This window comes from Pedobacter sp. KBW06, assembly GCF_003852525.1.
Classification (GTDB): domain Bacteria; phylum Bacteroidota; class Bacteroidia; order Sphingobacteriales; family Sphingobacteriaceae; genus Pedobacter.
This window is the reverse complement of record NZ_QAJL01000004.1, coordinates 57,672-115,342: the sequence shown is the minus strand read 5'-3', so window position 1 is coordinate 115,342 and position 57,671 is coordinate 57,672. Positions and strand designations below refer to the sequence as shown.

54 protein-coding genes and 1 tRNA gene (1 of these 55 only partly in view) are annotated in these 57,671 nt (G+C 41.8%); 16 read left to right on the top strand and 39 right to left on the bottom strand.

The features are described 5' to 3' along the window. Positions 1–39: 39 nt before the first annotated feature. Positions 40–423, top strand: a complete 384-nt coding sequence (locus tag DBR43_RS22820) for a DUF1801 domain-containing protein (protein WP_158622579.1) — start codon at positions 40–42, stop codon at positions 421–423. Here DBR43_RS22820 and DBR43_RS22815 read toward each other — a convergent pair. From DBR43_RS22815 to DBR43_RS22785, 7 genes are all read right to left on the bottom strand, one after another. Further along, positions 364–1,227, bottom strand: a complete 864-nt coding sequence (locus DBR43_RS22815) for an alpha/beta fold hydrolase (protein WP_124585187.1) — start codon at positions 1,225–1,227, stop codon at positions 364–366. The two genes, DBR43_RS22820 and DBR43_RS22815, sit on opposite strands and share 60 nt — an antisense overlap. Positions 1,228–1,382: 155 nt before the next feature. Further along, positions 1,383–2,273 (bottom strand): sterol desaturase family protein, encoded by an 891-nt coding sequence (locus DBR43_RS22810; RefSeq protein WP_124585186.1) that lies wholly within the window; start codon positions 2,271–2,273, stop codon positions 1,383–1,385. A gap of 2 nt (positions 2,274–2,275) precedes the next feature. After that, positions 2,276–3,076, bottom strand: coding sequence for a DUF4249 domain-containing protein (locus DBR43_RS22805; RefSeq protein ID WP_158622578.1), 801 nt, complete (start codon positions 3,074–3,076; stop codon positions 2,276–2,278). A gap of 64 nt (positions 3,077–3,140) precedes the next feature. Beyond that, positions 3,141–5,786, bottom strand: a complete 2,646-nt coding sequence (locus DBR43_RS22800; protein WP_124585181.1) for a TonB-dependent receptor — start codon at positions 5,784–5,786, stop codon at positions 3,141–3,143. A 112-nt stretch (positions 5,787–5,898) separates the two neighbouring features. Then, the gene (locus tag DBR43_RS22795; RefSeq protein ID WP_124585179.1) at positions 5,899–6,888 is read right to left on the bottom strand and encodes a FecR family protein; all 990 of its coding nucleotides are present in this window, start codon (positions 6,886–6,888) and stop codon (positions 5,899–5,901) included. A 47-nt stretch (positions 6,889–6,935) separates the two neighbouring features. Then, positions 6,936–7,559: an RNA polymerase sigma factor gene (locus DBR43_RS22790; protein ID WP_124585178.1), complete on the bottom strand. Its 624-nt coding sequence runs from the start codon at positions 7,557–7,559 to the stop codon at positions 6,936–6,938. Positions 7,560–7,765: 206 nt separating this feature from the next. After that, complete coding sequence (locus DBR43_RS22785) at positions 7,766–8,896, bottom strand: metallophosphoesterase family protein (protein ID WP_124585176.1); 1,131 nt, start codon at positions 8,894–8,896, stop codon at positions 7,766–7,768. 196 nt (positions 8,897–9,092) lie between these two features. Between DBR43_RS22785 and DBR43_RS22780 the strand changes: the two genes are divergently transcribed. The 3 genes from DBR43_RS22780 (at position 9,093) to DBR43_RS22770 (ending at position 12,428) form a co-directional block, all read left to right on the top strand. Further along, complete coding sequence (locus DBR43_RS22780; protein WP_124585174.1) at positions 9,093–9,809, top strand: helix-turn-helix transcriptional regulator; 717 nt, start codon at positions 9,093–9,095, stop codon at positions 9,807–9,809. A 52-nt stretch (positions 9,810–9,861) separates the two neighbouring features. Beyond that, positions 9,862–10,320 carry a GyrI-like domain-containing protein gene (locus DBR43_RS22775; RefSeq protein WP_124585172.1) on the top strand — a complete coding sequence of 153 codons (459 nt, stop codon included), beginning with the start codon at positions 9,862–9,864 and terminating at the stop codon, positions 10,318–10,320. A 74-nt stretch (positions 10,321–10,394) separates the two neighbouring features. After that, positions 10,395–12,428, top strand: a complete 2,034-nt coding sequence (locus DBR43_RS22770) for a M13 family metallopeptidase (protein ID WP_124585170.1) — start codon at positions 10,395–10,397, stop codon at positions 12,426–12,428. Between the two features lie 55 nt (positions 12,429–12,483). Here DBR43_RS22770 and DBR43_RS22765 read toward each other — a convergent pair whose 3' ends face one another. The 5 genes from DBR43_RS22765 to DBR43_RS33025 all read right to left on the bottom strand — a co-directional run bounded on the left by DBR43_RS22765 (position 12,484) and on the right by DBR43_RS33025 (position 17,092). Next, positions 12,484–12,912 (bottom strand): CBS domain-containing protein, encoded by a 429-nt coding sequence (locus DBR43_RS22765; protein ID WP_124585168.1) that lies wholly within the window; start codon positions 12,910–12,912, stop codon positions 12,484–12,486. 76 nt (positions 12,913–12,988) lie between these two features. Then, the gene (locus tag DBR43_RS22760) at positions 12,989–14,500 is read right to left on the bottom strand and encodes a GH3 auxin-responsive promoter family protein (RefSeq protein ID WP_124585166.1); all 1,512 of its coding nucleotides are present in this window, start codon (positions 14,498–14,500) and stop codon (positions 12,989–12,991) included. 19 nt (positions 14,501–14,519) lie between these two features. Next, positions 14,520–15,254 (bottom strand): LPS export ABC transporter ATP-binding protein, encoded by a 735-nt coding sequence (lptB, locus tag DBR43_RS22755; protein ID WP_074608718.1) that lies wholly within the window; start codon positions 15,252–15,254, stop codon positions 14,520–14,522. Then, positions 15,255–16,952 (bottom strand): single-stranded-DNA-specific exonuclease RecJ, encoded by a 1,698-nt coding sequence (gene recJ / locus DBR43_RS22750; RefSeq protein WP_124585164.1) that lies wholly within the window; start codon positions 16,950–16,952, stop codon positions 15,255–15,257. Beyond that, a complete protein-coding gene (locus DBR43_RS33025) occupies positions 16,952–17,092 on the bottom strand; it encodes a hypothetical protein (RefSeq protein ID WP_158622577.1) in 141 nt (46 codons plus the stop codon). Before DBR43_RS33025 ends, recJ begins: the two co-directional genes overlap by 1 nt. Positions 17,093–17,153: 61 nt before the next feature. Between DBR43_RS33025 and DBR43_RS22745 the strand changes: the two genes are divergently transcribed. After that, positions 17,154–17,918: an MBL fold metallo-hydrolase gene (locus tag DBR43_RS22745; protein ID WP_124585162.1), complete on the top strand. Its 765-nt coding sequence runs from the start codon at positions 17,154–17,156 to the stop codon at positions 17,916–17,918. Here the strand turns inward: DBR43_RS22745 and DBR43_RS22740 are convergent. The 5 genes from DBR43_RS22740 to DBR43_RS22720 form a co-directional block, all read right to left on the bottom strand. Then, positions 17,905–18,321 carry a response regulator gene (locus DBR43_RS22740; protein ID WP_124585160.1) on the bottom strand — a complete coding sequence of 139 codons (417 nt, stop codon included), beginning with the start codon at positions 18,319–18,321 and terminating at the stop codon, positions 17,905–17,907. The genes DBR43_RS22745 and DBR43_RS22740 overlap by 14 nt on opposite strands. 141 nt (positions 18,322–18,462) lie before the next feature. Beyond that, on the bottom strand, positions 18,463–19,053 hold the full coding sequence (locus DBR43_RS22735; RefSeq protein ID WP_124585158.1) for a YceI family protein: 591 nt from the start codon (positions 19,051–19,053) through the stop codon (positions 18,463–18,465). A gap of 98 nt (positions 19,054–19,151) precedes the next feature. Beyond that, positions 19,152–22,031 carry an aminomethyl-transferring glycine dehydrogenase gene (gene gcvP / locus DBR43_RS22730; protein WP_124585156.1) on the bottom strand — a complete coding sequence of 960 codons (2,880 nt, stop codon included), beginning with the start codon at positions 22,029–22,031 and terminating at the stop codon, positions 19,152–19,154. A gap of 76 nt (positions 22,032–22,107) precedes the next feature. After that, positions 22,108–22,680: a hypothetical protein gene (locus DBR43_RS22725; protein WP_124585155.1), complete on the bottom strand. Its 573-nt coding sequence runs from the start codon at positions 22,678–22,680 to the stop codon at positions 22,108–22,110. Between the two features lie 90 nt (positions 22,681–22,770). Beyond that, a complete protein-coding gene (locus tag DBR43_RS22720; protein ID WP_124585153.1) occupies positions 22,771–23,490 on the bottom strand; it encodes a pyridoxine 5'-phosphate synthase in 720 nt (239 codons plus the stop codon). A gap of 64 nt (positions 23,491–23,554) precedes the next feature. Between DBR43_RS22720 and DBR43_RS22715 the strand changes: the two genes are divergently transcribed. Continuing rightward, a complete protein-coding gene (locus DBR43_RS22715) occupies positions 23,555–25,126 on the top strand; it encodes a mechanosensitive ion channel family protein (RefSeq protein WP_124585151.1) in 1,572 nt (523 codons plus the stop codon). Positions 25,127–25,199: 73 nt separating this feature from the next. Next, positions 25,200–27,221: a TonB-dependent receptor gene (locus DBR43_RS22710; protein WP_124585149.1), complete on the top strand. Its 2,022-nt coding sequence runs from the start codon at positions 25,200–25,202 to the stop codon at positions 27,219–27,221. Between the two features lie 68 nt (positions 27,222–27,289). Here the strand turns inward: DBR43_RS22710 and ahcY are convergent, their stop codons facing one another. The 3 genes from ahcY to DBR43_RS22695 form a co-directional block, all read right to left on the bottom strand. Beyond that, complete coding sequence (gene ahcY, locus DBR43_RS22705; RefSeq protein WP_124585147.1) at positions 27,290–28,606, bottom strand: adenosylhomocysteinase; 1,317 nt, start codon at positions 28,604–28,606, stop codon at positions 27,290–27,292. A 236-nt stretch (positions 28,607–28,842) separates the two neighbouring features. After that, the gene (locus DBR43_RS22700) at positions 28,843–30,090 is read right to left on the bottom strand and encodes a hypothetical protein (RefSeq protein ID WP_124585145.1); all 1,248 of its coding nucleotides are present in this window, start codon (positions 30,088–30,090) and stop codon (positions 28,843–28,845) included. 220 nt (positions 30,091–30,310) lie between these two features. Next, positions 30,311–31,075: a hypothetical protein gene (locus DBR43_RS22695; RefSeq protein WP_124585143.1), complete on the bottom strand. Its 765-nt coding sequence runs from the start codon at positions 31,073–31,075 to the stop codon at positions 30,311–30,313. 135 nt (positions 31,076–31,210) lie between these two features. Between DBR43_RS22695 and DBR43_RS22690 the strand changes: the two genes are divergently transcribed. Next, a complete protein-coding gene (locus DBR43_RS22690) occupies positions 31,211–31,891 on the top strand; it encodes a hypothetical protein (RefSeq protein ID WP_124585141.1) in 681 nt (226 codons plus the stop codon). A 51-nt stretch (positions 31,892–31,942) separates the two neighbouring features. Here the strand turns inward: DBR43_RS22690 and DBR43_RS22685 are convergent. Then, positions 31,943–32,016: transfer RNA gene (locus DBR43_RS22685), tRNA-Asn, on the bottom strand. A 319-nt stretch (positions 32,017–32,335) separates the two neighbouring features. On the opposite strand from DBR43_RS22685, the gene DBR43_RS22680 reads away from it, so the two are divergent. Then, complete coding sequence (locus DBR43_RS22680; RefSeq protein WP_124585139.1) at positions 32,336–32,746, top strand: BrxA/BrxB family bacilliredoxin; 411 nt, start codon at positions 32,336–32,338, stop codon at positions 32,744–32,746. Positions 32,747–33,080: 334 nt separating this feature from the next. Here the strand turns inward: DBR43_RS22680 and cdaA are convergent, their stop codons facing one another. After that, positions 33,081–33,872 carry a diadenylate cyclase CdaA gene (gene cdaA, locus DBR43_RS22675; RefSeq protein WP_073237882.1) on the bottom strand — a complete coding sequence of 264 codons (792 nt, stop codon included), beginning with the start codon at positions 33,870–33,872 and terminating at the stop codon, positions 33,081–33,083. Between the two features lie 27 nt (positions 33,873–33,899). Next, positions 33,900–34,757: a dihydropteroate synthase gene (folP, locus tag DBR43_RS22670; RefSeq protein ID WP_124585137.1), complete on the bottom strand. Its 858-nt coding sequence runs from the start codon at positions 34,755–34,757 to the stop codon at positions 33,900–33,902. Between the two features lie 56 nt (positions 34,758–34,813). Here folP and DBR43_RS22665 point away from each other — a divergent pair, with 56 nt between their 5' ends. From DBR43_RS22665 to DBR43_RS22650, 4 genes are read left to right on the top strand one after another with little or no spacing between them, the layout of a single operon-like run. Then, entirely contained in the window at positions 34,814–35,356 is a 543-nt protein-coding gene (locus DBR43_RS22665) for a DUF1599 domain-containing protein (protein ID WP_124585135.1), read from the top strand. Then, a complete protein-coding gene (locus DBR43_RS22660; protein WP_124585134.1) occupies positions 35,356–36,546 on the top strand; it encodes a BT_3928 family protein in 1,191 nt (396 codons plus the stop codon). The genes DBR43_RS22665 and DBR43_RS22660 overlap by 1 nt, the downstream gene beginning before the upstream one ends. A gap of 3 nt (positions 36,547–36,549) precedes the next feature. After that, entirely contained in the window at positions 36,550–37,605 is a 1,056-nt protein-coding gene (locus tag DBR43_RS22655) for an ABC transporter permease (RefSeq protein WP_124585132.1), read from the top strand. A 4-nt stretch (positions 37,606–37,609) separates the two neighbouring features. Then, a complete protein-coding gene (locus tag DBR43_RS22650; protein WP_124585130.1) occupies positions 37,610–38,116 on the top strand; it encodes a shikimate kinase in 507 nt (168 codons plus the stop codon). On the opposite strand, the gene DBR43_RS22645 is transcribed toward DBR43_RS22650, so the two are convergent. Then, complete coding sequence (locus DBR43_RS22645) at positions 38,113–38,511, bottom strand: acyl-CoA thioesterase (protein WP_124585128.1); 399 nt, start codon at positions 38,509–38,511, stop codon at positions 38,113–38,115. The two genes, DBR43_RS22650 and DBR43_RS22645, sit on opposite strands and share 4 nt — an antisense overlap. Before the next feature lie 73 nt (positions 38,512–38,584). Beyond that, a complete protein-coding gene (locus DBR43_RS22640; RefSeq protein WP_124585126.1) occupies positions 38,585–39,034 on the bottom strand; it encodes a DoxX family protein in 450 nt (149 codons plus the stop codon). 571 nt (positions 39,035–39,605) lie between these two features. On the opposite strand from DBR43_RS22640, the gene DBR43_RS22635 reads away from it, so the two are divergent. Continuing rightward, the gene (locus DBR43_RS22635; protein WP_124585124.1) at positions 39,606–40,292 is read left to right on the top strand and encodes a TetR/AcrR family transcriptional regulator; all 687 of its coding nucleotides are present in this window, start codon (positions 39,606–39,608) and stop codon (positions 40,290–40,292) included. Here the strand turns inward: DBR43_RS22635 and DBR43_RS22630 are convergent. The 14 genes from DBR43_RS22630 to DBR43_RS22565 form a co-directional block, all read right to left on the bottom strand. Then, on the bottom strand, positions 40,258–41,058 hold the full coding sequence (locus tag DBR43_RS22630; RefSeq protein WP_124585122.1) for a tRNA pseudouridine synthase A: 801 nt from the start codon (positions 41,056–41,058) through the stop codon (positions 40,258–40,260). The genes DBR43_RS22635 and DBR43_RS22630 overlap by 35 nt on opposite strands. 4 nt (positions 41,059–41,062) lie before the next feature. After that, complete coding sequence (locus DBR43_RS22625; protein WP_124585120.1) at positions 41,063–43,027, bottom strand: beta-N-acetylhexosaminidase; 1,965 nt, start codon at positions 43,025–43,027, stop codon at positions 41,063–41,065. Positions 43,028–43,096: 69 nt separating this feature from the next. Next, complete coding sequence (dacB, locus tag DBR43_RS22620; protein WP_124585118.1) at positions 43,097–44,518, bottom strand: D-alanyl-D-alanine carboxypeptidase/D-alanyl-D-alanine-endopeptidase; 1,422 nt, start codon at positions 44,516–44,518, stop codon at positions 43,097–43,099. A gap of 98 nt (positions 44,519–44,616) precedes the next feature. Continuing rightward, positions 44,617–45,606 carry an aspartate-semialdehyde dehydrogenase gene (locus DBR43_RS22615; RefSeq protein WP_124585116.1) on the bottom strand — a complete coding sequence of 330 codons (990 nt, stop codon included), beginning with the start codon at positions 45,604–45,606 and terminating at the stop codon, positions 44,617–44,619. Between the two features lie 286 nt (positions 45,607–45,892). After that, a complete protein-coding gene (locus DBR43_RS22610; protein ID WP_124585114.1) occupies positions 45,893–46,765 on the bottom strand; it encodes a sugar phosphate isomerase/epimerase family protein in 873 nt (290 codons plus the stop codon). Positions 46,766–46,775: 10 nt separating this feature from the next. Further along, positions 46,776–47,657 carry a hydroxypyruvate isomerase family protein gene (locus DBR43_RS22605; protein ID WP_124585112.1) on the bottom strand — a complete coding sequence of 294 codons (882 nt, stop codon included), beginning with the start codon at positions 47,655–47,657 and terminating at the stop codon, positions 46,776–46,778. Further along, entirely contained in the window at positions 47,657–48,895 is a 1,239-nt protein-coding gene (locus tag DBR43_RS22600; RefSeq protein ID WP_124585110.1) for a nucleoside permease, read from the bottom strand. Before DBR43_RS22600 ends, DBR43_RS22605 begins: the two co-directional genes overlap by 1 nt. A 32-nt stretch (positions 48,896–48,927) precedes the next feature. Then, positions 48,928–49,617 (bottom strand): DUF1080 domain-containing protein, encoded by a 690-nt coding sequence (locus DBR43_RS22595; RefSeq protein ID WP_124585108.1) that lies wholly within the window; start codon positions 49,615–49,617, stop codon positions 48,928–48,930. Positions 49,618–49,697: 80 nt separating this feature from the next. Continuing rightward, on the bottom strand, positions 49,698–51,143 hold the full coding sequence (locus DBR43_RS22590; protein ID WP_124585106.1) for a Gfo/Idh/MocA family protein: 1,446 nt from the start codon (positions 51,141–51,143) through the stop codon (positions 49,698–49,700). Between the two features lie 48 nt (positions 51,144–51,191). Continuing rightward, positions 51,192–51,581, bottom strand: a complete 390-nt coding sequence (locus DBR43_RS22585; protein WP_124585104.1) for a c-type cytochrome — start codon at positions 51,579–51,581, stop codon at positions 51,192–51,194. 17 nt (positions 51,582–51,598) lie between these two features. Further along, positions 51,599–52,651 carry a sugar phosphate isomerase/epimerase family protein gene (locus DBR43_RS22580; RefSeq protein ID WP_124585103.1) on the bottom strand — a complete coding sequence of 351 codons (1,053 nt, stop codon included), beginning with the start codon at positions 52,649–52,651 and terminating at the stop codon, positions 51,599–51,601. Positions 52,652–52,656: 5 nt separating this feature from the next. Further along, the gene (locus DBR43_RS22575; protein ID WP_124585101.1) at positions 52,657–53,817 is read right to left on the bottom strand and encodes a Gfo/Idh/MocA family protein; all 1,161 of its coding nucleotides are present in this window, start codon (positions 53,815–53,817) and stop codon (positions 52,657–52,659) included. Positions 53,818–53,919: 102 nt separating this feature from the next. Then, a complete protein-coding gene (locus DBR43_RS22570) occupies positions 53,920–55,623 on the bottom strand; it encodes a GMC oxidoreductase (RefSeq protein ID WP_124585100.1) in 1,704 nt (567 codons plus the stop codon). Between the two features lie 21 nt (positions 55,624–55,644). Further along, positions 55,645–56,304, bottom strand: coding sequence for a gluconate 2-dehydrogenase subunit 3 family protein (locus tag DBR43_RS22565; RefSeq protein WP_124585098.1), 660 nt, complete (start codon positions 56,302–56,304; stop codon positions 55,645–55,647). A gap of 259 nt (positions 56,305–56,563) precedes the next feature. Here DBR43_RS22565 and DBR43_RS22560 point away from each other — a divergent pair, with 259 nt between their 5' ends. Both DBR43_RS22560 and DBR43_RS22555 read left to right on the top strand, forming a co-directional pair. Further along, complete coding sequence (locus DBR43_RS22560) at positions 56,564–57,514, top strand: NAD-dependent epimerase/dehydratase family protein (RefSeq protein ID WP_074608809.1); 951 nt, start codon at positions 56,564–56,566, stop codon at positions 57,512–57,514. 29 nt (positions 57,515–57,543) lie between these two features. Then, a protein-coding gene (locus DBR43_RS22555) for a YebC/PmpR family DNA-binding transcriptional regulator (protein ID WP_124585096.1) crosses the window boundary here: on the top strand, positions 57,544–57,671 show its start. 598 nt of this gene lie beyond the right edge of the window; only the first 128 of its 726 coding nucleotides appear in the window; the start codon lies at positions 57,544–57,546; the stop codon falls past the right edge of the window.

Here is a 57,671-nt window from a genome sequence, read left to right as displayed (position 1 = left end):
AAGGATTTTTATTAATTTTACAGCTTAGCAAGGATGGAGATGAAAAGCAAAGCAGCAACTGTAGATGAATACTTTCTAGAGATTCCTGAAAAAAGGGTTGCCCTGCCGGCGATGGTAAGGGCATTGTGTAAAGAAGTGCTGATCGGATACGAGGAACATATGGCCTGCGGAATGCCTGCTTATTCCAGAAATGGCCTTGTAGCACTGACCTTCGCCATTCAGAAAAATCAGATTAGTTTTTATACCTTAAAGGAGGATGCGGTGCATGCAAATGTCGCTTTGTCGCAGGGGCTGGAGCCGGGGAAGCCAGTGGTTCGGTTTGATCGATTGGAAGGAATTGATTTTGAATTAGTCAGGAAGCTGTTAGTGGATGTTTTTACTGATGAACAGGCCCATTTCGTTAAGCACCCTGGGATCGGTTAATAATTTCGAATGACTGGTTTCCTGGTATGCAGAAGCTGTTGTTTCCGGATTGTCTTTTAGAAATGCTTCGATATTACTGCTTGGAGAAATGAGGTCATTTGAGTCGTAAATCAGCAGGTGTTTCAATTGATCTGAAAAGTCGTAGATCTTGTTCAATACAAAATGCTCGGTTTTCTGCTCAAATAGTTTCTCAAAATCAGTAAAGAACTTTTCCTGTGCTTCATTAGAGGTCTTTACTGCTTCCATCGAGGCAATGAAATTATCCTTTAGGTTTACCATTGGTGCAATGCTGATCAATAGCTGGGGATATTCTTTACCTTGCTGTAAGGCTAAAGCATTGGCCATACCGCCCAGAGAATGACCGATCATGACCTGTGGTTTACCTGCATGGATAAAGAGTTGTCTGATCGATTCTGCATAGAGAAAAAGGTTGCTGATTTCTCCTTCGGAACTTCCATTTCCAGGTGCATCAAAAGACCAGATTTCGAAATTCTTGTTTGCCCTGAGCATGGCAATAATTTCACTGAAGTCAGCGCCTTTAGAGCCCCATCCATGACTGAGCAGTACCTTAACAGGTCCATTGCCCCATTTAAAGCAATTGATGTTTAAATCCGATTGGCTAAAATACCGGTCATGTACTTTTAAGGAGCTGATTTCAGCCTCATCCAGTAATTTTTGCTGATGGAGGCGGAGCGGCATTTTTGGCGAATAACAAATCAGCTGCCAGAGTAGTGTCTGTAACTGATCAGAATCTCCCTCAGATAAGTTTTTGATGTCCTCTACGATCTTCCTCAGTTTTTTCATCAGAATATAATTGTTTCTTACCGGTTATGAAGCGATCATAAGCATGTTCATCGCTATTTGTAAGCGGCATGCTTATGATTGTTCAAGATCTTATATTGATCTGCTCCTTAAGTCCAAATTTGCGGATTAAAACCCGGAGATTATTCAGCAACAGGTCAGGATTGATCAATTAGTTCCTTTTGCAGACTCTTGGATGTCTTACTCTCTCCGTTGTGGCTCCATCCCGGAGGATAAAACATGTATTTTATCTTGTTCTTCCAGCCTGGTGCCCGTTTTACATCGTCGGAAAGCGCAATCAGTTCATGGAAAATGATGTTTACGGCTCCCGGCTCCGGTTTACTGGTCAATCCGTATTTGATTTCTTCTCCTGGAATTTCTTCCTGAAAAGTGCCAAACATTCTATCCCATAATATCAGGACCATGCCCATGTTTTTATCCAGATAGCGGACATTGCTTGCGTGATGAACACGGTGATGGGAAGGGGTGACTAAAATATATTCAATAATAGGGTGTAGTTTGCCGACTGCCTGAGTATGTACTAAATTTCCATAAATCTGGGTGATCAGGTAAGCAAAGAGGATATCGAATGCATTGAAGCCCATCAATGCCAATGGCAGGTAAAAGAATACCCGGTATAATGGCTCAAATACGGTGGAACGAAATCCTGTGGTCAGGTTAAAATATTCTGAGGAGTGGTGTGTAACGTGCATTGCCCAAAACAAACGGACATAATGTCCGGTAGCGTGGAGCACCCAATAGAGAAAGTCCTGTGCCAGGATCAATACCGTCCAGTAAAGGAAAGCATTGGAGATTTCAAAAAAACGGTACTCGTGATAAAAATAATCGAGTAAGAAAAATGTGCCGGTTTTCATGGTCAGGTTGATCACAAAAGCGGCGGTCATCAGGTAAACATTGGTCCAGGTATCACGCCCATGATAAACCTTTTTATCATGGGCATAACTGAAGTACATTTCTACTAGAGTAAGTAGAATAACAAATCCAAAGAGGGAAACTATACTTAGGTTTTTGTCTAATAGTTCATTCATTTTTACGGTATCACTAAAGTTCTTTTTTGAACGGTGTGAGCACTGAAAAAACCAAGAGCACCACCGGTTATGTTACTTATCGGGTTGGCTGGCGAAGCTCCGTTATTGGAACCTTCTGCGTTACCTAAACTGTGGAGGTAAAGATAAGCAGAAGCATCAACACTGTGCATTTCTACACCCAATTTGTCTCCTTTTTTAAAATCCTTTGACAAATCATCGGTGTCATTCTGGAAACTTACGGTTGTATTTACCTCCTGACCAGGTGTAAATTCGTCGTTCATTACTGAAAAGTTTCTTTGTTTTTTATCATTGACAAACAGCTGAAACCAATAGTAATTCTCACGTTCCAACGGGTCTTTATATCTTACATAGGCAGTTGTCCTTCTTTTGCCAAAGTCTGATGCCTTCATATAAAAATCATCAAAAGGTACATTTTCAGGCATGGTACTGGAAGCTGTAAAAGTTTTTCCATCTACATCAACCGTCATCACATACGTCTGCCCCGGAGTTCCATTAATGGTGCTGGTCTTATACACACCCGGACTGCTTTCCGGAAGTGTGACGATGACACCATTGTTTGCTATTTTAACAGTTGCTCCGCTAATTCCCATAAACCGATTTTCGTCTTGAAAATTTTTCGTTTTACTCAGCAAAACGGAACAAACACCGGGCTCATTGGTAATTGTTCCCTCGATCACATACCTTTCTTCATTGTCGGCACGGTCTATTTCTATTACTTTTTCACAAGACCAAAATAAGGTAGAGAAGAGCATTAAAGCCAATAATTTCGGTATATTTTTCATGTTAATTGCTATTTGTAAGGAGGATGTGGATGATGTTTTCATCTGTATATTTTGAATGGGAGGTTTAAAACTTGAAATCATAAGAAACTGAAGGAACAAATCTGAATAAAGTAGTTTTCACCGCTTCAGTTTTAGTAGGGTCTTTTTCATTTTCCCTGAAATCGATTTTATAGGCGTTTGATCTTCCGTAAGCATTGAAAAGACTGAAATTAAGTTCCGAAGAGAATCTTTTCGTCTTTTTCAAAGTACGCGTAGCGCCAAGGTCTAACCTGTGGTATGCCGGCATCCGCTCTGCATTCCGGCTGGAATAATAGTAATAGCTTTCTCCCAATAAATTGTATTTCGCATTGGGATAGGTAACCGCATTTCCTGTTGCAAAGACCCAGTTCGCAGAAACTGACCATTTTTTGCTGAGCTGGTACATGGTCACGATAGATATATCATGGGTTCTGTCCTGTCTGGTATTGTACCATTCATTATTGTTGATCCCATCAACCTGCCTTTCAGACTTAGAAAGGGTATAAGCGATCCATCCGGTGAAATTTCCTGTTTTCTTTTTGATGAGCCACTCTACCCCGTAAGCACGGCCTTTACCAAACAGCAATTGAGTTTCTATAGGTTTATTGGTATAGATGTTGGCTCCGTTGCGGTAATCAATCTGGTTTTTAAGGTCTTTATAATAGGCCTCGACAGTAAGTTCATAAGCATTTTCGGCAAGATTTTTATAATAACCTAATGACACCTGATCGCTGGTTTCCGGTTTGATGATATTTGTACTGGCCACCCATCTGTCCAACGGTGAAGAAGCATTCGAGTTGGAAATTAAGTGGAGATTTTGTGCATTACGAACATAGGAGGCTTTAACCGCTGTTGATTCATTCAGCTGAAGCGCTGCGGCAAGCCGGGGTTCCAGGTTCAAATATGTTTTTACAACTTCTCCCTTTTTGTAACTCTGCTGGCCCGTCACTCCGCCTTCCTGATTGATGTTATAGTAATCACCTTTTCCAAGGATACTGAAAGCCGATAACCGAAGACCATAAGTAAGGCTAAATGCGTCACTTACTTTCCAGGTATTGCTGGCATATATTGCATTTTCCAGTGAATATCTGTTCTGCAGGTCTTGAGAAATCATTCCTGAATTTCCCGAAGCCCTCACTTCTCCTGGTTTTATGGTATGATAGATTGCATTTATCCCAAAATTTAACGTGTTCTTATCATTCAGGTACCATTGCAGGTCCTGCTTAAAGTTCCAGTCTTTAATTTGTGAAAATAAAGAAAGCGAACTCTCGTCCTGATCTGTCTTGACCTGATAATTGTAATTGCTGTATATGATAGAGGTGTTGGAGAAAAGTTTGCTGCTAAAGATATGGTTCCAGCGGACGGTCGAAGTGATATTACCCCAGTCTATTCCGTTCACTTTATCTGCACCTAATATATCCCGGCCGAGATATGCAGAGACGAATAAACGGTCTTTCTCTCCAAGTATGTAATTTGCCTTAGCATTAACATCGTAGAAATACAACTTTGCATCTTTTACATTGGAATCTGAAGAAAGTTTTAAAAAAGCATCTAAATAAGTTCTCCTTGCAGAGATCAGGAAGGAAGATTTTTCTTTTTGAATTGGCCCCTCCACATTGATACGGGCTGCAATCAGACCTATTCCTCCGCTAACGCCAAATTTTTGATTGTTTCCGTCATTCATTCTCACATCCATCACAGAAGATAAGCCTCCTCCATACTGTGCAGGCATTCCACTTTTATAGAGCGTTACATTTTTAATGGCATCCGAGTTAAAGGTCGAAAAAAAACCAAGCAGGTGAGAAGCATTGTAAACAGGTGCCTCATCCAGAAGAATCATATTTTGGTCTGCGCTTCCTCCGCGAACAAAAAGACCACCAGTACCATCTCCGGAAGATTTAACTCCTGGCAGCAGCTGTAATGTTTTAATGACATCCCGCTCACCAAGTACGACAGGGATGTTTTTGGTCTCACTGATGTTCAGCCGTTCCATGCCCATTTGTGGGTTGTCTATATTTCTTCTTGCAGTTGCCGCACTAATCGTCACGGTTTCGAGCTCATTTGCATCATCTTCTAAAGCGATGTTCAGGGTCATCGATTTAGTGAGGTCTATTGGTTTTTTAAGGGTTTTGGAACCGATTGCACTGATTTCCATCACATAGCTTCCGCTGGGTACTGAAAGGGAATAAAAACCATATTCATTACTCATGGTTGCCAGTTTGGTTCCGCTCAGCCTAATGGTTGCTGCTATCAGCGTTTCTCCCGTTTTAGAAGAAGATATTGTACCACCTATGGTATGTTTTTCTTGGTTTAACGCCGGGTTTGCCGCCGGATCGGCCAGGGACTTTTTTGCTTTTTCAGCATCATAGCGGATATAAATTTCATTGTCTAACTCAGAAAATTTAAAGGGTTGATTGGAGAGGGCAATGGTTAAGATTTCATTCAGGCTTTTGTTTTGGGCCTGTACGCTAATCTTTATTTTACTGTTGGCAACTTGTTCATTAAAGGTGAATTTGATGCCACTGGCACTGCTGATCTTATCCAATGCTGCTTTTAATGGCTCGTCTTTAAGGTTAATGCTGATTTTTTTCTCCAAAGGCGCCTGTGCATAAGACCTGGCCTGGACAAATACTAAAATGAGTAACAAGATGGCGATAAATGCCAGGAACCTTTTAGGTCCGTATTTTTTCATAACTTTATGTTTAAATATTGATTTTTTTGTTGCCCTATAGTTCTCAAGGCTCGGGCATTTATTAAATTGATTTAGATACTTGTCCGGGATTCTAGCTGTAGAACCCGGACATTTATTTTAAGATTACATACTGTCCTCCGTCTTTTTTCCAATTGGCTTCCATTACTGTGCATAATTTATTTAGTGTCTGTGTGCTGGTTTTTGTCATGTCCAGGTTCCCGTAAAACAGGCTTTTGTTCAATTCAGGACTCAACTGAATCTTAATCTGATATTGAAGCTCCAGGTCCTTTACTACTTCTGCCAATGCAGTTCCTTTATAATCAAAATGCCCTAAACGCCTGTTTAAATAGTCGCCGGCATTTGGGAAATTGGCTTTGCTGATTTTTCCTTCGGCTTTATTAATGGTCACCTGCTGATTGGCAACAATGGTTTCCTCCCTTACACTATTTTCATTTTGCAGGGCAACGGCAACTTTTCCGGTGACGAGGGTGACGCTGATATCGGGAGTTTGGGAATAGGCGGAAATGTTAAAGCTTGTTCCCAAAACTCTGGTGCTTACCTGTCCGCTTTGGATGATGAACGGGTGATTGGCATCATGTGCTACTTCAAAAAATGCTTCTCCTTCCAGACTAACCATACGGCTGTTTCCAACGAATTTTTCCGGGTATTTTAAGGTGCTGTTGGGACTAAGCCATACTTTGGTGCCGTCTGGAAGTTCCAGTTGTTTCCTTTGGGCCTGGGCACTGAAGCTTTGCAACTGATGAACCGGACTGATGGCATTCCACACATTAGATTTGAAAAAGAAAAGACCAGCACATATTAGCAGGATTGCTGCGGCTGCGGCAACAGGCCGAAAACCGTAGCGAATCCTGCGGGTTGGGGAAAGTTTAATCTGTTTTGCTTCTTTGGGCAGGAAATCAGGAACGAGACCTGTTTCGGGAGTGCGCGGGGTTTGATCCCAGCTTGCAGACATCAGTTCAAGAATGGTTTCATCATCCTGGTTGTTGTCGATCAGTACAAAAAAGCGCTGCAGCTCCTCCGCTGTACACTCATTTGTCAAATACAATTGATATAGCCGTTTTAGTTCTTCTTTGTCTTCCATGGTTTGACCCTTTCCTATCTACAATACAATTGTGAGGAAGGGAGGGACTAGTTGGAATGAAAATAATTTGAGGAAATGATGATGAACCCAATAATTCCGCCATTCTTGCGCACATATTCCCGGACAAATTTACTGGCTTCTACCATATGATTTTTTACGGTATTTTTAGAGATCTCAAGTTTTGAAGCAATTTCCTCATGACTGAGCTCTTCTGTACGGCTCATCTGATAGATCAGTTTCTTCTGCGCCGGAAGCAGCGCAATCGCATCCAGGTAGATTTTTCTGAGTTCCTTTTCCAATAGCTGGTCCTCTGTGCGGTTGGCACTGATCTCTACCTGCTGAAAGACTTCTTCCTGTAAGGATTTGTCACGCGCAACCTTTTTAAGGTGATTTAAAACATGGTTGATCGTGATCTTTTTGATATAAGCATTAAAGGAAAGATCCGTATTGATCTGAATCCTTTTCTGCCAGATCCGAATAAATACTTCCTGAACAATCTCTTCTGCTGTATCAGTTGATTTGCTGAGCTGATAAGCATAAGTATGTACCTTTTTACGGTATTGGTTGTATATTTTCACGAACGCAAGCTCATCACCCTCCCTGAGTTTAATCAGTAGGTCTTTATCTTCGAGCTGTTCCGTGTCATGTACCTGCATTGTAATAATGCCCAATGTTAAATAAATTTTTCAAGAAAAGGAGGTTTAACTTAGGATTCGGACATTCAGCTTATAAAGGCTTTCGATTTTACAAGCTCTGGAACTAAAGCGGAATAAAAATGATTATGGTCTGCTAAAAAATATTGTTAAATATACAAGAAAGCCTTCCAGGTTAAGCTGAAAGGCTTTCTTATTGAATGAGGTTTTTTATTTCAGGACTGTTATCTCCCTGTCAGGTCAACTGTGAAACGATCAAATAGCACTGCTTCCTGATCATTGTTTTCCCTGTCTTTTCCTGGAAGGGTATAATATTCTCCTTTGATTGCAAAGCTGAAAGGTGTTTTTTCAATGGCTACTTTCAGGAAGCCATGTCTGTTGTCGCAGTAATTCTCCAGCTCTACCTGATCAAACAATTCGCTTTCGGCATGATAGCTGGGCTCGTAAGGGTCTGCCAGGCCATGCAGCTCGTCAAAACCTCCGGCGCCAGCAACGATAAAAGGCACTGTTTTGCCATCAATATAATGTTTGCTGAACCGTTGATAATTATGAACATGACCGCTGAAGATGATGTCTGGTTTGACACCTGCCTCTTCAAAAGCAGATTCCAGAAATTGGATCATAGGCTGGCTTGAGCCATGGTTCACATCTGCAGAATAGGGTGCATGGTGCATACAAACGATAATTGCTTTGTCTGCGCTGTATTTTGCTGCTTCTTTAAGCTCTTTGATGAACCAGTTTTTTTGTTCTTTCTGAATGCAGCCGTATTTAGGCACATTAGTATGAAGGCCGATGATCGTTGCCAAAGGTGCTTGCATGGTCCAATATACATTCGGTTGAACCTGGCTTTTTCTCTTCAATCCTGTGCCGAAATGGATGGTGGCCGGGCAGGTATTACAGAATGCAGCATAGAACGCTTCCAGGCTGTCGTAATGCTCGCTGCAGTTGGGATTTACATCTGTATCATGGTTTCCAGCAATGGCATATATCGGACCCGGATAGGTTTCATAAGGTTGTAAGAATTGAGATTCATACTGATCTGCTTCCCCATAGTGATATACGATGTCTCCCAGGTGATATAAAAAGGAAGGACGTTCTTCCGGGCATATTGCATTTAAATATTGTTGCGCCATCTGTCCGGCGATTTGCTTCTGCAGTTCGGGTTGTTTAAAACCTCCGGTATCGCCCACCATATGGAATACCATGGCCTGAGGTTTTTCCGAAGCAGGTTCCTCTTCCAGTTTCAGGCGGTAAGGATAACTTCCTGAGGGCAATGGCAGTGGCTGAAAAGTGTGACTGTCATCAATCTGATCTGTTTTAAAAACCGCTTTGTAAAGAATTTTCGTGCTGATCATAGTCGTAGATTTATGGTTTGTCATGAAGTTAAGGGATCCATATTAACGTATGATTAAGTGTTAAATATTTAACAGAAGTTTAAAATAATCCTAACACAGAGCTGCATGTTGATCCCGGTTTTATCCGCCTGAAATGAGGCCTGTTGCCGGGATTTCAGAAGTCAGATATAGCATGTATCTTTGAAAAAAAAAATGAATGGACAGTACTGAAACTCCGAGATTATCCCGGCTTACAGCCATACTGACACAGCTCCAAAGCAAGCGGCTCACAAATGCAACAGATCTTGCGAAAAAGTTTCAGGTGAGTATCCGGACCATTTACCGGGACATCCGCGCACTGGAAGAAGCTGGAATTCCTGTGTTTACCGAAGAAGGAAAGGGCTACTCCCTGGTAGAAGGCTACCGGCTTCCTCCGGTAAGTTTTACCGAAAGTCAGGCGAATGCGCTGATTACAGCAGAACAACTGGTACTCAGAAATAAAGATGCTTCTTTTGTACGGGAATATAGTGATGCCATTACCAAAATCAAGGCGATATTAGTCCACAAAACAAAGGATAAAGCAGACCTGCTGTCTAAACGCATTGCCATCAGAAATAACCCGGGAAACGACAGTACGAGCAATAATATGTCGACGATTCAGCTGGCATTGACCAATTTCAACTTGTTGAAAATTGATTATCAGGCAGCGGATCAGGCGGAGCGTACCAAGAGAACAATAGAGCCCTTTGCCATTTATAGCACTCAGGAAAACTGGATACTGATTGCTTTTTGCAGATTGCGGCAGGAATACCGGGCTTTTCGCCTGGATAGAATAGAAAAGCTGGAGATTCTGGATGAACATTTTGAGCCTCATAAAATGACCCTTCCTGAATATTTCGCATATTGTCTGGCAAAGTCCAGACCCCTGACATAGGGCTGTCAGTAGCGGCTTTAATTTTGCTTTCTAAATCAATAGAAAAAACAAAATGGAAAAAGAAACACTTAAACCATTCTTCGTGATTGGAATTTCTGTAAGAACAAGTAATGAAAACGCACAGGCTGCAAATGATATTCCTGCGCTTTGGAACAGGTTCAGATCAGAGAATATCGGAGCAAAGCTCAGCAATAAAACAGGTGATGAAGTATACAGTATCTATACTGACTACGAGGGAGATTACACCCTGCCTTATACCACGATCCTCGGATATGCAGTAGAAAATCTGGAACAGATTCCCGAAGGAATGCGTGGATTAGCCATTGAAGGTGGTGCTTATGAAAAACATGCCCTGAAAGGGAATTTATTACAGGGCCTTGTGTACAATGCCTGGGTAGACATTTGGAATTCAGGAATTTCACGTGCTTATACTGCCGATTTCGAGGTTTATGGTGCTGCTGCGCAAAATCCGGAGGATGCAGCGGTAGACATTTTTATCGCAACGAGGTAAATTGACCATCGTTTGGTTCCATTCCATATCTTTTGTTAAATTTGAATCATACCTAAATATTTTTTATGATAAAAATGAAAAAATCGATTGGAATTCCTATGGTAGCAGGTTCCATGTTATTTCTCGCTGCTTGCAGTAACTCTGATACAAATAAAGAGCTGCACTCGGGAATCATCCTTAAAAATATGGATACCACGGCCTCTCCGGGAAATAATTTCACGGAGTATGTGAATGGTACCTGGATGAAAAACACGAAGATCCCTTCAGATAAAGCTTCCTATGGCGTAGGTGCTATCGTTAACGATAAGGCTCAGGAAGATGTCAAGGCAATTATCGAAAATGCCGCCAAAGGCAGTGCTACTGATGGTTCTGATGAACAGAAGATCGGCGATTTCTATGAATCTTATATGAACATGAAAGTGCGTGATTCTATTGGATTGGCACCGATGACAGCAGAGTTTAAAAAGATTGATGCGATTGCTTCGGCAAAAGACCTTTCTGCATACTTTGCTTATGCAAATAAGGTTGGAAATATCATTCCTTTTAATGTAGGTGTGATTGAAGATTTTAAAGATCCTAAGAAATATATGCTGTACACCTGGCAGGGTGGATTAGGGCTTCCTGAACGTGAATATTATTCATTGACAGATGCCAAATCTAAAGAGATCCGTGCCAAATATCAGGTTCATATTGAGCGCATGCTGACCCTTGGTGGTGTGGCCGATGCGAAGGCGAAAGCAGCTCAGATCATGGCACTGGAAACACTGATTGCTTCAAAGCACATGAAGAAAGAAGAAACCAGGAATATGGCTGGCTTGTATAATAAATATGCCATCAAAGACCTGGGTAAACTGATGCCGGATTTTGACTGGACAACTTTACTTTCTGAAGCAGGAGTTAAAAATCAGGATAGTTTGGTTGTAACTCAGGTCGCTTACACTAAAGAGCTGAATGCGATTCTGAAGAATACACCTTTGGATACCTGGAAGACCTACCTGAAATGGAGTGCCTTAACCGGTGCCTCAACAGCATTGAATACCGCTGTAGATCAGGAAAACTTTGATTTTTATTCTAAAACCCTTTATGGTGTGAAAGAACAAAAACCGCAATGGCGCAGGGCAGTAGACGTGGTGAATGGCAGTCTGGGTGAAATGGTTGGTAAGCTATATGTGGAGAAACATTTTCCACCTGCAGCAAAAGAACGCATGCTTAAACTGGTAGGTAACCTGTTGAAAGCTTACGAATCAAGCATTAAAGAACTGGACTGGATGAGCCCGGAGACGAAAAAGCAGGCATTGGAGAAAATCAGTAAGTTCACACCTAAAATCGGATATCCTGATAAATGGAGAGATTACTCTGCCTTAAAAGTGGTTAAACATGACCTTTATGGAAATGAGAAACGTGCTGCAGAATTTGAATATAACCGTACACTGAATAAGTTGGGTAAACCTGTTGACCGTACGGAATGGGGAATGACTCCTCAGACGGTAAATGCGTATTACAATCCGACAATGAATGAGATTGTATTCCCTGCGGCGATTTTACAGCCTCCTTTCTTTGATATGAATGCAGAAGATGCAGTAAATTATGGGGGAATAGGAGCAGTAATTGGTCATGAGGTTGGTCATGGTTTTGACGATCAGGGCAGTACCTTTGATGGTGACGGCGTAATGCGCAACTGGTGGACTGCAAAAGACAATTCAGAATTCAAGAAAAGAACGAGTGCTTTAGTTGCGCAGTACAGCGCATTTAAAGTATTCCCGGATCTGAATGTAAACGGTGAATTTACACTTGGTGAGAATATCGGTGACCTTGGTGGATTAAGCATCGCCTTAAAAGCCTATAAAGCGAGCCTGAATGGTAAGCCGGCACCAGTAATGGATGGGTTTACCGGAGAGCAACGTGTGTTTATCGGTTGGGGACAGGTTTGGTCAAATAAATCCAATGCAGAGGCATTGAGAAATCAGGTAGGTACAGATCCACATTCTCCTGCAAAGTTCAGGGTAAATGGTGTGGTGAGGAACATTCCTGAATTCTATACCGCTTTCAAAGTGAAAACAACAGACTCTCTGTATCTGGCACCAGAGAAAAGAGTTAAAATCTGGTAAGATGATCCAGATTTAAATAAAAAGCCGGCCTTTGTTAAAGAGGCCGGCTTTTTATTTAGCTACTGATATAGTTCTCTAATTGAGATATGGTTTGTTTTTGATCTTCCATAATGAATTTGACCACATCTCCGATGGATACCATTCCAATCAACTGATTTTCCTGGATCACCGGTAAATGTCTGATGTGTTTATCGGTCATTGTTTGCATACAATGGTCAAGGCTATCTCCCGGTGCTACCGTAATGGGGTCGGCAGTCATGACTTCACTGAGCAGGGTATCTGCAGAAGCTTTTCCCTGAAGAATAATCTTTCGCGCATAATCCCTTTCCGTAAAGATTCCTAATAACTGACGCTCTTCCAGAACAAGCAGGGCACTGATGTTCTTTTCCATCATTACCCTAAGGGCATTCAGAACGGATGTATCCGCAGGAACAGAAAAAATATCCGCTGATTTAGTGCTGAGTAGTTGTTTTACGGTTTTCATAACACATTAATAATTAGCTAATTAAATTTACTGAAATAAAAGCTAATTTACAATGGGGACCTGCCGAAAAAATTCTCTACTTCATCATGGGTAATATTTCTTCCACATAGGTACGTTCGTTGGCCAACCTCGGCACTTTATGTTGCCCACCTAACTTGCCTTTAGACTTTAACCAGTTGTAAAAGGTATTGTAAGGCGCATTGTGAACCTTTGGTCTGCGCAGGGCCATGTCTTTAAAACGTTTGGCATCATAGTCGGAATTTACTTCCCTTAGTGTCTGATCAAGAACATCGACAAACTTTTCAAAATCATTAGGCTGCTGATCAAATTCAATGATCCATTCGTGGCCTCCCACTTCCTCTCCTTTAAAATAAATAGGACAGGCGGTATAATCCTTGAAGACCGCTCCGGTTTCGGTACAAGCCTTGCAAATGGCTTGTTCTGCATTGTCGATGATCACCTCCTCCCCAAAAGCATTGATGAAATGTTTGGTTCGTCCGGTAATTTTAATGCGGTACGGAGAAAGGCTGGTAAACTGAATGGTATCGCCAATCATATAACGCCATAGACCTCCGTTTGTAGAAATAATGATGGCGTAATTTTTATTTAACTGCACCTGATCCAGAGATAAAGTGTCAGGATGTTCATCTTCCAATTGCTCGATGGGCAGGAATTCGTAGTAAATTCCATAATCCAGCATGAGCAGGAGTTCATCTGAATCCCCTTCGTCCTGAATCCCAAAGAAGCCTTCAGAAGCATTGTACGTTTCCAGGTAATACATTTCATTACATGGAATCAGTTCTTTAAACTGTTCCCTGTAAGGTTTGAAATTTACGGCACCATGAATGTATAGTTCCAGGTTGGGCCATACTTCGAGCAGGTTCTTCTTTCCGGTGATTTCCAGTACCTTTTTTGCCAGAACAATTGTCCAGGTAGGTACTCCTGCGATATTGGTTACGTTTTCTTTAATAGTGGCCTCAGCCATCTTTTCCATCTTCTCCTCATAGTTATCCATTAAGGCGATGGAAATGTTTGGCGTACGGTAATATTCTGCCCACATCGGCAGATTTTTGATCAGAACAGCAGAAAGGTCACCATAAAATGAATCTTCATTTAGCTGATTGATTTGATGGCTTCCACCGAGAACCAATCCTTTTCCCGTCAGGATCTGGTTGTCAGGACGGTTGTTGCAGAATATGGATAAAAGGTCTTTACCTCCTTTAAAATGACATTCCTGTAAAGACTCTTCTGATACCGGAATAAATTTACTTCTGTCACTTGTCGTACCTGACGATTTTGCGAACCATTTAATTTCTGAAGGCCAGAGGATGTTTTGTTCCCCTTTAAGCATTCTTTCTATATAAGGCTTTAAGGTGTCATAGTTCTGTATGGGTACTCTTTCCTTAAACTGTTTGGGAGAAAGAATGGAGCGGTATTCGTATTTGGTCCCCCATTCTGTATCAGCTGCGCTGGAAATCAGTTTCTGAAACCATTCTTCCTGTACATCATGCGGATATTTCATAAAAAGCTCGATCTGATGGACGCGCTTTTTCATATACCAGGTAAAAATCGAATTTACAATTGCCATCTGTTACGTTGAATAAGGGTTATAATTTTTTAGTACGGAGCACGAAGTTTGATCCAAGATATACTCTTCTTACCATTTCATTGGCAGCAAGTACTTCAGGAGTGCCTGATTCTAATATTTTACCTTCAAACAGCAAATAAGCCCTGTCTGTAATAGAGAGGGTTTCCTGCACGTTATGGTCGGTAATTAAGATCCCTATGTTTTTTTGTTTTAGTTTAGCTACAATCGTTTGGATTTCCTCTACTGCAATGGGATCGACCCCTGCAAAAGGCTCATCCAGCAAGATGAAATTTGGGCTTGCTGCCAAGGCCCTTGCGATCTCTGTCCTCCGGCGTTCACCTCCTGAAAGCAGGTCTCCCCGGTTTTTACGGACTTTATGCAAACTGAATTCATTGATCAGTTCTTCCAGTTTTTCATGGCGTTCTTCCCGGCTCATCTTTGTCATCTCCAGGATGGCCATAATGTTATCTTCTACGGATAGTTTACGGAATACAGAGGCTTCCTGTGCAAGATAGCCAATTCCTTTCTGTGCCCTTTTATACATGGCATCAGCTGTGATGTCCTCATCATCTAAAAAAATAGTGCCTTCGTTCGGTTTGATCAGGCCGACAATCATATAGAATGAAGTCGTCTTTCCCGCTCCGTTAGGTCCAAGTAAACCTACAATTTCCCCTTGGCTCACAGAAAATGAAACGTCATTTACGACGGTTCTCTGTTTGTATTTTTTGATTAGATTCTCAGCTCTTAATATCATTTATATCTTAATCCCTTTAATATTCAACTGCAAACGTCTCTGTTCTTTCCAGATATTTTCTTCTATTGTATAACAAATAGAAAAAGGCTGGTTTGGTTGTAAGATCGTTTCAAACTCTGCCAGACCAAATCCAATGCTTTCAAAAATAGCTGAATTTTGTTGTTTTACATTTAATTTTAAATGTTTTGTCGCCACAACATAAGGCTTTGCTACCAGACTTACCCCATGTGTTACAAAAATAGGCGCCGGATTATGCGGTCCAAACGGTGCCATTTGTGAGATGATGCGTTGAAATTTGCCATCAATCTGCGAAAATTGAATCTCTGTATCTATCTTAATTTCAGGGCATAATAAGTCGTCTGTAATGCTGGAAGCCACAATGTTTTCAAACCGCTCTGAAAAAGCATCAATATTTTCCGGCATCATGGTTAGCCCGGCTGCGAATTTATGTCCGCCAAACTGTACCAGTAAATCTTCACAACCCAGTAATGCTTCATAAAGATCAAAGCCTGCCACGGAACGGGCAGAACCGGTAAGCAGGCCATTGGATTTTGTCAGCACAATCGTTGGCCGGTAATATTTTTCTGTCAGACGGGAAGCAACAATACCAATCACCCCTTTATTCCAGCTTTCATGGTAAACTACAGTGGTCTTTTTATTGATCAGAATTTCGCAATCTGCGATCAAAGCCAATGCCTCTGCGGTAATGTTCTGGTCGGAGGTTTTACGCTCTGTATTTTGCTGATTGATAAATTCGCTTTGCGACAATGCAATGCTGTCTTCCGCGCACAATAACATTTTTACGGCCTCATTCGCGTGGTCCATCCGGCCAGCAGCATTGATCCTTGGCGCCAGTACAAAAACCACATCGGTCAGCGTATAATCCTTGTTTCTTCCCGAAATGTCCATCAGTGCCTTCAGGCCCATACATGGATTCTTATTTAATTTGATCAGCCCATGATAGGCTAATATTCTGTTTTCATCCTCCACGGGAACAATATCCGCGGCAATGCTCACCATGACAAGGTCCAGGTATTGCTCATATCTTTCTGCGGGAAGCCCATGCGTGATGCAATAGGCCTGGGCCAGCTTAAATCCGATCCCGCAACCTGCAAGTTCTTTAAAAGGGTAGGAGCAATCGTTTCGCTTGGGGTCCAGTAATGCTGCTGCTGCGGGCAGTTCATCTCCCGGAAGGTGGTGATCACAGATGATAAAATCTATCCCCAGCGTATTTGCATAAGCTACCTTATCCACTGATTTTATCCCGCAATCCAATGCAATGATGAGGCTTTGTCCATTTTTGTGGGCGTAGTCAATTCCTTGGGTAGATATGCCATACCCTTCTTTATGCCTGTCCGGAATGTAATATTCAATATTTTCGGTGAACTGGCTAAAGAAGCTATAGGTCAGGGCTACAGAAGTGGTTCCATCCACATCATAGTCTCCATAAACCAGGATCTTTTCATGGTTGCTGAGGGCGATGTCAATTCTCGCAATTGCTTTATCCATGTCCTTCATCAGAAAAGGATCATGTAATTGCGCCATTTGCGGCCTGAAAAAATCTTTTGCCTCTTCAAAGGTAGAAATGTCCCTTTGTACTAATATCTGCGCTAAACTGTGGTCTATATTTAGTTGCTGTGCAAGCAAATCTGTTGTTTCTTTATTCCCCTGTACAGCTTGCACCCATCTTTTTTCCATTAGTGTTTATTCTCTTTTTTTGTCGGATAATTGGTTATTCTTCGTCTTGTTCCCGAACGCAGAAGCGCTCTTGTGCTGTTATGACGCTCCGATGAACCTCTTGCTCCTGTTTTTAAGCCATAAGTTCCCTGAGGTTCCATATCTTTGCAACGAATCGTAAATATATCATTAAATTATTTCTTCTTACTAATAACTACGCCATTGCAAGTTTTCACTTTATATGAAGGATCTTATTCCGTAGATGCAACAAAAAAATTCCTTCCTTTCAATCCGGAAACGGATAATCCAAAAGACCGTCCTGCTTCCTTGTTTATTCATGTCCAGCCTTTCCTGGTGAAACTGGAGAATGACCTGATCTTGTTTGATACCGGTTTGGGCTATAGTAATGAAAAAGGACAGTTGATTTTGCATGAAAATATTAAAAAGGCGGGCTTTAAGCCGGAAGATGTCACCATGGTGCTGATGTCTCATTTACATTTTGACCATTCCGGAGGAATGATTCATCAGGTTGGAGATAAGGTAGAACTGAGTTTCCCTGATGCCGTTTATGTGATTCAGCGTGGAGAGTGGGAAAATGCCTTTACCAACACTTCTTCTTCCTATAAAACAGAGATCTTTGATTTCTTACAAAGGAATGCGCAGTTGAATTTCATTGAAGGTTCCGGGCAACTGACACCGGAAATCAGCTATGAGCTTACGGGGGCACATTGTCCTTTTCATCAGGTTTTCCTGCTGGACGATAGAACAGATAAAGTATTCTTTGGAGGTGACGTATTGCCGGAGCCTGAAGAGCTATTGAGAAAGTTTATTGCCAAGTATGATTTTGACGGAAGAAAAGCAATGGAGCTCCGTGAGGAGTTTGGCCAGAAGGCAGCAGCAGAGAACTGGAACTGCCTGTTTTATCATGGCAAGTCGAGGGCGACAGGTTTTGTTACTTTTAACGACGGACAGTTTAAAATCCATTAGTCTGCTGTTCTACCAGTTTCAGTAGTTCAGTCAGCCTTTCTATAGACAGGGGTTTGGAAATAAACCCCTTAACCATGTTATAGGTTTTTGCTTTTTCAATGTCATTCTCATATACGGAGGAAGAGAGCATGTACATGTCTACTTTCTGAGGTACGCCCAGTTTTTCGTAGGCTTCCAGAAATTCCCATCCATTTAAGACTGGCATGTTAATATCAATAAGGATCAGCTGTGGAAGGTCTTCAGCAGAACTGAGTACCCCTGTCAGATAATCGATGGCCATTTGACCATTTGTTTTGGAGATCATTTCTACATTATACCCCGTTTTTTCTACTATTTTTTTTATGATGAAGATATTGATGTCATCATCATCAATTACAAGTAGCTTAATTTTTGAGGTCATCATAGAGGTCAAAGCGTAACGGTAAAATTCTTGTGTAACTATAAAGTTATAAAATATGTCTAAATGGCGGAAGTGATATCTATTATGTTACAAAAAAAAGGCCATTATACAATAATGGCCTTTTTTTTAATAAAATTAAACGAACTATTTTTTAGCTACCAGTTTAATAGCCAGCTCAAATTCGTCATTTATCATCTTATCACCTACGTCAGGGAAGATACTTTTTGATTTGTATTTAATTCCGAATTTAGTTCTGTCGACACTCACTTTGTCTGCTGAAGCAGTCACAGAGCCATCTGCATTCCATACTAAGGTAGCCTGGAAAGTGATAGAATTTGTAATCCCTTTAATGGTTAGGTCACCGGTTACATTCACGGTGTTTCCGTTTCCTGCAACTTTTTTAATTGTGAATGTTGAGGAAGCAAATTTATCAGTTCCAAAAAAGTCGTCTGCTTTTAAGTGCTTTTCTAAATTTGCGCTTTTGTCAGCATCCTTAATAGTGGTCATGTCAATCACGAAATTACCGCCTGCTAATTTTTTTCCATTGAAGGACAATGAACCAGACTGAAGGTCAATAGTACCATTGTGACTGCCTGTTAGTTTTTTACCTACCCATGTAATGGATGATTTTGATGCATCAACTTTGTAAGTATCTGCTTTAAATACCGGAGCTACGAAAGCCGATGAGGCAATTACTACAATCAGTAAGGCCAGGGAAGTTAATTTTAATTTCATGTTTAATGGTTTGTGGTTTTTTTATGCTTCGGTCAGTTTAGACCTTTTAATATATTCAGATGATAAATATATTAAAAGGTTTAACTGATTCCATTATTTTAAACGGTTTCTTCTTCCATATAGCTTTCAATCGGAGGGCAGGCACAAACCAGTGACCTGTCGCCGAATGAATCATTAACCCTACCTACTGAAGGCCAGAATTTGTAGGCCGCAACATAAGGAAGAGGGAATGCCGCAGTTTGTCTGCTGTAGCCATGGTTCCATTCATCACCTGTCACAACCGTAGCTGTGTGTGGTGCATTTTTCAATGGGTTATCTGTTTTGTCCGAATCTCCGTTCTCTACTGCTGTTACTTCTTTTCTGATGGCAATTAAAGCATCACAGAACCTGTCTAATTCATGTTTAGGCTCGCTTTCTGTAGGCTCTACCATTAGCGTTCCTGCAACCGGGAAAGATACTGTAGGTGCGTGGAAACCATAGTCCATTAAACGTTTTGCGATATCTACCACTTCGATTCCGAAGTTTTTGAAAGCTCTGCAATCCAGGATCATCTCGTGTGCACAACGTCCGTTAGCACCTGAATACAATACCGGATAATGTTGTTCTAAACGCGCTTTCATGTAGTTTGCGTTAAGAATCGCATGTTTGGTTGCGCTGGTCAGACCTTCGCCACCCATCATTGCGATATATGCATGAGAGATCACTAAGATCGATGCGGAACCCCATGGAGCAGAAGAAACGGCATGAATAGATTTTTCTTTGCTGATGTCTACTACTGCGTGAGCCGGCAAGTAAGGAACCAGGTGTTTAGCCACACCGATCGGGCCCATACCAGGACCACCACCACCGTGAGGGATACAGAATGTTTTGTGTAAGTTAAGGTGACAAACGTCAGCACCGATATTACCAGGGCTGGTTAATCCTACCTGAGCATTCATATTGGCACCATCCATATATACTTGTCCGCCATTTTCATGGATGATGTTACAGATGTCGATAATGCTTTCTTCGAATACCCCGTGTGTAGATGGATACGTCACCATTAAGCAGGAAAGATTTTCTTTGTTCTCTTCTGCTTTTGCTTTTAAATCATCAACATCAATATTTCCGTTTTCAAGAGACTTTACGATGATGATTTTCATTCCTGCCATCGCTGCAGATGCAGGATTGGTTCCGTGTGCGGAAGAAGGAATTAATGCAATGTTACGGTGATGATCACCACGATCCTGATGGTAAGCTCTGATCACCATTAAACCTGCATATTCGCCCTGAGCACCAGCATTTGGCTGTAAACTCATTGCTGCAAATCCAGTGATTTCACTTAACCATCTGTCAAGTTCGTTAAATACGGTATAGTAACCTGCAACCTGATCAGCAGGTGCAAATGGATGGATTCTTCCAAATTCCGGCCAGGTCACAGGAATCATTTCAGTCGTTGCGTTTAGTTTCATGGTACATGAACCTAAGGCAATCATCGAATGACAAAGAGAAAGGTCTTTTGCTTCCAGTGATTTAATGTAACGCAACATTTCATGCTCTGAATGGTGTGCATTAAATACCGGATGGCCTAGGTAAGCAGAAGTACGTTGAAGTGCTGCAGGGATAACCGTTGTTACATTTTCATCCGCAAGTTCCACTGCATCAGCAGCGATACCTTTTACTTTAGCGAAGATTTTTACCAACAACTGAACATCTTCAATGGCAGTAGTTTCATCTAGAGCGATGGTCACTATACTTCCTTTATAGTTCAGGTTGATTTCATTGTCGATACATTCTCTGTGGATCGAGTCTACAAGGTTACCAAGATCTAACTGGATGGTATCGAAGTAAACTTTATTCAATTGGGTATAACCTGCTTTTTCTAAAGATTCAGCTAAGGTTACTGCCAATCCATGCGTACGCTCAGCGATTAGTTTTAATCCTTTAGGCCCATGATAAACGGCATAGAAACCAGCCATAATAGCTAGTAAAGCCTGTGCAGTACAGATGTTTGAAGTTGCCTTATCTCTACGGATATGTTGTTCCCTGGTTTGAAGGGCCATACGTAAAGCATAGTTGTTATTGCTGTCGATGGTTACACCAATGATACGTCCTGGAATGGAACGTTTGTACTCATCTTTAGTCGCGAAATAAGCAGCATGAGGACCACCAAAGCCCATTGGTACACCGAAACGCTGTGTAGTACCCACTACAATGTCAGCTCCCCATTCTCCCGGAGGAGTCAGTAAGGTTAAGCTTAAAAGGTCTGCAACAACAGTAACTTTTACATTCAGTGTATGTGCGTTTTGTGCAAAATCAGTATAGTCAAATACTTCACCGTTACCGGCTGGATATTGGATGATCGCGCCAAAGAACTCCTCATTAAGGACTGTTGTTTGGTGATCACCTATTATTAACTCGATACCAAAAGGATTGGCACGGGTTTTTAAAATGTCAATAGTTTGTGGGAAAAGCAATTCAGATACAAAGAATTTCTTTGCACCTTGATTTTTGCGTAAGCTGAACTGCATGAACATGGCTTCAGCTGCAGCAGTACCTTCGTCCAGCAGGGACGCATTTGCAATTTCCATACCGGTAAGGTCGATCACCAGGGTCTGGAAGTTTAACAATGCCTGTAAACGGCCCTGAGCAATCTCTGCCTGGTAAGGCGTGTATTGAGTATACCATCCCGGGTTTTCCATTACATTACGTAAGATCACACCTGGAGTAGTAGTATCATAATATCCCTGACCGATATATGATTTGAAAACCTTGTTTAGAGCAGCAGTTTGTTTTAAGCTGCTCAGGTAATCCTTTTCAGATTTCGCCTGTGGCAGGTTTAATGGCTGTTTCAACCGGATCGTTTGAGGAACGGTTTGTTCTATTAATTCGTCAACAGAACCCAGTCCTAGCGTGTGCAACATGGCATCGACATCGGCTGTGTTGGGGGCAATGTGACGATCTTTAAAGTCTTCTTTGTAATGAATATTTAAGCTCATGAAATCTATATATAAAAAGTTCCGCAAAGGTAATAAAAAATCCCCTTAGCTCTAAGCGTAAAAGACTTTGATAAAACTAATCCCCGACCAGTATCCAGCCTTCTTCTTTTTTGAACTTTAATTTATAGGTTTTTGTGATGAAATTGCTCGCGGTTCCCTTGTCTTTCAGGAAAATAGCGAAATCATTCTGTTCCTTTTTTAAGGATACTGTGACTCTCGCTACCTTGGAATCACCTTTAATCAGGGTGATGGGTTTTTCGGGATCCAAAACATAGTCCAACACCCGGAGGGTGGCCTTTGATGCATCCTGTTTCAGGACGTAAGGTTTTGATTTATCGGTTAATGAGACCTGATACACATAGACGCTGTCTTTTGATAAGAATTTCTTTTTCTGATCCTGTAAGGCCATTTCAACCAGGCCTTTTCCTTCCAGCTCCTTGTATTTCTCTAACTCAACCTTATCATTTTTACTCCTGAATTTGATTTCTCCAACATTGATCCGGACACTTTCGAATTCAGGGTTTGCTTTCAGGTGTGCAGTAATGACATCTGTTGCGGTACTTTCATCCAGGTTGCCCGCGCCACCTTTACATCCGATGATAAAGAAAAGAAATACTGCAGAGATCGTTAATAAGGTTAAGTTTTTCATAAGCGTATGTTTTTTATGGTTATGAAGCGGTCATGATCTTAATCTCATTCTTTGATCTGTAAGATCATGACGGTTTCATCGGAGAAATATTTAGTCTTTTAGTTGTCTTAAATACATTTGAACGGTATTCTCCAATCCAAGGTATAATGCATCGCTGATTAAGGCATGGCCGATGCTTACCTCCAGTAGTCCGGGAATATTGGCGGCAAAATAGTTCAGGTTATGAAGGTCCAGATCATGACCTGCATTGATACCAAGGCCGAGTTGGTTGGCTCTTTCTGCTGCTGCAACGTAAGGAAGAATAGCTTGTTCTTTATGGGTATGGTAATGACGTGCATAGTCTTCGGTATAGAGCTCGATCCGGTCCGTTCCGCTTTCCGCAGCTGCATCGATCATATCGACTACCGGGTCTACAAATATGGAAACCCTGATTCCGGCAGACTGGAATAAGCTTGTCATCTCTTTAAGGTATGCCTGATTTTTGATGGTATCCCATCCGTGATTGGAAGTGATTTGTCCTTCTGTATCCGGTACTAAAGTAACCTGTGCTGGTTTGTTGGCGAGTACAAGATCTACGAATTTCTGTTCCCGGCAATTGCCTTCAATGTTAAACTCTGTGGCAATTACAGCTTTTAAGTCGAACACATCCTGGTAACGGATATGCCTTTCATCTGGCCGTGGATGTACGGTGATGCCTTCTGCACCAAAGCGTTCACAGTCTAGCGCTACCTTTACCAAATCCGGATTGTTACCCCCGCGACTGTTTCTTAATGTCGCGATTTTATTAATGTTTACAGATAATTTTGCCATGAGGTAAAAATAGTGGATTATTTCCTTATTTTGTTGTCAGCTATCACGATAATTTCTTACACCAATGTTCAAAAAGTCCCTTTTTACATTTCTATGCCTGTTGAGTTTACAAAGCATATTGTACGCCCAGGAAGCTAAAGTTGATCTGAAAGGATATCCTGTTATTGTACATCAGGATACGCTGTTTCATATTAAAAACAGATTGGGTTCTTTATCTGCATCAGAAAGGGCAGAGCGAACTTCAGAAAAGGTAGAGAAATTAGCGGAAGACCTTCTTTTTGTGGCCGATTCTGTCAAGATTCAAGACGATTCTCTTGTTACTGACCTGGTCTACAAGGGCAATATCCTGATCAGTTTATCTAAGGCCGATGCAGATTCGGTGCGTATGGACAAGGGGGTGCTTGCAAAAACATACCAGCAGATCATTGTAAAAAATGTAAAAGAATACAAAAGTGAGACTGATGTTTCTGAATTGTTGAAGCGCGCAGGTTTAGGACTTCTGATCTTATTGATCCTGGGGGCCCTGATCTTCTATTTAAATAAATACTTCAACCGTTTCCGAGCCTGGATTAGTGTGAAACTGCAGAAAAGAATCGGAAACATTAAAATCAAAGATTACGAACTGATCAATAAGAGGAGCGAACTGTTACTCATCGGAAGGTCACTGAACCTGCTTAAATTTCTGCTGATCTTTTTACTGATCTACATTACCCTCCCACTGGTATTCCGTCTTTTTCCATGGACAAAGCCCTGGGGAGATAGCCTGATTAGTTTTGTACTGAATCCGTTGAAAAATATATTCAGTGCAACGATCAATTTTATTCCCAATCTGATTACCATTGTTGTCATCGTTTTTGTCTTTCATTATATTAAAAAGGGAATTAAGTTTCTGGCAGATGAAATAGAAACGGAGAAACTCAAAGTGAATGGTTTTTATCCCGACTGGGCAAAGCCAACCTATAATATTGTAAAGATTGTCCTCAATGCATTTATGCTGGTCGTGATCTGGCCATTTATTCCAGGCTCCAATTCTGAGATTTTCAAAGGAGTCTCTGTGTTTTTAGGACTCCTGATTTCTTTTGGCTCTTCTTCTGCCATCAGCAATGGGGTTGCAGGTATGGTGATCACCTATATGCGGCCTTTTAAACTTGGGGATGTCGTTAAAATAGGGGACATTACCGGGGCAGTGCTCGAAAAATCTTTACTCGTTACCAGGTTAAAAACCATAAAGAATGAAATCATAACCATTCCTAACAGTGCAATTTTAAATGGGAATACGGTCAATTATACCAGTTTATGTGGGAACGAAGGGTTGATTATTCATTCTACCCTGACACTGGGATATGATATCCCCTGGCAAACCATTCATGGTCTGCTGATCAATGCGGCATTGGCGACAGAAGGAGTGGTTAAAGAAAAACAGCCATTTGTATTGCAAACCAGTCTGGACGATTGGTATGTATCCTATCAGGTCAATGCTTATGTTAATAAGCCGGAAATTATGGCCCTGATTTACTCCGAGCTTCATAAGAACATCCATGAGGCTTTTGATGCAGCTGGAGTTGAGATCATGTCGCCACATTACCAGGCCATCAGAGATGGAAATGCGAGCACTTTACCACAGCAAAGTCTATAGCGTTGATTATTTTTTAATTCAGAGTTAATGATATCTGCTTTTTTATATTTTTGTCAGAAAAAATAAAAACAGTATGAAGAAAATGCTCTTTCTTATTGGCATATCCCTGCTTTCTTTGCAGGGTATGGCACAAGAGACAACGGGATCATCACCAAATAAAGATACCTGGATTGATCAGCCTGATGTGGTGATCAAAGGGGAGGACCTTAAAAATTTTCCGGGTTCATCGTTAACAGAATTATTGCTTGGCCGTCTGCCTGGCTTAAGTCAGCAGCAAACAGCCCCGCTATATAATGAACTGGTATTCGTGGTGGATGGGCTGGTCTGGAATAATGTGAATGCCATTAACATTTACAACATTGAAGATATTTCCTATTATAGAGGCGGTCTGGCTAGTAAGTTCGGGGTAAAAAATTCCGGAAGAAGTATTGTTCTTATCCGTACTAAAACAGCGGGGTTTAACCAGGCCTTTTCTGCAACTGCAAATGTTCTGGCAGGCGTGACTTTTCCAAAAGAAGGATCTGACAACAAGCGAATGTATCCTCAAAGTTATAATGTGATCCTTGCAGAGGGGTCTGATAAAATTTCCTGGAGGGGCTCGGCGACTTATCGTAATTCTTATATCTATGCCGAAAAGATCGACCGGGATGAACAGTTTCAGCTAAATGGAAATGTCAGATACCGACCTTTAAAATGGCTTGATCTTGGTGCAAGCGTAAATTATGCTCCTGCTAATTTCGAGAACAGTGAGTGGGGAGGAAGAGCCAATAACCTCTACCGGTCAGAAAACAAAATTGATATAGACCATTGGAATGGATTTTTTACCGCTGCAATAAGACCGGTTAAAGGACTACTGAATGAATTTAATGTATTGAAACAAAGCCTGAGAAATGAAAATGAATTGCAGGGGACTAACGATATGCCAGGTATGCCGCGGGTTATCTCAAATGAGGCCGGAAATCTTAAAATCAATAATTTTTCCGTTATGAATAACCTGAACTATTCTTTTGGTATTCATCAGGACCGGGTTAAATTTAAAGTAGCGGGAATCTATCAGTTTGAGCGTATTGATCAAAAGGGAATGCAGTCCGCTATATATTATCAGGAGACAAACGGAGTGCCTTCCACTACTTTATCGACTTCAGAGACCCGGACTGGTGGAAAGTCTGGTCTGCATAGCCTGATTGGAGATCTTTCCGTTAATTTATATGATATTTTGTTCCTGCAGGCGGGTGTCAGAAGAGATGGGTTTAGTGTGAATGAATCTTTGCTGGAGAATAAAAAGAAAGGCATGTACGCTCCATATTATGCAGCAAAATTGAATTTAAAGAACGCCCTGGTCAAAGACATTGATGGAATTTCTCAGCTGCAGCTTTTCGCTGCTTTCGGTCAATACAGAACTCCGGTTGAGATCAGTACCGGCTCTGAAAACTATATTGGATTCGTTTTGAACAGGGACAGAGATAAACTGAGCATGCAGAATTACGGCATCAATACCGCTTTCTTCAACAATAGGTTACGTGTTTCCGGAGATTGGTTCAGAAGTAATAACTATAGTTATTTAAGGATCAGTCTGCCAACAGGTGGCGATGGCCTTGCCGGGGTCAATCTGGAGACGGAATCAAAAACCGAAGGTTGGAGGCTCTGGTCGTCCGCAGATATTTTCAGAAATACCCCTTTTAGATGGACTACAGGTTTAAGCATCTACAAAAACCGCGTAAAGAGGAGTAGTTTGCGAGAATCTTTTTTCCAATTGAATGATGATGGTAAAAACAATCAGCCACTACAAATGGGAATGCAACATCAGTTTGCTTATGGCAATTTCTCTTTGGATGTGAATGGGTATGCTTATTTTAAGCAGCCGGAAACCTTTCTTGAATATGGATCTGTCCTGAAACTTAATACCAGAAAGGCGACCTATCTGAACCTGAATTTCCTTTCACTGGGATATGATTTCAAGTCTGTGATGTCGAATAAAACCTTTAAAGGGTTTAGGGTCAATGTAATTGGAAGAAACATTGTTCAGCACCAAAAAGAAAGCATGTTGGGAAAGATGCCAAGAACAGTTGCCTTAGCATTGAGTACAACGCTTTAGTTGAATACTGCTTCATGAAAAAAGGGCTGCTGTTTTACACAGCAGCCCTTTTTATTGAAAAGATATTTCTAGTATCTGTAAGCTTCAGGCTTGAATGGACCTTCAACTGGTACACCAATATAATCCGCTTGATGTTGATCTAAAACATCCAGTTCCACACCAATTTTTGCTAAGTGTAAACGGGCAACTTTTTCATCAAGGTATTTAGGAAGAACATAAACTTTGTTCTCATATTTATCTGTATTTGTCCAAAGCTCTAACTGCGCTAAAGTTTGGTTGGTGAAAGAGTTCGACATTACGAAACTTGGGTGACCTGTAGCACAACCTAAGTTTACCAAACGACCTTCAGCCAATAGGATGATGTCTTTACCGTCAATGGTATATTTGTCAACCTGAGGTTTGATCTCAATTTTAGTATCACCATAGTTTGAATTTAACCAGGCAACATCGATTTCATTATCGAAGTGACCAATGTTACAAACGATAGTTTTGTCTTTCATCAGTTTGAAGTGTTCTGCACGAACGATATCACAGTTACCGGTAGTGGTTACTACGATGTCAGCTTCTTTAACTGCTGTAGCGAATTTTTTTACTTCATATCCTTCCATTGCTGCCTGTAATGCACAGATCGGGTCAATTTCAGATACAATTACACGTACACCTTGTGAACTTAATGATTCCGCGGAACCTTTACCCACATCACCGTAACCAGCAACAACAGCAACTTTACCAGCCATCATTACATCAGTTGCACGACGGATCGCATCAACCAATGACTCACGGCAACCGTATTTATTGTCGAATTTAGATTTGGTAACTGAATCATTAACGTTGATCGCAGGTAAATGTAAAGTGCCATTTTTCATGCGCTCATACAGACGGTGAACACCTGTAGTAGTTTCTTCAGATAATCCTTTAATTGCAGCAATCAGCTCAGGGTATTTATCGAATACCATGTTGGTTAAATCACCACCATCATCTAAGATCATGTTTAATGGCTGACGCTCCGGACCAAAATGTAAAGTTTGCTCAATACACCAGTCGAAATCTACTTCATTCAGACCTTTCCAGGCATAAACCTGAATTCCTGCAGCAGCAATAGCAGCAGCAGCGTGATCCTGTGTAGAAAAGATATTGCATGATGACCAGGTAACTTCAGCACCCAGTTCAACCAAAGTTTCAATTAAAACTGCAGTCTGGATAGTCATGTGCAAACATCCTGCGATGCGCGCACCTTTTAGTGGTTTTGAAGGACCGAATTCTTCGCGTAATGACATTAGGCCTGGCATCTCTGCCTCTGCTAACCCAATCTCTTTACGACCCCATTCTGCCAGTGAAATGTCCTTAACTTTATAAGGAACGTAAGTTGTCTCTACTGATGACATATTTTTGTTTTTTAAGTTGTTGAATTGTAACGATTAATGAGCTTTTCGTATTTATGCTGAGCAACTTGCACAGCTTTTTTCAAACTCAAATTTTTCTTTTGCAAAATTACACAATAGTTTGGCCAAATTCAAAAGCGTTGTCTGCGATAAAGTGTCAGTTTGTTAACATGACATTTACATGGTTTTGTTTTTTTGAGAAATGTTTGTGCTACTCCTGAAGGTTATTAGCAAAATTGTTATTCGATAAACCTGCTTCCGGTGCTTTCCGAAAATACCACCAGCAAGTCATAGCCGTTAATCCATTCTTTCATCGGCTCAGAGATTTTAAGCTTGCCCATAAACACAGCATTTCGAATCGGTCTTAAGTCAAAAGTTGCCCATTCTTTGTTCTTCAGCTTTGCGGTAAATGGGCTGAGCATACCTAAGTCATCACCCTTATCATCAGTATTAGGCTGGATTGCCAGTTTATTATTGACTGGCCCCATGACATTGATGGTTCCTTCTTTACCATATATCAGGATATGTAAAGGTTTTTTATTAGCCGATGCCGCAATATTGTCTGCGAGGTTTCCTACCTCAAAGACTCCTTTAAGATCATTTGTGCGGGGAAGATGATTGGCACCAAGCTTAAAAAGCAATTTGGGAACCTTAATTTCATCGCTGGTAATATAAGGGGAAAGGTAGTTCATCAGATTTTTCTTCATCAGGTTTGTCCTTAACGGGTAGCTTCTATTCCCAAAGGCAGGGATACTCAGTTTAAGGTAGTTCAGCATTTGTTTCGATAACTTACTTTCCTTTTGGAAATCAATAAGAAGGGAGTCGACGGCGGCTGTTGTGATATGATATCCCCTGAAATCACCGTATCTGTTTAAATCCTGATAAATGGGTAAATCCCATTTAAAGCATTCTTCTTTCTTTTGCAATGCTTTTTTCCTGTTGGCGGGTGACTTTGCTTCATTGGCCAGCATCTCGAAAAAGCTGCCAAGACCCATGGTATTGAGCTCGTTTAGTCCCCAGATGTCAATTTTTTTTAATTGCATTTGTCTGGCCAGTTCCATCTCCGGCTCCCAGGAATAAAAGGCAAAATCATATGGATTTTGTTTAAAATGCGAGGAATATTTCTCTGGCTGAACGCTTAACTTCTTTAGACGCATGGCACTAAATGGATCGATTTCAGTTACTAATGCTGTCGGTTTGAAGATCTCTGCTATTCTGGTTGTAAAAACAGGAATTTCAGCTTCTCCATGCTGTTCACCTATCATCAGAAACTGAGTAGTTGCGATTTCTTTTTGAAGGAACTCCCAGCCCGGGCCCTCAAAGTTTCCTTTTTCGAATTTAAATGCTTGTTTTCTGATCAGACTATCAAGTTTTAAACTGTCAGAAGGACCTGAACTGAGGATGGACTTGTTTTCTAAGGAAGGGGTACTTTTAGCGCAAAGAGTTAAGGCCGACAGGCAGAAAAATGCCGTGAAAAGTGTTTTCAAATGCTTGAGTTTTGTATATGCTGTAAAGAGTAGACTATGCTCTTTTTAATATGTTACTGCTGATGATGAAAAACATAAGTTCACAGATCCACACGTACTCCAGCTGACAACGCGATTATTGCATCATAAACCATAACCTGCCCATCTATCAGATGATGTTGACAGCGGAGCCTCCTTTATTGAGGCTCCGCTGTCAACATCAATTTTTACCGTACTGCTGTTAAAATTTTATGAGTAATTTTTCTGAATTAAGCTGGCCATTGCTATAGTATTCAAAAAACCAATCTCCGTTCTTTTTAAGTACGACGCCGTTAGCAGTTCCGTTCTCTGCAATAAAATAGTCCTGTACAGAAGTTTTAAGCAAGGTTAAAACCTTTTTAGGCGTAGTATCTATCAGTTGAAAACCCGTTGCCGTTGGTTGGGCATACAAGGTTCCTGCAGGGAGGTTTGCTGCTACTGTTTCTTTAGCTGCAGGAATCGCTTCAGTAACTTGTTTTACCGGTGTAGCCACCGTTGTGATCACTGCTGCGGTTTGTTGAACCGGGGCAGTCGTCGAACCATTATAGGCATATTCAGTCTCTGTCAACGAGGTAAAGGCATCTCTGAGTGCAAGGTTATAAGAAGCTTTAAATTCTTTCTCTCTGCTTTTTCCTTCTTTGCTTTTAAAGACAATATTGCCCTGACAATCCTTTAATAAAAGGGTAATGTTGGTAGTGAACATCCCGTTCTTTTCCAATACATCAGTCATCAGTGCACTGCATTTATTGTTGGCAATTTCAGTAGGTAACTCTGCATTGTCAAAATATACTGTAAATCCTTTTTCCTCTAAAAGCAGCTTGGTCAGGGTATTTAATCTGTATTGGTCATTTTGTTTAAGAAAATTGAATTTCTCAGGTACGAGTACGTATTTGTAATTATTGATGGTCTTTTGGGCGAAGCCTGAAAATGGGAGCGCTAAAATGAGTAATAAAAGGTAGTTTTTCATATTGAATTATTCTAAATCAGTTAATGAGTATGATTCATCGCTGCCATAAATAACCGCAGCGCTATCTAAGGTATAAATATAGTTTTTAATTGTTTTAAGGATATACTTTTCAATTTTTTAACGTCCATCTGTGCGATGCCTGTTGTATATTTATCCAAACACCTGAAAGAAGAAATAAATATTATCGGAAATAGTGGATCTAATATTGATATGAGGAAGGTAAAAACCTATCGAAAAGCGGGGGCCATCACTAAGGAGAAGAAGCTGGAACGATTGCAATATGGAATTGTAATGGGACTTATAATCTCTTTTCTGCTGTATGGTGCTTTTTTCGAGGCGGAAACTATCGGGGAAGATCAGCGATACCATCTCTACATCTTTTTGCTACCCACACTCAGCGGAATGTTGTTGTTGGGAGTTTATAGAAAAGAACAGATGCTCCGGCAGTATTCGGGCCTGGAGAAGGTCTATGAAAAGATATATGCACTGGGACTATATCTGATACAAGGAATTGTGATTTCTTTTTTAAGCTTTGGTCAGGTCTCAATGGTGATTTGGAATTACCTGAATATAAAAGAAGCGGAAAAAAATCCCACCGAAATTCTGAAAGGCAACCTGACCGGATTTAGTTCCGGAAAAAGAACTGCAGTTAATTTTAAATTCAATGATCAGTATGAGCATCTTAAAGCTGGCAGAGAAACAATCCGTGCATATCATGATAAAAAACCGGAAGATTACGTCATCGTCATCGAAGCAAAAAAAGGCCTTTGGAATTATTATCTGGTAGAAAGCTGGAGGATAGAAAAAAGAAAGTAGCCAGTTAAAAAGAAGGGCAAGCGACCGTTTTACCGTGCTTGCCCTTTTGTGCTCCCGAGACTGGGCTCGAACCAGTGACCCTCTGATTAACAGTCAGATGCTCTAACCAGCTGAGCTACTCGGGAATCCTTCGATTTGAAGAAATCTGGTTTTGTAAACAAAAAAAGATCCTCTTTTTTCGGAGTGCAATATTAGAGATTCTGTTTCAATTTTAAAAGAACCCCGGCTAATTTTTTTTTAACTTTTTTTTAAGCGCTTATACCTGTGTGGATTAAATATCAGAAAAGGCAGTTCTAATGAAGGAGATGTACGCTGCCTATTTGAAGAAATCATCAATCTCTAAGTAATTTAAAGGTAAAATCGAATGAGCTTCTCATCTATTCCTTTGATGCTAATGACTTGTACTGTACATTTGTATGGATTAAAGAATTAAAAATAGAAAATATGTATCCTGAATATTTAGTAGAACCTATGCGTGCAGAACTTACTAAAGTAGGTTTTGAGGAGTTGAAATCTGCAGCTGATGTGGATAGTGCCATCACTGGCGAAGGGACTGTATTTGTAGTAGTAAACTCTGTTTGTGGTTGTGCGGCAGCGAATGCACGCCCTGCAGCAAGATTAGCCGCAGCAAATGAAAAACATCCTGATAAACTGGTAACGGTATTCGCAGGTATGGAAAAAGATGCTGTTGACAGAGCAAGAGGTTATATGTTGCCTTTTCCTCCATCTTCGCCATCTATGGCTTTGTTTAAAGATGGTAAGTTAGTTCACATGATTGAACGTCATCAAATTGAAGGCAGACCTGCACAAATGATCGCTGATAGCTTAATCGGCGCTTTTGAGCAATACTGCTAGTCAAACAAAAATATCTTAAAAAGGGTCTGGTTAAATTAATCAGACCCTTTTTTATAAAGTCCTTCCTGGTCTTTGTGCTCCATATTCCAATTTTCTTCTGAGTAAATATTTGGTCTGATCTCCTTCCGGGATGCCCCCGGGTTAAGTCCGTATTGACTCCACCATTACTCTATATCAGGTCCAGGGTGAGTCCACATTTTCTCCGTAAAAACGTGGACTCACCCTGGACTCACTGTGGACTTACTGTGGACTCAGTACGAAGCCATATAGGAGGAGATCCGGAAAGATCTCAGCCTCATCCAAAAATGAATACAGAATTAATTAAAAGGAAATGTTAGAAGTCTTTATTGAGCAATTTCTCCAGTTCTCCAAAGGAAACGTTCATGCGTACACGTCCCTGTTTGGCATAGGCAATTTCTCCGGTTTCTTCAGAGATGATCACTGCAACTGCGTCGGTAGTTTCAGAAACCCCGATGCCTGCCCTGTGGCGTAAGCCAAACTGAGGAGGAAGTTTATCATTGTCCGTTAGTGGGAGGATACAGCTTGCGCTTTTGATCTTATTCTCCGCAATAACTACCGCACCGTCATGGAGCGGGCTATATTTTTGAAAAATGCTTTCCAGCAATCTTTTAGATATTTTAGAATCGATGATCTCACAGCTGTTCGCAAAGAGCTGGTCGTCGTAAAACTTGACAAATACAATCAGGGCCCCGGTGCGGGATTTCTTCATGCTTTTGCAGGCGTCAATAATTGGCTTGATCCGAACAAGGTTATCCCGCTCAATATTCTTACTTCCGAAGAGGTAGCCCCACCAGGCCTTGTTCTGCTGGAGAAAGGTGTTTTTGCCAATCATCAGCAAAAAGCGCCGGATCTCCGGCTGGAAAATCACAATGAGCGCAATGATCCCCACACTCATGAATTTATTGATAATGGTAGACAACAAACGCATGTTCAACTGGTCTACTGCAAACCAGATGATCAGGATGATCAGCATGCCCAGCAATAGATTTACAGCAAGGGTATTCTTGATCAGGTTGTAGATATAGTAAATGAGCAGGGCAACAAAAATAATGTCTGCTACATCTGTCAATGATACTTTTAGAAAATCGAAATCAAATCCTTTCATTATCGCCAAGTTAGGTATTTTTTGAGACTAATATAACCTGGTCTTTTCCACCAAAGCGATACATTCTGCTGCTGCTTTAACGTCATGAACCCTCAATATACCTGCTCCTTTCATTAATGCGATCGTATTTAACACCGAAGTGCCATTAAGTGCTTCGGCCGGGCCGCCACCTAAAAATTTATAAATCATAGATTTTCTCGAAAAACCAACCAGTACCGGCAATTCGAAAACATCGAGGTCTTCCAGATGGTTTAATAACCGGTAATTTTCATCGGTTGTTTTTGCAAAACCAAATCCAGGATCCAGGATGATGTCTTTAGCGCCTAATTTATGAAGCTCGGCAACCCTTGAAGAGAAATAATCTACCAGGTCCAGGCCAATATCGGTATAACCCGTTTGTTGCTGCATTGTTTGTGGGGTTCCCCTCATATGCATCAGAATGTAAGGAACTTGTAAATCTGCAATGGTCTGGAACATGGCTTCGTCCATTCCTCCTCCTGCAATGTCATTGATCAGGTGAGCTCCTGCTTCAATACTTTCTTTAGCAACCTTTGCGCGAAAAGTATCTATAGAGAGCCAGGCTTCGGGGAATTCTTTGCTGAGCAATTCTACGATGGGAACAATGCGGTTTAACTCTTCATCCGTACTGACTTCGGCGGCACCGGGACGTGAAGAGTAGGCCCCGATATCAATATACTTAGCCCCCTCATTTAGAAAAGTTTCCGTTCTTTTTAAGGCGTCATCGGCAGTGCCAACCCTGCTGTTGTTGTAAAACGAATCCGGGGTAAGGTTCAGGATTGCCATCACGGCCGGCCGACTTAAATCTGCCAGCTTACCTTTTAGGTTTAGTGTGGTCTTTCGGTTTAAAAATGTATCTTTAGCCATCGTATAATACAAAAATACAGTATTTAAATAGCTTTAAACTAAATATTTTAATTGTTTTGGCAACAAACACAGCTCAAGAATTCGATTCAGTAATCGCGATTTGTAAATCGCTTTTTTTAAAGAAAACAAAGGACTATGGAACCGCCTGGAGAATCCTCCGGTCATCCTCTATTACAGATCAGATTTTCATTAAGGCACAGCGCATCCGTACGCTGGAAGAAAAGAAAGTCTCGAAAGTAGGAGAGGACATCAGCTCCGAATATATTGGCATCATCAACTATTGCGTCATCGGGATGCTGCAGCTGGAATTGAAAGCCGATGATCCTTATGAAATGGAAGTTGGCCAGGTCGAAGCCCTTTTTGATGAAAAGGTGAACCTGACCAAAGAACTGATGCTGGCCAAAAACCATGATTATGGAGAAGCATGGAGAGACATGCGCACCAGCTCATTAACGGACCTGATCCTGATGAAAATCCTGAGGGTCAAACAAATTGAAGATAATTCTGGCAAAACACTGGCCTCTGAAGGTATCGATGCCAATTATCAGGATATGCTCAATTATGCTGTTTTTGCATTGATTAAACTGAAATTGAAATAATGAAGAAAATTGCCCTGAATTTTGCCCGGATATTTGTTGGAGTGCTGTTTATCTTTTCAGGACTCATTAAAGCCAATGACCCACTGGGTTTTGGATATAAGCTGCAGGAATATTTTGATGAATTCCATAACATCTTTTTAAAGTTTATAGGATCAGATGCAGGGGGAAGCTTTTTCTTAAGCGAGATGGCTACCGGAATTGCGATCCTGCTTTGTGTGCTTGAAATCGTATTGGGTGCCTTGTTACTTTTTGGTTTCTGGAGTAAAAAAGTCACCTGGGGCCTGTTGGGGACAATTATATTTTTCACTTTTCTAACCTTTGTTTCTGCATTTTTCAAAATCGTAACCTCCTGTGGATGTTTCGGTGATGCCATTCCTTTAACGCCATGGCAGTCTTTCTCCAAAGACCTGGTGCTGCTGGTGCTGATTGTATATCTTTTCCTTTATCATAGTTTGATTAAACCCATTACCGATAAACCAGGCTTACAAAAAGGTCTGTTGGCGGGAGTATTGGTATTGTCGACCTTATTTAGTCTCTATACTTATCGCAGGTTACCTATTCTGGATTTTCTGCCTTATAAAGTGGGTGCGAATATTCCTGAACTGATGCGTATTCCTCCGGGAGCACAGCCGGATGAGTTTCAGATCATGTACAATCTGACGAACAAGAAGACCAAAGAGAAAAAGCTGATGAGCGATAAGGAGTACCTGAAAACAGAAATCTGGAAGGATGACAACTGGGAAATTATAGGAACACCAGAAAAAAAACTGATTAAAAAGGGATACGAACCTAAGATCAAAGATTTAAACATCAGTGATGGTTCAGGTACAGACTATACAAAAGAGCTGATAGAAAATCCTTATTACAACCTGATCATCGTTGCCTACAACCTGAAAGATACAGACGAAGAGGGAATGTCTGCCTTAAATGCGATGTCTTTAAATGCAGCGGAACAGTTCAACATCAGGACGGTATTACTCACTTCAAACTCTGCACAGGATGCAGCTGTGTTTAGCAAAAAGATGAAGTTGTTTACAGAGATCTTTTATGCAGATGCGGTGCCTTTAAAGAGTATGGTTAGGGCCAATCCCGGTGTGCTGTTGCTAAAGAACGGGGTGGTCATCAATAAATGGGCATATAATGCCATACCTTCCTTTGAGGAGCTTTCCGAAAAATATTTCAGTAAATAGCCCATGCTGCAGTACGCCATCAAGAAGTTTTTATACGGATTAGCGGTCATGGCCGGGGTGGTAAGTGTGGTGTTTGTACTGTTTAACGTATTACCGGGAGATCCGGCGAGAATGACCATGGGCCAGCGCTCTGATGTGCAATCTCTGGAAGCCGTACGTAAAGAATTTGGTCTGGATAAATCCAGGCCGGTTCAGTTTTTCTTATACCTGAATGACCTTTCTCCTTTGAGCATTCATCCTGACAACAAAGAGAGCCTGGAGAAATACCATTACCTCAGACTGCTTAGAGTCGGGGAAGAAGTAATTGCCCTGAAGTGGCCTTATCTGCGCAGGTCCTATCAGACCAAGAGGGAAGTGACTTCTATTCTAAGAGAAACAGTTCCCAATACCTTTATCCTTGCCTTAACAGCAATGATCTTTGCCACCATCATCGGTGTGTTTCTTGGTGTGCTTTCTGCCGTTCATAAAGATACCTGGATTGATAAAACGGCAAATTCTTTCGCCATCCTCGGGATTTCTGCCCCTTCTTTTTTTGCGGGCATTATTATCGCCTGGTTATTTGGCTTCGTATGGAGCGACTATACCGGATTAAATATGTCGGGTAGTTTATATAGTTATGATCCTTTTAAAGGAGAGATCATGACCTGGAAGAACCTCTGGCTCCCGATGCTTACTTTGGGCTTAAGGCCATTGGCGATTATCGTCCAGCTCACGAGAAGCGCAATGCTGGATGTATTGGCGCAGGATTATATCCGCACCGCCAGGGCGAAGGGTTTGGGAAGAAATGCAATCATCTATAAACATGCGCTAAAAAATGCCTTAAACCCTGTGATTACTGCCATTTCAGGTTGGTTTGCCTCCCTGCTTGCCGGATCTTTCTTTGTAGAATATATTTTTGGTTACAACGGCTTGGGAAGAACAACAGTGACCGCTTTGGAAATGTCAGATTTTCCGGTAGTCATGGGCTCAATTCTTTTTATTGCATTTATATTTGTGCTGATCAATATATTGGTAGACGTATTATATGCCTTTGTTGATCCAAGGGTAAAACTCGCTTAAAAGAATGAAGATATTTCTGATTGGATTTATGGGTTGTGGTAAAAGCACTTTGGGAAGAAAGCTGGCCACTAAACTGGGATATGATTTTATTGACCTCGATCAGCAGATCGAAAAACAAATCGGCATGTCTATCGGCGCATATTTTGCCGCGAATGGAGAGGCTGCATTCAGGGCATTTGAGCGTAAAACCTTGCAGGAATTTAATTATCCTTCCAATTGTGTTGTGGCAACAGGTGGCGGTGCGCCCTGTTATTTCGATAACATGGAATGGATCAATAACAATGGAACTTCAGTTTACATAGAAATGTCTGCCACTGCTTTGGCCAGACGTCTGGAAAATGGAAAAGACAAACGTCCCCTGCTAAAGGATATGAATCCGGAGCAAATGATCCATTTTATTGAACACAAGCTGGAAGAACGTAATCCCTTTTACCTTCAGGCAAGCTTAAAAGTGAATGGGATCAACCTGACACCGGACGACCTCAGGGCATTGCTCCTGTCTGACGTTTAATTGTCTTCTTTTTCAAACTGCTCCTCTATAAACTTGATGTGGGTTTTGCCATGAGCTGCAGGATTGCCATCTTCATCAACATTCACAAATACCATTTTGTCAATGGTCAGGATGCTCTTTCTGGTGATTTTATTTCTCACCTCACAGCGCATGGTCAAGGAAGTATTGCCAAAGTCCGTTGCCGTAATCCCCATTTCAATGATGTCTCCCTGTTTTGCTGAGCTGACAAAGTTAATTTCTGAGATGTATTTCGTTACGACCCTTGGATTGCCCAATTGAACAATGGCATAAATTGCCGCCTCTTCATCGATCCAGCGGAGCAGGCTCCCGCCAAATAAGCTCCCGTTAGGATTTAAGTCTTCTGGTTTTACCCATTTTCTCGTGTGAAAATTCATAGTACTGATTTTGCTCAAAAATAAGCTTTTAGCACCTAGAGAATCTCACAGGGGCGTAATAAAGGAATCGGTTTTATCGTCTCGGTTTCCGCTTCATCTGATGGTCCACAGAAAAAGGACCTGATCCGATTACCCAGAACAATACCAATAGCAGGAGTACGATTAAGGATAACCATAGTTCTGAATTCAGCATCGAAAATCCTCTGGACAGGTTGACAAAAAATACCGCGCATAGAAGAATCGGAATTTGTATCACTACAGCAAACCTGGTCAAAAGCCCCAATGTGATCAGTATTCCTCCTACCAGATGTACAAAACCTACAATATGTATGGCCACACTGGCCATCATTCCCGAAAAACCAAATACATTGTTTTCCAGTAACAGGTCCTGAAGAACGGCGGTATTGCTTACGATAGCGATACCTTTGAAGAAAATAAGTATGCCTAAAACAATGCGGATTACGTCAAGCCATTTGGCATGATGTACATCACCCCAGTGCTCAATTCTCTGAATAACAGTCATGATAAACCTCCTTTTTTAAAAATGCTTATTGAAGTTACCGAGAAAAAATGAGATAATCAATAGTTTATACGGTGAGCTCTTACTATTGCAGTATTATGTTTCTTTTTCTATATTTATGGGGAAATTATTAGTCGCAGGTAAGAAAAAATATAATTGACCATGTCACCACTTACCTGGATTATCTGATTTATCTTTATATCGTAAAAATTCCCGCTCTCAGACTTGTACTATTGAAAAACTCATGGCATTATGCGTTTGTGGCCATGCATTGAAGGAAACGCATCTTAAATAAGATTCAATATCCCCCCCCCTATATTGAATAATCCCTCCTCATGGCGTCTGTTATCAAATGCCATGAGGTTCGTGACTTTTCTTCCTCAATTTTAATGTGGTGAAGATCAGACCAGAGGAGGAGCTCCTCAAAAATAATCTCGCGATCGTCGTTTTATTTCCCTTGAAAAATAATTTTTATTCCTAAATTCCCTCAAAAAACGTCGATTTCTTTGAATTGACGTTGAATAACGCCTCTCCGAAGTAACAAAATGGACCTTTGAAGAATCCCCCTGTTGATATGGCTGAAAAAGTAATTGAAAAACCAATAAAAAACCGTCTGCTGACGGAACGTAGACTTATTGATGCCGTAGGGTCGATCATCAGAACTCAGGGATATACCGGGCTGGGTGTGAATGCGATTGCAAAAGAAGCAAAGGTGAACAAGAAATTGATTTACCGGTATTTTGACAATGTGGAACGCCTGATTGAAACGTATGTGATTGAAAAGGATTACTGGCTGTCATTTAACAATAAGATTCTGAGTCAGATAGATCTTAAAGACAAAAAAAACAGCATTATTGATAACTACGTTTCCATTCTGGAAAAGCAATTTGAATTCTTCTGGAACGAAGATGAGATGCAGAAGATCATTTTATGGGAAATTTCCGAAAGTACAGAATTGCTGGACAGTGTTTCCAAAGTCCGTGAAGAATATGGTAATGCACTCCTGGCTTTGTCTGATCCTTACTTTAAGAACTCTGCTGTGAGTATGCGCGGAGTTTCTGCTTTATTGGTTTGCGGGATCTATTACGTCGTCCTTCATGCCAAGAAAAACGAAAGCACGATTTGTGGCCTGGACATCAATACGGAAGAGGGCAGGGCTGAAATTCAAAAGTCTTTACGGCAAATCATAGAATGGGCTTTTCATGCCGCAAAAACTAAGATTAAACCTAACCGAACTGATCCACCTGATTCTGCAGAATAGCAGAGAATTCTGTTCTTGGCGGCAGGTTCAGGTAAGGATAGGTGACTTTAGATAAATATAATCCCTGTGGATGGGCAGGAGTGATGAGTAGGGGTGTTTCTTTACTGATCAGGTAATGCTCAAATTGGTCTACACTCAACTCTCCTTTTCCTATTTTCAGCAATTGTCCCATGATGATCCGGATCATTTTGCTCAGAAATCGGTTCGAAGAGATCTGGAACCGCAGGCGGTCTCCGGAACGGTCTACTGTCAGGCCCGCTGACATGACATTGCAGATCGTATGTTCGTATTTATCCGGGCTGGTACAAAAAGGGCGGTAGTCCTTATATTGTGGCAGTAAAGCTGCTGCCTGCTGCATTTTATCAATGTGCAGGTCTTTTAAGAGGTAAAAAGCACTCAACCCGTTTAAGAAGGGACTTTTATAGGTATGGATAAAGTAGTCGTAGCAGCGTTGTACAGCGTCAAAGCGGGCGTGTTGCATACCAGTCATAGGAATGATATCAAAAATGGCAATACTTCCGGGTAAGAGCTTATTTAGCCTGAAAACGAGATCGAAGTCCCAGGGCTGTTCAATGTCCATGTGGAAGAAGAACTGGCTGGCATGGACTTGTGCATCTGTTCTGCCGCATCCGTTGATAAAGACCGGAGTTTTCAGCACCTGGGTCAGGGCCTGTTCCAATACCCCCTGAATATTCAGAATCCCGGGTTGTTTTTGCCATCCATTAAAATGAAGGCCATGATAGCCAATATGTACGAAATACCTCAATGTCCTATTTTCTTGCTCTCTTGTTTAATTCATCTACCGGCATGCTCAGCATTCTTCCTACAGGTTGTTTCCCCTTGTAAGTGATCACTCTTAACATTCCGGCATCTTTTGGTACGCTTAATTTCTCGGTATATTTCGGATAGAAACGATCCGGGAAAGAGTTGTCGAAACTATAATAAATGTCCAGTCCCGCTACTTCTGTGCTCAATTCAACCAGGAGCTGACGGTCTGCAGATCTGCTGACTTTAAATATCGGATCATACACACTAGGCGCATATTTGGTTTCTGCGATGTCCAGTCTTTTGAAATGCTGTTCTACTCTTCCGAAGAAATTAGTCCAGTTTTTCTTTTCCCTCGGGGACCATACCGATTCTGCGATCGCCATCCCTCTTGGCCAGGTCATATATTCTGCCTGTCTGATGTTATACACCTGTTCTGTCCATAAATTCGCTTGTCCGCCTTTGATGTATTTAGGATCTACGCCAGCTGGAACCGGGTCGAATTCATAGGATTTACTCAATCGCAATGAAGCGTAAACTTTGGGCTCAGTAATGACATCGGCCTGCATGTAATCCAAGTAGGCATAGGTGGTAGGGCTCATCACCACGTCATGTTTCTTCAGTGCCGCTTCCGTACCATATTTCATTCCCCTCCAGCTCATCACCGCAGCACTAGGAGACATGTTGCCATCCAGAATTTCATCCCAGCCCATGAATTTTTTGCCTTTTGATTCTACGATGCCCTGCACACGTTTCTCAAAATATCCCTGAACCTGGTGCATGTTTTTTAATCCTTCTTTTTGCATCAGGGCCTTTATGGCATCACTTTTCTCCCAGAAGTTGAAAGGGGCTTCATCACCACCCATATGCAGGTATTCAAAAGGAAAAAGTGCAGCTACCTGTGTAATTACGCTGTCTAAAAAGCTATATACTTTTTCATTGGCCGGACAAAGGGTGTTGTCTACCAACGCTGTCGGAGGTGCGCCCCTGGACCAGTCCATAATTCTCTCTCCCGAACGAACGCGGTAGTTTTCTGCTCCCGGTGTACAGGACAATTCCGGATAGGAAGAAATTGCGGCGAGGCTATGTCCGGGAACATCAATTTCCGGCAGGATGTTGACAAACCTTTCCTGTGCATATTGTACGAGTTCTTTGATGTCTTCCTGCGTATAAAAGCCACCATAATTGCGTGGTTCATCGGCTCCAGGTACGCTGAAATTGCCAAATTCCCCGGTTTTTTTAACACTCCATGCGCCAACCTCGGTCAGCTTTGGGAAACCTTTGATCTCTATTCTCCATCCTTCATCATCCGTTAAGTGCAAATGAAGGACGTTGTATTTATAGCGAACCATGGCATTGATGTATTGTTTCACTTCTTCTTTTGTAAAGAAATGACGGGCAACATCAAACATTAAACCTCTCCAGCCTACACGGGGATAGTCGGTAATGCCTACGCAGGGACTTTTCCAGTCCATATCTTCTACCAGTTCTTTGCTTTCTATCTCTTTCGGAAACAACTGAATCAGGCTTTGTGCCCCATAATACAGACCTGCTGCTTTATTTGCTTTGATGACGATATGACTGTTGCTTACAGAAAGCTGATATCCCTCATTTCCTAAAACAGGATTTGCCTTGTCGTTCAATACAAGTTTGATCGTTGGCGTAACACCAGTAGCATTATTGACCACTGAAACGTAACTGCCGGTAGGAATGGACAGTCTTTCCTGTAAAAATGCGAGCACCTGTTTCAGTTCTGGTATTCCGGCCGACTGGATCGTCACATTGGCAGGTAAGACGAAGTGACCTTCGTTTTTAACTACAGAAACGGGTTCAGGGATGATGGCAATTTCGGAGGGGATATTTGTTCCCGAAGCTGCTTCGGCGATATTACCGGATTCAGGAGCGATTGCCTGTGCAAAAGTAAAGGTGCTCATCAGGCAGCAGGATAAAAACAGAAAGAATCTTTTCATAGAACTGGCTAACAGTGTATTTCGAATTTTATAAACGGGCGCAATTTATCAATAAAAAGACAAATAATTTTATTTAAGCGCATCCAGGACCTTGAACAGCTTCCTGCTGATGCCTGATCCTGAATAATTATTGATGTTAATGACGATGATGTATTTGTTGCCGGATTTATCGGTATAATATCCTGCATAGGCAGAAACATCATTGATACTGCCGCTTTTTAGCTTCATGCCGTTGTTTTCCGGAAGTGATTTATAGTAGTCAGGAAACCATTCTTCTTTTTGTGATTGAAAAAGGACACTGGCCATTGCTATTGCCGTTACTCTGGTTGCAGGGGAGAGGCCACTGCCATCCATAATGTTGAGTGCGCCTTTGTCCAGACCTTTGCCTGCCCAGAAGCTGATCTCGGCCTGTGCGCCATTTTTGGTAGTGGGTTGTTTCCCGGATTTCCAGGCAATGGTCCTGAGCAGGTGCTCTCCGTAAAGATTGATGCTCTTTTTGTTAAACCAATAGACCATCTCGCTTAAAGAAGGAGAAGAGATGGTGAGTAACTTCTGGCTAACAGCTGGTAAAGCCTGTTGGTCAACTGCCAGTAGTCTTGCAGTAGTTACCCCTGACTGGGCGTTGATACCGATTCTTTTCAGGGTATCCTGTAAACGGAAAGCCGCATCAAATGCAGGATCAGGAAGAGCTGCGGAAACACCTGATTTGGAAATCCCCAGGGCCCAGGTGCCACGCAGGTAAGCCGTATTGCTGTAAGGCGGAAGGTAAGCGTAAACATTATCTCCGGTTCCTTCAGAACCGGCCTTCAGTTCATTTACGATTTTCAGGTAAGGCATTTCAGGAACCACTTTCAGGAGAGAGACTTCCTTTTCTGCCGATCTGCTGGCTTTAAGATGGATGTCAAACTGATTCTCGCGCCAGCTAAGGGCCGAAGGGCCTGCACCGTAATAATTCCCGATGTCCTGCCAGATCCAGCCGTCGGGTGTACTCTGACTGCCCCAAAGGCTGTCATCACCGATGATCCTGCCTTCTATTTTTTTAATCCCTGCGGTCTGAATGGCTTTCAGCCATTGCTCAAGCACCCGTGCTTCTTTGCTGCTTTCGTACCTCCAGGAGCCCAGGGTAGGATCGCCTCCGCCAATGATCAGCAGGTCGCCTTTTAAAGTCCCCTCCGCAGTAATATTTCCACTGTAGGCCAGTGTGGTCTGGTATTGAAAGTCTTTTCCAAGTAAACTGAATGCTGTAGCGGAAGTAATTGTCTTTAAAGTGGATGCAGTAGCGAGTCCAAGGTTTTCATTCCTTCCGAAAATGGTTTTTCCGGTGTTGGCATCGAGCACACATAAGGCAACAATGCCATACTTTGCCTGCGGGTCTGCAATTAAGGTATTGTAAGCTTGTTCCAGCTTTTGTGCCGGACTTTGACTTTGTGCAGATACATACTGCTGGATCAACAGAAAGAATAACAGGGATAGTTTTTTTGCAGTACTCATCAAAACAGCTTTGTTTAACATGGATATTAACGAAAAAAGTGATGTACAGATTGCCTTGACCAGCTTTCCATACATCACTTTGTGATTTTATTTAAAGATTAAACCAATCCTTTTTTTACTAAGAATTCAGCAATCTGAACGGCATTGGTTGCTGCACCTTTACGCAGGTTATCCGCAACGATCCACATGTTCAGTGAATTCGGCATAGATTCATCACGTCTGATCCTTCCAACAAATACCTCATCTTTTTCATGGGCATCTTTTGGCATTGGGTATTTCAGGTTGGCAATATCGTCTACAACAATAATTCCTTCTGTTTTCTCTAATAATTCTCTGACTTCAGCTACATCAAAATCATTTTCAAATTCAATGTTTACTGATTCTGAGTGACCACCCATTACCGGAATACGTACCGTAGTTGCCGTTAAACGGATACTGTCGTCGCTCATGATTTTGCGGGTCTCATTGATCATTTTCATTTCCTCTTTAGTGTATCCGTTTTCTACGAAAACATCAATCTGAGGAATTACATTTAAGTCGATCGGGTAAGCATAAGCCATTGGCCCGTCTATGCCTTTACGCTCGTTCATCATTTGCTCTACAGCCTTTACTCCGGTACCGGTTACAGACTGATAGGTAGAAACAACAACGCGTTTGATCTTATATTTATCATGTAATGGTTTTAAAGCCACTACCATTTGGATGGTCGAACAGTTTGGGTTTGCAATGATCTTATCATCAATAGATAATTCATGGGCATTTACTTCAGGAACAACAAGTTTCTTTGAAGGATCCATGCGCCATGCAGATGAATTGTCAATCACGGTAGTACCTGCCTCAGCGAAACGTGGTGCATGTTCTAAAGAGGTGCTTCCACCGGCAGAGAATAATGCAATATCAGGTCTCATTGAAATTGCAGTATCCATGCTTACAATCGCGTACTTCTTACCCTTAAAAGTGATTTCCTTACCAACACTTTTTTCGGATGCAACCGGAATTAACTCGGTTAACGGGAAGTTACGCTCTTCTAACACTTTTAACATTACGGTACCTACCAGACCGGTGGCGCCTACAACTGCAATTTTCATTTTTTTAAATGGTTTTTTTAATCGTTTTTATTAATTTATATAGTATTCAGTTTTTATAATAAGTTCTTTATTCTCAATGGTCTGAGCAGGTCTCAGATTTTTCAAATATGGTGATTTTTTTACGCTTTTTGTTCCCCAAGAACTTAAAACTTGCATTTTGATTTGTTTTTATCAGGAGATCTTTGCCGGTTGATGTAAAATGTAAGCCCAAACGCGAATTTCCTGACATAAAAAAAGGGAAGTAGTTTTGTAAACCACTTCCCCTGATATTTTAAGATCTTTATTCTTAAATCAAATCGTGATTTACATGCTCGAAGCTTTTCTTAATGCTGACAAATGGATCCATTGAGAAGTTTTCCTGCTCCACGATCGCATGTTTCAGCCCAGCCTGCTTGGCGTGCTTAAAAATAGACTTAAAGTCGATGCTTCCGCTACCTACTTCGGTATTGATAGAAGGTTTTGCTTTGTCCATATCCTTCACATGCCACATTGGGAAACGTCCAGGATATTTATTGAATAAAGCTACAGGATCATTTCCTGACCTCACTACCCAATATAAGTCCATTTCAAACTTGACAGTGTCTTTATCCGTTTCCTGAAGCATCACTTCGTATCCGGTTCCACCATCATATTTTTTGAATTCAAAATCATGGTTGTGATAAGCAAGCGTTAAGCCTGATTTTTTACAGATTTCAGCAGCTTCGTTTAAACGCGCAGCTACTTTTTTATAATCATCAAGGCTGGACCTCAGGTCTTCGCCTAACCATGGTACGGTCAGGTAAGACATTCCGATTCCTTTTGCACCTTCGATATTGATTTTTAAATCGTCCTGGTTGCCATCTTTAATGAAGGCATCTAAACCAAAATGTCCGCTTGGTGCTTTTAATCCGTTTGCTTTCAGTAGATTTTTGAATGCTTTCGGATCCAGTCCCCAGTAGCCGCCTTTGGCAGAATAGCCATAGGTTTCCACTTCTTTATAGCCTGCTTTGGCCACTTTCTCAATCACTCCTTTAACGTCTTTCCCAATCACATCACGTAAGGTGTACAATTGAAGACCAACTGGTTTTCCTTTTGCTGCTGCAAAAGCCAATGAAGGAAGTACAATAGCACCTGCTGCGGCAATCCCTACATTTTTTATAAATGTTCTTCTTGAATTCATAGCTTTTAATTTATACGTCACAAATATTTACTGCGTCTCTCAGTGATTTGAGCTTATCCTTGTACCGTGGAATAAATTCCTGGGCGAGGTAACCCTTAAAGCCCGTCGCAACGATGGCCTTAATGATTGCCGGATAAAATAACTCCTGAGTCTCGTCTATTTCGTTTCTTCCGGGTACTCCGGCAGTATGGTAATGTGAAATGTACTGGTGGTATTTGTTGATGTTGGCAATCACATTACCCTCATCAATTTGCATGTGGTAAATGTCGTACAACAGTTTAAAGTTCTCTGAGCCTAGTCTTTTAGCCAGTTCAGCACCCCATGCAGTCGTATCACACTGGTAATCTTTATGGTCAACTTTACTGTTTAACAATTCCATCACCAATACCACATTGTGTTTCTCGGCAATGCCGATCACTTGTTTTAATCCTTCCACACAGTTGTTCCATCCGGTTTCGTCATCTTTACCACGACGGTTTCCGCTAAAGCAGATCAGCTGTGTGTATCCGGCTTCTGCAACCTTAGGGATCATCTCTGAATAATTTTTAATCAGGGTAGCGTGAAATTTAGGGTCATTCCAGCCATCAACAAGGTTGATTTCTGCACCATTACACATTGAAGAATACAAACCATGTTTCTTCAGGATATGCCAGTCTGCAGGACCTACCAGGTCGATTGCTTTCAGTCCTATTTTTTTGGCTTCTATACAGAGCGCCTCTAATTCCATTCCGCCGAAACACCATCGGCAAACGGAGTGGTTTACATTTCCTTTCAATGCCGTTGATTTATAGGGTTCCAGTGCAAAGGCAGGTAAGGCTGCGGATACGCCCAATGCGGCAGTTCCGGCAACAATACTTTTCAATGCAGTTCTCCTGCTTAGTTCTTCGCTCATTAGTGGTTCAGTTGGGCTTCCACTTTCTTTTTATCAGTAAAGAAGAGTGCAAACAGTAAGAAAACAACAAATGCGATTCCTGAAGGAATGATCCAGACCATTTTCCAGTCGAAAGAACCATCGGCAAGTTTATAGGTATCGGTAATCCATCCGGCAACTTCAAAACCTACCAGCATTCCTACACCGTAGGTGGCCAGGGTAATTAAGCCTTGTGCAGAGCTTTTGTATTTATCTCCGGCAGCAGAGTTGGTATAGATCTGTCCCGATACAAAGAAGAAGTCATAGCAAATACCGTGAAGGGCAATTCCGAGAATCAGCATGAAGCTCAGGTCACTTGCGTTTCCATAAGCAAACAGCGCATAACGGATTCCCCAGGCCAGCATTCCCACTAAAATGGTTTTCTTAAATCCGAATTTGGTAAAGAATACCGGTAAAAGTAACAGGAAGAGCACTTCGGAAATCTGTCCGATGGTCATTTTTCCGGTAGGGTTTTCCAGACCAACATTGGAAAGGAATGGGTGTGCATTCTGATAATAGAAAGCCAATGGGATACAGATCAGGATCGAAGAGATAAAGAAGATGGCAAAGTTTTTATCCTTTAACAGCTTTAAGGCATCAAGGCCTAAAATCTCCGATATTTTTACCTTTTCTCCGGATGATACTTTTGGAGGTGTTTTTGGCAGGGTAAAACTGAATAATCCCAATGTCAGAGAGGCAATACCAGCCATTAGAAACGTATTTTTCAACATTCCGGCTTTCGCAGCTTCTGCGGTATCCCAATGGAAATAGAAACTGATCAATAAACCTGCAGCAATCCATCCGATTGTTCCCCATACCCGGATGGTAGAGAATTCTTTTTCCGGGTCTTTCATCTGATTGAAAGAAACCGAGTTGACCAGCGCCAGGGTAGGCATAAACAGGATCATATAGCCCAGGACATAAGGGTAAAATACGTTGATGTCTGTGGCATTATACATCTGATACATCAGCACGGCACCTACTAGGTGCAGGACTCCCAGAATCTTCTCCGCATTAAAATAGCGGTCAGCAATCAGTCCAATGATAAAAGGGGCAATGATCGCTCCCCAGGATTGGGTAGAGAACACTGATGCACTCTGGCCTCCCGTTGCACTGAGGTTATTCCCCAGGAAGGTGCCCAGTGTAACAAACCATGCGCCCCAGATAAAGAATTCCAGGAACATCATGGCTGACAATTTGATGCGGTTGTTTAGGTTCATTTTTGGTTAGTTATATCTCGTTTTTTTATCAATTATAGTTCTTTAATCATAATATTGCGGTACCAAACCTCATTACCATGATCCTGAAGGGCAATCTTTCCTGACTTGAAAGTTCCAAAACCTTCCCATCCGGCAAATTTGCTTCCTGCAATCAAGGCTTTAAACTGATCGTCCCACAAGGTGGTGCTCACGATTTTAACGCCATTTAATTTAAGTTCCAGTTTGCCGTTTTTGCTGATGATCTCTGCTGTGTTCCATTCTCCGACAGGTTTTACCGGCTCTGAACTGCTTTTAATCAGGTCATAAAGGTCTCCTGCACGGTGTTTGGTAATCTTTCCATCCGGATGTCCATCATTGTCCAATACCTGCATCTCTAAACCTGTAACGTAAGTATTGGAATATTTAGCCTTATCTTCATTAACATAGAAAATGATTCCGCTATTTGCTTTTGGCGCTACTTTCCAGTCGATTTTAAGGTGGAAATTGCTGTATTCCTTGTCGGTTACCAGATCTCCGCCACCTTCTCTTCCTGATTTAGGAACGAAATGAAGCGTACCATCTTCTACCTGCCATTTACTGCCTGCTGTAGTCTGGCCATACGTATGCCATCCGGCGGTAGATTTACCGTCGAACAGTTTTGTAAATCCTTTTTTGCCAGATTGTGCTGTTGCAGATCCGATGACCGCAGTTAAGAACATGGCTGAGAAAATATATTGTTTCATCTATTTATTTTTTGGTTTTAATTGTCAGATGAAGCCTTTGGTACCGGCTTCATCTTCTTATTTTTTAGCTGAAATGAGGATTACCAACCTTTACGGTATTCGCGTTGTACATATTGGTTTACCGCATCGAAATTGGTGACTCTCATTTTGTCATTGTCCCAAAGTAATTTGATGTTTCTGCCAGGGAAACTTGCCCTGCCTTTATCATTTTTCAATTGGATATCAGTTGCTCTGATCGCAAGATTGGCCATCAATAAGGCTTCCGTTAGCGGACCTGCAATCTCAAAAGGAGAACTTAGTTCTTTCTTACCGTAGCCGGCAATACAAGCTTCCACCCATTGTGCATAATGTCCTTCTGCGCCACCTTTAACCCTTGCCAGACTTTCAGGAACCCTGATGTCTTTATTTTTGCTCAACGGCAATAACCTTGGGTCTGCGCTATAGGTACTGGCCATCATTTTTCCTTTGGTACCAATAAATAGGGTTCCGTTTCCACCATCACCAAACACTTCGTTTGCTTCCAGTTCTTCCGGTCTTTCCGGCTGAATACCGCCGTCCATCCAGTGAACAACTACATCACCCTTGGTTTTATTCGTTTTCGGGAACTTTAGGGTCACGTGGCTTGATGGCGGGCAACTGTCAGGGAAATAACCCCTTTTGAATTCATCTACATATACAGAACCAACGCTGGCCTGAACTTCTGAAGCATATTTCAGGTTCAGCATGCTGAACGGAGCCTCTAACAAGTGGCATCCCATATCGCCCAATGCGCCTGTTCCATAATCCCACCAGCCTCTCCAGTTAAATGGAACCAGTTTTTCCACATAATCTTTATAAGGGGCAGTACCCAACCATAAATTCCAGTCCAGGTCACTTGGTACCTGCGCTTTGTTGGTCGACCATGGTACGCCCTGAGGCCATACCGGTCTGTCTGTCCAGGCATATACCGTATGTACATCACCAATTAAACCTGCATCATACCATTCCTTCATTTGCCTTGGTCCATCATTGGATGCACCCTGGTTTCCCATTTGGGTCACTACTTTATATTTTGAAGCTGCTGCGGTTAATGCACGGGCTTCATAAATGTCGTGGGTTAATGGTTTTTGAACGTATACATGTTTTCCCAGCTGCATAGCCGCTAAAGCCTGTATGGCATGGCTATGATCCGGAGTAGAAACCGACACTGCATCGAAGTTCTTGGATTCTTTGTCGAACAGCTCACGGTAATCTCTGTAGTACTTTGCTTTCGGGAATGCCTTTACGCTGGCAGCAGCCCTGGAGTCATGTACATCGCAAAGGAATCCGATTTCGGCCTTGCCACTTTTATAAAAATTAGCAATATCCGACTGTCCTTTACCACCGGCGCCAATCCCTGCAATAATCAGGCGGTCGCTTGGTGCGGTAAATCCTCTTCCGCCTAAAACATGACGGGGAACAATCATAAATGCAGTTGCTGCTACAGCAGCAGTCTTAAGGAAACTCCGTCTCGACGTAGCGTCCTGGTTCTTGTTGGTTTCTTCCATGGTTTACAGTTGGTTCTGTGGTTTATTGGTTGGTTCTGTGGTTCAGGGTTATTTTTTCAATGATAGAATATATCTTACCATTTCTTTGGCATCGTCCTTAGAAAGGCTGGCATGTGGCGTCATTGGAACTTCTCCCCAAACACCTTTACCACCGGCAATGATCTTTCCTGCCAATAATTCAATGGTTTCATCATTCAAGCTGTATTTGGCGGCAATCTCTTCATAGGTTGGGCCAATTACTTTGGTTACTTTATTGTGGCATCCGATACAGTCTGCAGTCGCAATCAGTCTTTCTCCAGGGTGTTTCTCTGTGGAGGCAGTGCTTGCAGCAGGTGTACTTTCAGTTGTTGAGGCGGTGTTTGTTGCATTTGATTCCGGGCTTCCGCAAGAAGCTAAAGCAAGAATAAAGCAGGCTAGGATAAATAGTGTGTGTTTCATTTTGTGTTGTATTAATATTATAGACCTAAAATTTTATTGTTGAAATCATCATTTCCACCGGAAGCGGCAAAGTCATCAAAAGCCCTGTCCGTTACCTTAATGATGTGTTTACTGATCAATTCAGCGCCTTCTTTTGCCCCAACCTGAGCATCTTTAATCGGGCATTCCCACTCCATTACAGCCCAGCCCTGATAATCGTATTGGGCCAATTTACTGAAAATGGTTTTAAAATCCACCTGACCATCACCTGGCGAGCGGTATCTTCCTGCGCGGTTTGCCCAGCTTTGGTATCCACCAAAAGTTCCTTGTTTTCCGGTAGGGTTGAACTCAGAATCTTTTACGTGGAAAGCTTTGATGCGTTCATGGTAGAAATCGATATACTGAATGTAATCCAGTTGCTGTAAAACAAAGTGTGATGGATCGTATAACAGACAGGCACGGGGATGGTTGTTTACTTTTTCCAGGAACATCTCGTAAGTGATGCCATCGAACAGATCTTCACCAGGGTGAATCTCATAACATACATCCACACCGCAGTTGTCAAATTCATTTAAAATAGGGGTCCATCTTTTGGCAAGTTCTGTAAAGGCAGCATCGACCAAACCTTCCGGGCGTTGTGGCCAGGGGTGGAACATATGCCAAAGCAGGGAGCCACTAAAAGTAGCATGGGCATTTAATCCCAGGTTTTGCGAAGCTTTCGCTGCATATTTTAATTGCTGAACCGCCCATTTGGTCCGTTCAGCAGGGTTGTTTTTATATTGATCAGGAGCAAATGCATCAAAAGCAAGATCATAGGCCGGGTTTACAGCAACCAGTTGTCCCTGAAGGTGGGTGGAAAGTTCTGTAATCTCTAATCCATGTGCCTGTACCTTACCTTTTAACTCATCTGCATAGGTTTTACTTTCTGCCGCCTTTTGAAGGTCGATAAAACGGGAATCAAGTGTAGGCATCTGAATGCCTTTAAAACCTAATCCTGCCGCCCATTCACAAATGGCATCCAGTGAATTGAAAGGGGCTTCATCTCCAATGAACTGGGCAAGAAAAACTCCGGGTCCTTTAATTGTTGTCATGATGTTTATATGTTAAAATCAAACCACTTTTGATCAGAGGCTGAGGAAGCCACCACATTTTCAATAAATGCCATTCCTCTTACGCCATCTTCTACTTTAGGGAAGTCGAGCATCGCAGCTGTTGGTTCTTCACCTTTTTGGATCGCTCCTAATGTTAACGCAAAGTTTCTGTAAATATTTGCAAAAGCCTCCAGGTAACCTTCCGGATGTCCTCCCGGAACACGGGTATTGTGTTTGGCAATGTCAGACAGGTAAGGTTGTCCGGCGCGGTAAATCTGTGCCGGCTGATCCAGCCATTTTACGATTAAAGTATTCGGTTCCATCTGGTGCCATTCCAGGCCTCCTTTTTCTCCATAGATTTTAATTTTCAGTGCATTTTCTTCTCCCGCAGCAATTTGCGAAGCGATCAGCACACCGTTGGCACCATTGTCGAATTTTAATAAGACGTTTCCATCATCATCTAATCCACGACCAGGAACTACGATATTTAAATCTGCACAAAGTTTGGTGATCTTTAATCCGGAGATGTATTCTGCCAGTTGGGCAGCATGTGTGCCGATATCTCCCATACAGCCGCTTTTGCCGCTTTTCTTTGGGTCTGTGCGCCATGCAGCACCGGAATTGCCTTCTTTTTCAGTCAGCGTACTCAACCATCCCTGTGGATATTCGACCATTATTTTTCTAATGGCACCGAACTTTCCTTCTTTCACCATTTCCCTGGCCTGTTTCACCATTGGGTAACCGGAATAAGTATGGGTAAGGCAAAGCACCAGTCCTGTTTCTTCAACTTTTTGTTGCAGTTGTTTTGCTTCATCCAGAGATAAGGCAATAGGTTTCTCGATTACGACATTAAAGCCATGGTCAAGCGCCATCATTGCAGGTGCAAAGTGAGCGAAATTAGGGGTCACGATGGTGACGAAATCTATGCGTTTATCTGCGGGCAGCTGACTTTCTTTTTCGATCAGCTCCTGATAGTTTTCGTAGATTCTGTCGTCGTCCAGGAAAAGTTCTTTTCCGGATTGCCTGCCTACTTCAGGATTTACACTTAAAGCGCCACAGCAAAACTCAACCTGACCATCCATATTTGCTGCAATGCGGTGAACGGCGCCGATAAATGCGTCTTTACCTCCACCGATCATGCCCATTCTCATCTTTCTGTTGTTCATCAGAATAATTTATTATTTGTTGTTTTTATGATATCTAAACCGACTTAGCAGGGCTTAAATATAAAACCTGCATGCCAGTTTTACAAGCATGCAGGTTTAATTTTAAAGGTTTCCTTTTTTAAGTTCATTAACTGCAAAATCACATGCCCTTGCGGTCAGTGCCATATAGGTTAATGATGGATTCTGACAAGCAGCAGAAGGCATACATGAACCGTCGGTTACGAATACATTTTTCACTTCATGCATCTGGTTGAATTTATTCAGCACAGACGTTTTAGGATCATGTCCCATACGTGCGGTACCCATTTCATGGATCGCCATTCCCGGAGTTGAACCATTATCATAGGTATGTACATCCTTGATTCCTGCGGCTTCCAGCATTTCGGCAGCATCGTTCATCATGTCTACGCGCATTTTTTGCTCGTTGTCTTTGAATTCACAATCAATTGCCAGAACAGGTTGTCCCCATTTATCTTTTTTGCTTTTATCGATGTAAACACGGTTTTCATGGTATGGAAGCGATTCTCCGAAACCACCCAAGCCCATGTTCCATGCACCCGGAACGGTCATCTGGTCTTTGAAATCACCACCAAAAGCAAGTTCTGCTACATCGGCATGCCAGTTTCCGCGACCTGCACCACCCTGGTATCCAAAGCCCCTTACATAGTCACGTTTGTCGTTGCCAATGTTTCTGTATCTCGGAATATAGATTCCGTTTGCCCTTCTTCCGAAAGTGTATTTATCGTCAAAACCTTCTGCTCTTCCTGAAGCACCGCAACGGAAGTGGTGGTCCATCAGGTTATGACCCAATTCGCCGCTTCCATTACCTAATCCGTTAGGGAAGATGTCTGAAGTAGAGTTTAGCAATAAGAAAGTAGAGCCTAAAGTTGATCCGTTAACGAATACAATTTTTGCATAATACTCAATCGTCTCCTTAGTTTCGGAATCGATTACGACTACTCCTTTTGCTTTTTGTGTTTCTTTATCGTAGATGATGGTATTTACCAGGGAAAAAGGACGAAGGGTTAAATTCCCTGTGGCCACTGCTGCCGGAAGGGTAGAGGACTGGGTGCTGAAATAAGCGCCAAAAGGACATCCCCTGCTGCACAGGTTACGGTATTGGCATTTACCCCTTCCGCCATGTTCCACCGTTAAATTTGCCGTACGGCCGATGGTCATGATCCTGGATTTTTTCCATTTGTCTTCAATTCTTTTCTTCACATCTTTTTCCACACAGTTCATTTCCATTGGTGGAAGGAATTGTCCGTCAGGGAAGTGAGGGTAGTTTTCTGCCTGTCCGCTGATACCTGCAAATTTCTCTACATAGTCGTACCATGGCGCAATGTCTTTATACCTGATCGGCCAGTCTACACCGTGTCCGTCTTTTGCATTGTCTTCGAAATTCAGGTCACTCAAGCGGTAACTCTGACGGCCCCACATCAATGATTTACCACCTACATGGAAACCGCGGTACCAGTCAAAACGTTTCACTTCTGTATAAGGACAGTCGTGGTCATTTACCCAGAAGCTTTCATTGTATTCCTGATAAGGATAATCTCTGATCTGAACCGGATGTGACTCTTTTTGCGCTTCCGTTAACCTTCCGCGGTGTTCAAATTCCCATGGCTTTTTCATTGCCGTGGTGTAGTCTTTTATGTGTTCAACGTTTCTTCCTCTTTCCAGAAGTAAAACTTTCAAACCTTTTTCTGTTAATTCTTTTGCAGCCCAGCCACCACTAATTCCTGATCCTACAACAATCGCATCATAGGTATTCTGCGCCGTTGCCTTTGTATTTAAATTGCTCATTGTCTAAATTTTATAAAAGATTTATGCCCAAACTTTTTGACCTGGTTTTAAGTCCACACAGCCGTCATAACGGCCAGGGATTTCTACATAGGCCAAGGCCTTGGTAGCACCGATCTCTGAGGTGAAATAACCCAATAAGGTTAAATCCCTGATAATTGCAAAGAACTGAGGGGCCGTTTTAGGCTTATCCTTAGGGGTCATTGCATTTCCGGGAGCTTCTTTTTCAGACTTTTTCTGAGTAACGTTTTCCTGTTGTTTTTCTAGTGCATCTTTTTCCACCTTGCTTGCTGCAATGGTTGCTTCACGAACTTTGTTTAAAAGTTCCTGACGCTGTGCTACAGAAATTTCCAGGAATGATTTTTTAAAGGTGTCTTTTGATTGTTTTTCCAGATCTTCAAGACCCTTGGTAAATGCTTTTTGAGCATCTGAAGGGTAGCAATCTTTGACCATCATGGCGATAAATGGTCCTACTCCAGCTTCTTTAGCCCCAGGTGTGCTTGTGGTAGGGATAATGATGTCAGCTACTTCGGTAATTAGTTTTTCCTGATCTGCGGAAAATAAACTACCGGCAGTTGATGTGGATGGTGAATTGCAACTCTCTAAAAATACTCCGATCGTAGTTGCGGATAATGCTGCCCCCATTAAAAAGGCAACACTCTTCACTGCTTCTCTTCTGTCCATATTAGGCGGTTTAGGTGTTTATATGTGGTTATAAGTGTGTTTTGTTTTGTAATAATAAGCAAAAATTAACAGTTAGTGTTATAAATACACAGTATTTATAAATATATAATGTTTTTGTTACTTAATCAATTTCCTGTGCTATTCTTTGGGAGGACCGGGAGAGGTAGGGGAGGAATTATCAGGGAGATGCATGATAAATCATAAACATTTTATATAGGTTTGTTACGTTTTTTTAACTTTGTCAAAATCCAAATAATTCATGATTGAGAAAATATTAGTATTGGGCTCTAACGGTCAGATCGGCACTGAACTTGTAACCGCCTTACGTAAGAGCTATGGTGAGAGTAATGTAGTGGCCTGTGACATTCGCAGACCTGATTATGACATCAAGAACTCAGGACCATTCGAGTTTGTGAATGTGCTTGAAAAAGACATTCTGAACAACATTTTTCAGAAATATAAACCTACACAGGTCTATTTACTTGCGGCATTGTTGTCGGCTACGGGAGAACAGAATCCTAAACTGGCCTGGGACCTGAATATGAATGGTTTGCTTAATATTTTAGACCTGGCGATTACTTACAAAACAGCTAAAGTATACTGGCCAAGTTCAATTGCAGTATTTGGGCCAAACTCGCCTAAAGATGCAACGCCTCAATATTGCGTGATGGACCCGAATACAGTGTATGGAATCAGTAAACTGGCTGGCGAACGCTGGTGCGAATATTATAACCAGAAATTTGGCCTGGATGTCCGCAGTATCCGTTATCCCGGATTGATCAGCTGGAAAGCTGCTCCGGGTGGAGGAACAACGGATTATGCCATTCATATTTTCCATGATGCATTAACCAAAGGAAGTTATGCTTCGTTCTTAAATGCAGAAACGGAATTGCCAATGATGTACATGGACGATGCCATCCGTGGTACGATCCAGTTGATGGATGCGGAATCGAGTAAAATATCTATCCGTTCCAGTTATAATTTTGGCGGGGTAAGTTTTACACCAGAGGTTTTGGCGGCGGAAATCAGGAAACATATTCCGGATTTTACCTTAACTTACAAAGACAACGATCCACGTCAGGCGATCGCGAACAGCTGGCCACGTTCTATCGACGACAGCTTTGCTCAGAAAGACTGGGGATGGAAGCCGGAGTTTGACTTGTCGAAAATGACGGTAGATATGTTGAAAAACTTACAGAGTAATCATTAATAAGGGAGATCCTTAAATAAAAATATACAATGGGAAGAGCATTTGAATTTAGAAAAGAGCGAAAATTTAAGCGTTGGGCTAAAATGGCCGTTCAATTTACCAGGATAGGTAAAGAGATTGTAATGGCCGTTAAGGATGGTGGACCTTCACCGGATAC

Bases quoted from the DNA above. Each gene is read 5' to 3' on its own strand.
- dacB (WP_124585118.1), bottom strand. From the start codon at position 44,518: ATGAGTACTGCAAAAAAACTATCCCTGTTATTCTTTCTGTTGATCCAG.
- DBR43_RS22710 (WP_124585149.1), top strand. From the start codon at position 25,200: ATGAAGAAAATGCTCTTTCTTATTGGCATATCCCTGCTTTCTTTGCAG.
- DBR43_RS22560 (WP_074608809.1), top strand. From the start codon at position 56,564: ATGATTGAGAAAATATTAGTATTGGGCTCTAACGGTCAGATCGGCACT.
- DBR43_RS22590 (WP_124585106.1), bottom strand. From the start codon at position 51,143: ATGGAAGAAACCAACAAGAACCAGGACGCTACGTCGAGACGGAGTTTC.
- DBR43_RS22720 (WP_124585153.1), bottom strand. From the start codon at position 23,490: ATGGCAAAATTATCTGTAAACATTAATAAAATCGCGACATTAAGAAAC.
- DBR43_RS22770 (WP_124585170.1), top strand. From the start codon at position 10,395: ATGAAAAAATCGATTGGAATTCCTATGGTAGCAGGTTCCATGTTATTT.
- DBR43_RS22585 (WP_124585104.1), bottom strand. From the start codon at position 51,581: ATGAAACACACACTATTTATCCTAGCCTGCTTTATTCTTGCTTTAGCT.
- DBR43_RS22680 (WP_124585139.1), top strand. From the start codon at position 32,336: ATGTATCCTGAATATTTAGTAGAACCTATGCGTGCAGAACTTACTAAA.
- ahcY (WP_124585147.1), bottom strand. From the start codon at position 28,606: ATGTCATCAGTAGAGACAACTTACGTTCCTTATAAAGTTAAGGACATT.
- DBR43_RS22775 (WP_124585172.1), top strand. From the start codon at position 9,862: ATGGAAAAAGAAACACTTAAACCATTCTTCGTGATTGGAATTTCTGTA.
- DBR43_RS22785 (WP_124585176.1), bottom strand. From the start codon at position 8,896: ATGATCAGCACGAAAATTCTTTACAAAGCGGTTTTTAAAACAGATCAG.
- DBR43_RS22660 (WP_124585134.1), top strand. From the start codon at position 35,356: ATGAAGAAAATTGCCCTGAATTTTGCCCGGATATTTGTTGGAGTGCTG.
- DBR43_RS22565 (WP_124585098.1), bottom strand. From the start codon at position 56,304: ATGGACAGAAGAGAAGCAGTGAAGAGTGTTGCCTTTTTAATGGGGGCA.
- DBR43_RS22635 (WP_124585124.1), top strand. From the start codon at position 39,606: ATGGCTGAAAAAGTAATTGAAAAACCAATAAAAAACCGTCTGCTGACG.
- DBR43_RS22780 (WP_124585174.1), top strand. From the start codon at position 9,093: ATGGACAGTACTGAAACTCCGAGATTATCCCGGCTTACAGCCATACTG.
- DBR43_RS22615 (WP_124585116.1), bottom strand. From the start codon at position 45,606: ATGAAAATTGCAGTTGTAGGCGCCACCGGTCTGGTAGGTACCGTAATG.
- DBR43_RS22570 (WP_124585100.1), bottom strand. From the start codon at position 55,623: ATGAGCAATTTAAATACAAAGGCAACGGCGCAGAATACCTATGATGCG.
- DBR43_RS22605 (WP_124585112.1), bottom strand. From the start codon at position 47,657: ATGAGCGAAGAACTAAGCAGGAGAACTGCATTGAAAAGTATTGTTGCC.
- DBR43_RS22715 (WP_124585151.1), top strand. From the start codon at position 23,555: ATGTTCAAAAAGTCCCTTTTTACATTTCTATGCCTGTTGAGTTTACAA.
- DBR43_RS22625 (WP_124585120.1), bottom strand. From the start codon at position 43,027: ATGAAAAGATTCTTTCTGTTTTTATCCTGCTGCCTGATGAGCACCTTT.
- DBR43_RS22610 (WP_124585114.1), bottom strand. From the start codon at position 46,765: ATGAATTCAAGAAGAACATTTATAAAAAATGTAGGGATTGCCGCAGCA.
- lptB (WP_074608718.1), bottom strand. From the start codon at position 15,254: ATGATATTAAGAGCTGAGAATCTAATCAAAAAATACAAACAGAGAACC.
- folP (WP_124585137.1), bottom strand. From the start codon at position 34,757: ATGGCTAAAGATACATTTTTAAACCGAAAGACCACACTAAACCTAAAA.
- recJ (WP_124585164.1), bottom strand. From the start codon at position 16,952: ATGGAAAAAAGATGGGTGCAAGCTGTACAGGGGAATAAAGAAACAACA.
- gcvP (WP_124585156.1), bottom strand. From the start codon at position 22,031: ATGAGCTTAAATATTCATTACAAAGAAGACTTTAAAGATCGTCACATT.
- DBR43_RS22800 (WP_124585181.1), bottom strand. From the start codon at position 5,786: ATGAAAAAATACGGACCTAAAAGGTTCCTGGCATTTATCGCCATCTTG.
- DBR43_RS22655 (WP_124585132.1), top strand. From the start codon at position 36,550: ATGCTGCAGTACGCCATCAAGAAGTTTTTATACGGATTAGCGGTCATG.
- DBR43_RS22640 (WP_124585126.1), bottom strand. From the start codon at position 39,034: ATGACTGTTATTCAGAGAATTGAGCACTGGGGTGATGTACATCATGCC.
- DBR43_RS22690 (WP_124585141.1), top strand. From the start codon at position 31,211: ATGCCTGTTGTATATTTATCCAAACACCTGAAAGAAGAAATAAATATT.
- DBR43_RS22580 (WP_124585103.1), bottom strand. From the start codon at position 52,651: ATGACAACAATTAAAGGACCCGGAGTTTTTCTTGCCCAGTTCATTGGA.
- DBR43_RS22740 (WP_124585160.1), bottom strand. From the start codon at position 18,321: ATGATGACCTCAAAAATTAAGCTACTTGTAATTGATGATGATGACATC.
- DBR43_RS22735 (WP_124585158.1), bottom strand. From the start codon at position 19,053: ATGAAATTAAAATTAACTTCCCTGGCCTTACTGATTGTAGTAATTGCC.
- DBR43_RS22650 (WP_124585130.1), top strand. From the start codon at position 37,610: ATGAAGATATTTCTGATTGGATTTATGGGTTGTGGTAAAAGCACTTTG.
- DBR43_RS22600 (WP_124585110.1), bottom strand. From the start codon at position 48,895: ATGAACCTAAACAACCGCATCAAATTGTCAGCCATGATGTTCCTGGAA.
- DBR43_RS22595 (WP_124585108.1), bottom strand. From the start codon at position 49,617: ATGAAACAATATATTTTCTCAGCCATGTTCTTAACTGCGGTCATCGGA.
- DBR43_RS22760 (WP_124585166.1), bottom strand. From the start codon at position 14,500: ATGGCAATTGTAAATTCGATTTTTACCTGGTATATGAAAAAGCGCGTC.
- cdaA (WP_073237882.1), bottom strand. From the start codon at position 33,872: ATGAAAGGATTTGATTTCGATTTTCTAAAAGTATCATTGACAGATGTA.
- DBR43_RS22815 (WP_124585187.1), bottom strand. From the start codon at position 1,227: ATGAAAAAACTGAGGAAGATCGTAGAGGACATCAAAAACTTATCTGAG.
- DBR43_RS22725 (WP_124585155.1), bottom strand. From the start codon at position 22,680: ATGAAAAACTTAACCTTATTAACGATCTCTGCAGTATTTCTTTTCTTT.
- DBR43_RS22795 (WP_124585179.1), bottom strand. From the start codon at position 6,888: ATGGAAGACAAAGAAGAACTAAAACGGCTATATCAATTGTATTTGACA.
- DBR43_RS22765 (WP_124585168.1), bottom strand. From the start codon at position 12,912: ATGAAAACCGTAAAACAACTACTCAGCACTAAATCAGCGGATATTTTT.
- DBR43_RS22695 (WP_124585143.1), bottom strand. From the start codon at position 31,075: ATGAAAAACTACCTTTTATTACTCATTTTAGCGCTCCCATTTTCAGGC.
- DBR43_RS22645 (WP_124585128.1), bottom strand. From the start codon at position 38,511: ATGAATTTTCACACGAGAAAATGGGTAAAACCAGAAGACTTAAATCCT.
- DBR43_RS22810 (WP_124585186.1), bottom strand. From the start codon at position 2,273: ATGAATGAACTATTAGACAAAAACCTAAGTATAGTTTCCCTCTTTGGA.
- DBR43_RS22820 (WP_158622579.1), top strand. From the start codon at position 40: ATGAAAAGCAAAGCAGCAACTGTAGATGAATACTTTCTAGAGATTCCT.
- DBR43_RS22575 (WP_124585101.1), bottom strand. From the start codon at position 53,817: ATGAACAACAGAAAGATGAGAATGGGCATGATCGGTGGAGGTAAAGAC.
- DBR43_RS33025 (WP_158622577.1), bottom strand. From the start codon at position 17,092: ATGGAACCTCAGGGAACTTATGGCTTAAAAACAGGAGCAAGAGGTTCA.
- DBR43_RS22805 (WP_158622578.1), bottom strand. From the start codon at position 3,076: ATGAAAAATATACCGAAATTATTGGCTTTAATGCTCTTCTCTACCTTA.